48 protein-coding genes, 1 tRNA gene, 1 pseudogene and 2 riboswitches (2 of these 52 cut by a window edge) are annotated in these 56,943 nt (G+C 69.2%); of the genes and pseudogenes, 36 read left to right on the top strand and 14 right to left on the bottom strand.

What is annotated here, in order from left to right:
• Positions 1-71: the start of a DUF3618 domain-containing protein gene (locus tag ABFX55_RS27520; RefSeq protein WP_346125644.1), read on the bottom strand. The gene continues 259 nt to the left of window position 1, outside the view; the window shows 71 of its 330 coding nt (coding positions 1-71); the start codon lies at positions 69-71; its stop codon lies off the left edge, out of view.
• 91 nt (positions 72-162) lie between these two features.
• Here ABFX55_RS27520 and bcp point away from each other — a divergent pair, with 91 nt between their 5' ends.
• From bcp to ABFX55_RS27485, 7 genes are all read left to right on the top strand, one after another.
• A complete protein-coding gene (gene bcp / locus ABFX55_RS27515) occupies positions 163-636 on the top strand; it encodes a thioredoxin-dependent thiol peroxidase (protein ID WP_346125642.1) in 474 nt (157 codons plus the stop codon).
• Positions 637-727: 91 nt separating this feature from the next.
• Positions 728-811 (top strand) — tRNA-Leu (locus ABFX55_RS27510).
• A 49-nt stretch (positions 812-860) separates the two neighbouring features.
• Positions 861-958: riboswitch (glycine riboswitch) on the top strand.
• A riboswitch (glycine riboswitch) is annotated at positions 959-1,055 on the top strand.
• 33 nt (positions 1,056-1,088) lie between these two features.
• Entirely contained in the window at positions 1,089-2,174 is a 1,086-nt protein-coding gene (gcvT, locus tag ABFX55_RS27505) for a glycine cleavage system aminomethyltransferase GcvT (protein WP_346125640.1), read from the top strand.
• Positions 2,171-2,560, top strand: a complete 390-nt coding sequence (gene gcvH, locus ABFX55_RS27500) for a glycine cleavage system protein GcvH (protein WP_183648903.1) — start codon at positions 2,171-2,173, stop codon at positions 2,558-2,560. Before gcvT ends, gcvH begins: the two co-directional genes overlap by 4 nt.
• A 58-nt stretch (positions 2,561-2,618) precedes the next feature.
• Positions 2,619-3,995, top strand: a complete 1,377-nt coding sequence (locus ABFX55_RS27495; RefSeq protein WP_346125638.1) for an L-serine ammonia-lyase — start codon at positions 2,619-2,621, stop codon at positions 3,993-3,995.
• 141 nt (positions 3,996-4,136) lie between these two features.
• Positions 4,137-5,618, top strand: a complete 1,482-nt coding sequence (locus tag ABFX55_RS27490) for a class I adenylate-forming enzyme family protein (RefSeq protein ID WP_346125636.1) — start codon at positions 4,137-4,139, stop codon at positions 5,616-5,618.
• Positions 5,619-5,637: 19 nt separating this feature from the next.
• A complete protein-coding gene (locus ABFX55_RS27485; RefSeq protein ID WP_346125634.1) occupies positions 5,638-6,654 on the top strand; it encodes an FkbO/Hyg5 family chorismatase in 1,017 nt (338 codons plus the stop codon).
• Positions 6,655-6,682: 28 nt separating this feature from the next.
• Here ABFX55_RS27485 and ABFX55_RS27480 read toward each other — a convergent pair whose 3' ends face one another.
• Complete coding sequence (locus tag ABFX55_RS27480) at positions 6,683-7,546, bottom strand: DUF72 domain-containing protein (RefSeq protein WP_346125632.1); 864 nt, start codon at positions 7,544-7,546, stop codon at positions 6,683-6,685.
• Here ABFX55_RS27480 and ABFX55_RS27475 point away from each other — a divergent pair.
• Positions 7,545-9,053: a recombinase family protein gene (locus ABFX55_RS27475; protein ID WP_346125630.1), complete on the top strand. Its 1,509-nt coding sequence runs from the start codon at positions 7,545-7,547 to the stop codon at positions 9,051-9,053. The two genes, ABFX55_RS27480 and ABFX55_RS27475, sit on opposite strands and share 2 nt — an antisense overlap.
• An 863-nt stretch (positions 9,054-9,916) precedes the next feature.
• Positions 9,917-10,738: an alpha/beta hydrolase gene (locus ABFX55_RS27470; RefSeq protein WP_346125628.1), complete on the top strand. Its 822-nt coding sequence runs from the start codon at positions 9,917-9,919 to the stop codon at positions 10,736-10,738.
• Here ABFX55_RS27470 and ABFX55_RS27465 read toward each other — a convergent pair.
• From ABFX55_RS27465 to ABFX55_RS27455, 3 genes are all read right to left on the bottom strand, one after another.
• Complete coding sequence (locus ABFX55_RS27465; RefSeq protein ID WP_487047402.1) at positions 10,735-12,075, bottom strand: NsdA family TPR-like regulatory protein; 1,341 nt, start codon at positions 12,073-12,075, stop codon at positions 10,735-10,737. The two genes, ABFX55_RS27470 and ABFX55_RS27465, sit on opposite strands and share 4 nt — an antisense overlap.
• Before the next feature lie 1,052 nt (positions 12,076-13,127).
• The gene (locus tag ABFX55_RS27460; RefSeq protein WP_346125624.1) at positions 13,128-13,256 is read right to left on the bottom strand and encodes a hypothetical protein; all 129 of its coding nucleotides are present in this window, start codon (positions 13,254-13,256) and stop codon (positions 13,128-13,130) included.
• A gap of 30 nt (positions 13,257-13,286) precedes the next feature.
• Positions 13,287-13,979 carry a gamma-glutamyl-gamma-aminobutyrate hydrolase family protein gene (locus ABFX55_RS27455; RefSeq protein WP_346125622.1) on the bottom strand — a complete coding sequence of 231 codons (693 nt, stop codon included), beginning with the start codon at positions 13,977-13,979 and terminating at the stop codon, positions 13,287-13,289.
• A 107-nt stretch (positions 13,980-14,086) separates the two neighbouring features.
• Here ABFX55_RS27455 and ABFX55_RS27450 point away from each other — a divergent pair, with 107 nt between their 5' ends.
• A complete protein-coding gene (locus ABFX55_RS27450; protein ID WP_346125620.1) occupies positions 14,087-15,184 on the top strand; it encodes an RNA-guided endonuclease InsQ/TnpB family protein in 1,098 nt (365 codons plus the stop codon).
• Between the two features lie 40 nt (positions 15,185-15,224).
• On the opposite strand, the gene ABFX55_RS27445 is transcribed toward ABFX55_RS27450, so the two are convergent.
• From ABFX55_RS27445 to ABFX55_RS27435, 3 genes are read right to left on the bottom strand one after another with little or no spacing between them, the layout of a single operon-like run.
• Positions 15,225-15,989, bottom strand: coding sequence for a 3-oxoacyl-ACP reductase (locus ABFX55_RS27445; protein ID WP_346125618.1), 765 nt, complete (start codon positions 15,987-15,989; stop codon positions 15,225-15,227).
• A gap of 42 nt (positions 15,990-16,031) precedes the next feature.
• A complete protein-coding gene (locus tag ABFX55_RS27440; RefSeq protein WP_346125616.1) occupies positions 16,032-17,375 on the bottom strand; it encodes an aldehyde dehydrogenase family protein in 1,344 nt (447 codons plus the stop codon).
• Complete coding sequence (locus ABFX55_RS27435; protein ID WP_346125614.1) at positions 17,372-18,730, bottom strand: glutamine synthetase family protein; 1,359 nt, start codon at positions 18,728-18,730, stop codon at positions 17,372-17,374. The genes ABFX55_RS27440 and ABFX55_RS27435 overlap by 4 nt, the downstream gene beginning before the upstream one ends.
• 75 nt (positions 18,731-18,805) lie before the next feature.
• Here ABFX55_RS27435 and ABFX55_RS27430 point away from each other — a divergent pair, with 75 nt between their 5' ends.
• The 3 genes and pseudogenes from ABFX55_RS27430 (at position 18,806) to ABFX55_RS27425 (ending at position 20,602) form a co-directional block, all read left to right on the top strand.
• On the top strand, positions 18,806-19,510 hold the full coding sequence (locus ABFX55_RS27430; protein WP_221241898.1) for a FadR/GntR family transcriptional regulator: 705 nt from the start codon (positions 18,806-18,808) through the stop codon (positions 19,508-19,510).
• 9 nt (positions 19,511-19,519) lie between these two features.
• A pseudogene (locus ABFX55_RS49995) lies at positions 19,520-19,744 on the top strand (DUF6185 family protein); the annotation flags it as partial.
• A gap of 216 nt (positions 19,745-19,960) precedes the next feature.
• Positions 19,961-20,602, top strand: coding sequence for a DUF6185 family protein (locus ABFX55_RS27425; protein WP_346125612.1), 642 nt, complete (start codon positions 19,961-19,963; stop codon positions 20,600-20,602).
• Here the strand turns inward: ABFX55_RS27425 and ABFX55_RS27420 are convergent.
• Positions 20,599-22,317, bottom strand: coding sequence for a DUF2264 domain-containing protein (locus ABFX55_RS27420; protein WP_346125610.1), 1,719 nt, complete (start codon positions 22,315-22,317; stop codon positions 20,599-20,601). The two genes, ABFX55_RS27425 and ABFX55_RS27420, sit on opposite strands and share 4 nt — an antisense overlap.
• Positions 22,318-22,408: 91 nt before the next feature.
• On the opposite strand from ABFX55_RS27420, the gene ABFX55_RS27415 reads away from it, so the two are divergent.
• The 14 genes from ABFX55_RS27415 (at position 22,409) to ABFX55_RS27350 (ending at position 41,130) form a co-directional block, all read left to right on the top strand.
• Complete coding sequence (locus tag ABFX55_RS27415) at positions 22,409-23,455, top strand: substrate-binding domain-containing protein (protein ID WP_346125608.1); 1,047 nt, start codon at positions 22,409-22,411, stop codon at positions 23,453-23,455.
• 96 nt (positions 23,456-23,551) lie between these two features.
• Entirely contained in the window at positions 23,552-24,868 is a 1,317-nt protein-coding gene (locus ABFX55_RS27410) for an ABC transporter substrate-binding protein (protein ID WP_346125606.1), read from the top strand.
• Between the two features lie 345 nt (positions 24,869-25,213).
• A complete protein-coding gene (locus ABFX55_RS27405) occupies positions 25,214-26,110 on the top strand; it encodes a carbohydrate ABC transporter permease (protein WP_346125604.1) in 897 nt (298 codons plus the stop codon).
• Positions 26,107-26,940 carry a carbohydrate ABC transporter permease gene (locus ABFX55_RS27400; protein ID WP_346125602.1) on the top strand — a complete coding sequence of 278 codons (834 nt, stop codon included), beginning with the start codon at positions 26,107-26,109 and terminating at the stop codon, positions 26,938-26,940. Before ABFX55_RS27405 ends, ABFX55_RS27400 begins: the two co-directional genes overlap by 4 nt.
• Before the next feature lie 20 nt (positions 26,941-26,960).
• Positions 26,961-27,944 carry a hydroxyacid dehydrogenase gene (locus ABFX55_RS27395; protein WP_346125600.1) on the top strand — a complete coding sequence of 328 codons (984 nt, stop codon included), beginning with the start codon at positions 26,961-26,963 and terminating at the stop codon, positions 27,942-27,944.
• 36 nt (positions 27,945-27,980) lie between these two features.
• A complete protein-coding gene (locus ABFX55_RS27390) occupies positions 27,981-30,821 on the top strand; it encodes a polysaccharide lyase family 8 super-sandwich domain-containing protein (RefSeq protein WP_346125598.1) in 2,841 nt (946 codons plus the stop codon).
• Between the two features lie 21 nt (positions 30,822-30,842).
• Complete coding sequence (locus ABFX55_RS27385; protein ID WP_346125596.1) at positions 30,843-32,936, top strand: right-handed parallel beta-helix repeat-containing protein; 2,094 nt, start codon at positions 30,843-30,845, stop codon at positions 32,934-32,936.
• Between the two features lie 4 nt (positions 32,937-32,940).
• Complete coding sequence (locus ABFX55_RS27380) at positions 32,941-33,744, top strand: hypothetical protein (RefSeq protein ID WP_346125594.1); 804 nt, start codon at positions 32,941-32,943, stop codon at positions 33,742-33,744.
• On the top strand, positions 33,713-34,450 hold the full coding sequence (locus ABFX55_RS27375) for a hypothetical protein (RefSeq protein WP_346125592.1): 738 nt from the start codon (positions 33,713-33,715) through the stop codon (positions 34,448-34,450). Before ABFX55_RS27380 ends, ABFX55_RS27375 begins: the two co-directional genes overlap by 32 nt.
• Positions 34,451-34,454: 4 nt before the next feature.
• On the top strand, positions 34,455-35,138 hold the full coding sequence (locus ABFX55_RS27370) for a nucleotidyl transferase AbiEii/AbiGii toxin family protein (RefSeq protein WP_346125590.1): 684 nt from the start codon (positions 34,455-34,457) through the stop codon (positions 35,136-35,138).
• Positions 35,139-35,309: 171 nt separating this feature from the next.
• The gene (locus ABFX55_RS27365; protein WP_346125589.1) at positions 35,310-37,031 is read left to right on the top strand and encodes an ABC transporter ATP-binding protein; all 1,722 of its coding nucleotides are present in this window, start codon (positions 35,310-35,312) and stop codon (positions 37,029-37,031) included.
• Positions 37,032-37,501: 470 nt separating this feature from the next.
• Positions 37,502-38,497, top strand: a complete 996-nt coding sequence (locus ABFX55_RS27360; protein WP_346125587.1) for a winged helix-turn-helix domain-containing protein — start codon at positions 37,502-37,504, stop codon at positions 38,495-38,497.
• A gap of 95 nt (positions 38,498-38,592) precedes the next feature.
• On the top strand, positions 38,593-40,242 hold the full coding sequence (gene hutU, locus ABFX55_RS27355; protein ID WP_346125585.1) for a urocanate hydratase: 1,650 nt from the start codon (positions 38,593-38,595) through the stop codon (positions 40,240-40,242).
• A gap of 72 nt (positions 40,243-40,314) precedes the next feature.
• Complete coding sequence (locus ABFX55_RS27350) at positions 40,315-41,130, top strand: MurR/RpiR family transcriptional regulator (protein ID WP_183648846.1); 816 nt, start codon at positions 40,315-40,317, stop codon at positions 41,128-41,130.
• Here ABFX55_RS27350 and ABFX55_RS27345 read toward each other — a convergent pair.
• From ABFX55_RS27345 to ABFX55_RS27335, 3 genes are read right to left on the bottom strand one after another with little or no spacing between them, the layout of a single operon-like run.
• Positions 41,110-41,859, bottom strand: a complete 750-nt coding sequence (locus tag ABFX55_RS27345; RefSeq protein WP_346125583.1) for an ABC transporter permease — start codon at positions 41,857-41,859, stop codon at positions 41,110-41,112. The two genes, ABFX55_RS27350 and ABFX55_RS27345, sit on opposite strands and share 21 nt — an antisense overlap.
• Positions 41,856-42,809 (bottom strand): ATP-binding cassette domain-containing protein, encoded by a 954-nt coding sequence (locus ABFX55_RS27340; protein WP_346125581.1) that lies wholly within the window; start codon positions 42,807-42,809, stop codon positions 41,856-41,858. The genes ABFX55_RS27345 and ABFX55_RS27340 overlap by 4 nt, the downstream gene beginning before the upstream one ends.
• Complete coding sequence (locus ABFX55_RS27335) at positions 42,809-43,339, bottom strand: PadR family transcriptional regulator (protein ID WP_346125579.1); 531 nt, start codon at positions 43,337-43,339, stop codon at positions 42,809-42,811. Before ABFX55_RS27335 ends, ABFX55_RS27340 begins: the two co-directional genes overlap by 1 nt.
• Positions 43,340-43,393: 54 nt before the next feature.
• Between ABFX55_RS27335 and ABFX55_RS27330 the strand changes: the two genes are divergently transcribed.
• From ABFX55_RS27330 to ABFX55_RS27310, 5 genes are all read left to right on the top strand, one after another.
• Positions 43,394-44,071: an SDR family oxidoreductase gene (locus tag ABFX55_RS27330; RefSeq protein ID WP_346125577.1), complete on the top strand. Its 678-nt coding sequence runs from the start codon at positions 43,394-43,396 to the stop codon at positions 44,069-44,071.
• Positions 44,072-44,115: 44 nt separating this feature from the next.
• Positions 44,116-45,279 (top strand): allantoate amidohydrolase, encoded by a 1,164-nt coding sequence (locus tag ABFX55_RS27325; protein WP_346125575.1) that lies wholly within the window; start codon positions 44,116-44,118, stop codon positions 45,277-45,279.
• Positions 45,276-46,601 carry a formimidoylglutamate deiminase gene (locus ABFX55_RS27320; protein WP_346125573.1) on the top strand — a complete coding sequence of 442 codons (1,326 nt, stop codon included), beginning with the start codon at positions 45,276-45,278 and terminating at the stop codon, positions 46,599-46,601. The genes ABFX55_RS27325 and ABFX55_RS27320 overlap by 4 nt, the downstream gene beginning before the upstream one ends.
• A complete protein-coding gene (gene hutI, locus ABFX55_RS27315; RefSeq protein ID WP_379479227.1) occupies positions 46,598-47,770 on the top strand; it encodes an imidazolonepropionase in 1,173 nt (390 codons plus the stop codon). Before ABFX55_RS27320 ends, hutI begins: the two co-directional genes overlap by 4 nt.
• A 182-nt stretch (positions 47,771-47,952) precedes the next feature.
• Positions 47,953-48,888: a sigma-70 family RNA polymerase sigma factor gene (locus ABFX55_RS27310; protein WP_183648826.1), complete on the top strand. Its 936-nt coding sequence runs from the start codon at positions 47,953-47,955 to the stop codon at positions 48,886-48,888.
• A 7-nt stretch (positions 48,889-48,895) separates the two neighbouring features.
• On the opposite strand, the gene ABFX55_RS27305 is transcribed toward ABFX55_RS27310, so the two are convergent.
• Entirely contained in the window at positions 48,896-49,537 is a 642-nt protein-coding gene (locus ABFX55_RS27305; RefSeq protein WP_346125571.1) for a class I SAM-dependent methyltransferase, read from the bottom strand.
• A gap of 75 nt (positions 49,538-49,612) precedes the next feature.
• Positions 49,613-50,551 carry an ABC transporter substrate-binding protein gene (locus tag ABFX55_RS27300; RefSeq protein WP_346125569.1) on the bottom strand — a complete coding sequence of 313 codons (939 nt, stop codon included), beginning with the start codon at positions 50,549-50,551 and terminating at the stop codon, positions 49,613-49,615.
• Between the two features lie 241 nt (positions 50,552-50,792).
• Here ABFX55_RS27300 and ABFX55_RS27295 point away from each other — a divergent pair, with 241 nt between their 5' ends.
• From ABFX55_RS27295 to ABFX55_RS27280, 4 genes are all read left to right on the top strand, one after another.
• Positions 50,793-52,136 carry an ammonium transporter gene (locus ABFX55_RS27295; RefSeq protein ID WP_346125567.1) on the top strand — a complete coding sequence of 448 codons (1,344 nt, stop codon included), beginning with the start codon at positions 50,793-50,795 and terminating at the stop codon, positions 52,134-52,136.
• Positions 52,133-52,471, top strand: coding sequence for a P-II family nitrogen regulator (locus ABFX55_RS27290; RefSeq protein ID WP_183648817.1), 339 nt, complete (start codon positions 52,133-52,135; stop codon positions 52,469-52,471). The genes ABFX55_RS27295 and ABFX55_RS27290 overlap by 4 nt, the downstream gene beginning before the upstream one ends.
• 34 nt (positions 52,472-52,505) lie before the next feature.
• Complete coding sequence (locus tag ABFX55_RS27285) at positions 52,506-54,734, top strand: [protein-PII] uridylyltransferase (protein ID WP_346125565.1); 2,229 nt, start codon at positions 52,506-52,508, stop codon at positions 54,732-54,734.
• A gap of 238 nt (positions 54,735-54,972) precedes the next feature.
• Positions 54,973-56,943, top strand: partial view of a sensor histidine kinase gene (locus ABFX55_RS27280; RefSeq protein WP_346125563.1) — the 5' portion only. 1,062 nt of this gene lie beyond the right edge of the window; the window shows 1,971 of its 3,033 coding nt (coding positions 1-1,971); its start codon is at positions 54,973-54,975; the stop codon falls past the right edge of the window.

The raw sequence follows: 56,943 nt of genomic DNA, 5'->3' as shown, positions 1-56,943 counted from the left end.
ACGGTCTGGGCGAGCTCCGCGCGCGTCCGCGCGATCCGGCGCTCCAGCTCATCGGGGTCGGTGTCGGCCATGGCTCTCCTCTCTCAGGTGATCAGTCTGTCAGGTCGCGGTGCCGGACGGCACAGCGGGCGCGAGGTAGGTTGGGCCGTCTAAGGAGGACCCGTGACCGAAACCAAGCTCCAGCCCGGCGACGCCGCGCCGGACTTCTCGCTGCCCGCAGCCGACGGCGGCGCCGTCTCCCTCGACGCCTTCCGTGGCAAGCGCGTCATCCTGTACTTCTACCCCGCCGCGATGACGCCGGGGTGCACCAAGCAGGCGTGCGATTTCCGCGACAATCTAAGCCTGCTCGCCGACGAGGGTTTCGTGGTGCTCGGCGTGTCGAAGGACAAGGCCGACAAGCTGGTCAAGTTCGTCGAGCGCGACGCGCTGACCTTCCCTCTGCTGTCCGACCCCGGCCTCGAGGTGCACAAGGCGTACGGCGCGTACGGCGCCAAGAAGCTGTACGGCAAGGAGGTCGTCGGCGTGATCCGCTCGACCTTCGTGATCGACGCCGACGGGAAGATCGAGCAGGCGCTCTACAACGTGAAGGCCACGGGACACGTGGCGGCGCTGAAGAAGAAGCTCGGCCTCGTCTGAGGTCTCACGATCGGGCCCGCCGCACGGGCGGGCTTGATCGTGAACGAGTATCTCCGCCGCCGTCCTGGGCGCTATTCTGAGCGGGAGTCGCGCGGGCGTGGCGAAATAGGCATACGCGGCAGGTTTAGGTCCTGTTGGTGGAGACACTGTGGGGGTTCGAGTCCCCCCGCCCGCACCTTTCCCTTGGTGGTCGAATCCGTACTAGGCTTGCCCTCATACACCGATGAACCCACGCGGGAGAGCGTCCTGGCAGCCGGCCATGACCCCTGAAGGAGCAAGCCCTCCCCGCGAACCTCTCAAGGCAAAGGACCGCGCGGGCCAGGTGACCTCTGGAAAGCAGGCCTGTTGGGCCTCGCCGAAGGTGAAAGTCCGGGAAAATTCGGGCGAAGCTCTCAGGCACCGATGACAGAGGGGGAGGATCCTGGCATCCGACCCATTCTGAGGTGCGCACAATGTCCCGACCGACGCCGCTGCGAGACATCCACGAGAGTCTCGGCGCCACGCTGACCGACTTCGCCGGCTGGCTGATGCCGCTGCGCTACGGCAGCGAGTCCGCCGAGCACAACGCCGTCCGCGAGCGGGCCGGGCTGTTCGACCTGTCCCACATGGGTGAGATCTTCGTGACCGGGCCGCAGGCGGGTCAGGCGCTCGACCACGCGCTGGTCGGCCACCTCTCGGCGCTGGCCGTCGGCCGCGCCCGCTACACGATGATCGTGAACGAGCAGGGCGGCGTGCTCGACGACCTCATCGTCTACCGGCTCGGCGACGAGGAGTTCATGGTCGTCGCCAACGCCTCCAACTACCCGATGGTCGCCGCGCGGCTCACCGAGCGCGCCTCCGGCTTCGGCGCCTCCGTCGAGGACCGCTCCGACCAGTACGCGCTCATCGCAGTCCAGGGCCCGAAGGCCCAGGAGATCCTGGCCACGCTCACCGACGCCGACCTCGAGGGCCTGAAGTACTACGCGGGCCTGCCCGGCACCGTCGCGGGCGCCGAAGCGCTGATCGCGCGCACCGGATACACCGGCGAGGACGGCTTCGAGCTGTTCGTCGCCAACGCCGACGCCGCGCCGCTGTGGCACGCGCTGACGAAGGCGGGCGAGCCGTACGGCCTGCTGCCCGCGGGCCTGTCCAGCCGCGACACCCTGCGCCTCGAGGCGGGCATGCCTCTCTACGGCAACGAGCTCAACGTCTCGCTCACGCCGTTCGACGCCGGCCTCGGCCGCGTGGTGAAGTTCGACAAGCCGGGTGACTTCGTCGGCAGGGCCGCGCTGGAGCCCGTCAAGGATGTTCCGCCGCGCCGCCGACTCGTCGGCCTGGTCGCGACGGGCCGCCGGGTCCCGCGTCACGGGTTCCCGGTCACCAAGGACGGCGTCGTGGTGGGCGAGGTGACCAGCGGCGCCCCGTCGCAGACCCTCGGTAAGCCCATCGCGATGGCGTATGTGGACACTGGGATAGAAGAAGGTCTGGCCGTTGACATCCGGGGCAGCCAAGAGGCTGTGGACCTGGTGGAGCTGCCTTTCTACAGGAGGAACAAGTGAGCACCATCCCTGACGACCTGAGCTACACCAAGGAGCACGAGTGGGTCGCCGGACTCGACGACGGCCTGACCGTGACCGTGGGCATCACCGCCTACGCGGCCGAAGCGCTGGGTGACGTGGTCTTCGTGCAGCTTCCCGAGGTCGGCACCACCGTCGAGGCGGGCGACTCCATCGGCGAGGTCGAGTCGACCAAGTCGGTGAGCGAGATCTACGCCCCGGTCGGCGGCGAGGTCGTCGAGGTCAACCAGGCCGTCGTCGACAAGCCCGACCTGGTCAACAGTGAGCCGTACGGCGAGGGCTGGATGTTCCGCGTCCGCCTGGAAGGCGACCCCGAGGACCTGCTGAGCGCGGAGGAGTACACCGCGCTCACCTCTGGCGACAACTGACACACTCCGCCGGGGTCCAGCCAGGACCCCGGCATATCTTGAGAGTTGGGCTGTATCAATGGCGATCAGTGTCTTCGACCTCTTCAAGATCGGTATCGGCCCGTCGAGCTCCCACACCGGCGGCCCGATGGCCGCCGCGCACAAGTTCGCCCGCGGCCTGCAGGCCGACGGGCTGCTGGAGCCGACCGCTCGCGTCGAGGCCATCCTGTACGGCTCGCTCGGCCTGACCGGCAAGGGCCACGGCAGCGACAAGGCCGTGCTGCTCGGCCTGTCGGGCGAGAAGCCCGAACTCGTCGACGTCGACACCGTCGACGCCCGCCTGGCCCAGATGCGCGAGGCCGGACGCATCAAGCTGTTCGGCGAGCACGAGATCCCGTTCGTCGTCGGCGAGGACCTGATCTTCGAGCGGAAGATCTCGCTGCCCGAACACCCCAACGGCATGCGCTTCACCGCCTTCTCCGACTCCGGGCACAAGCTGCGCGAGAAGGTCTACTTCTCCGTCGGCGGCGGTTTCGTCGTCGACGAGAACGCCACAGGGGCCGACCGCATCAAGCCGGACGACACCGTGCTGCCGCACCCGTTCACCAGCGCCGAGGAGCTGCTCAAGCACTGCTCCAACACCGGCCTGTCGATCTCGGGGCTGATGCTGGAGAACGAGAAGGCCTTCGGCCGCACCGAGCAGGAGATCCGCGAGCAGATCCTGACCCTGTGGCGGGTGATGTCGGAGTGCGTGCGGCGCGGCATCGGCAAGGAGGGCGTGCTGCCCGGCGGGCTGCGCGTCAAGCGCCGCGCCCACCAGTTGCACCGCAAGCTGCAGGCCGAGTCGGCCGAGCGTGACCCGCTGCACGCGATGGACTGGGTCGGCCTGTACGCCCTGGCCGTCAACGAGGAGAACGCCGCGGGCGGCCGGATCGTCACCGCGCCCACCAACGGCGCGGCCGGCATCATCCCGGCCGTCATGACCTACTGCGCCAAGTTCGTGCCCGGCTTCGACGACGACGGCGTGGTGCGTTTCCTGCTCACCGCCGCGGCGATCGGCGTGCTGTTCAAGGAGAACGCCTCCATCTCCGGTGCCGAGGTCGGCTGTCAGGGCGAGGTCGGCTCGGCCTGCTCGATGGCCGCGGCCGGGCTGACGGAGGTGCTGGGCGGCACGCCCGCGCAGGTGGAGAACGCCGCGGAGATCGGCATCGAGCACAACCTCGGCCTGACCTGCGACCCGATCGGCGGGCTGGTGCAGATCCCGTGCATCGAGCGCAACGCGGTGGCCTCGATCAAGGCGATCGCGGCGGCCCGTATCGCGATGCGCGGCGACGGCCAGCATTTCGTGTCGCTGGACAAGGCCATCAAGACGATGCGCGACACCGGGCGCGACATGCTCGACAAGTACAAGGAGACCTCACGCGGCGGCCTGGCCGTCAACGTCATCGAATGCTGACAGCTTTTCAGGAAGCCCATCCGGACAGCGGGCGGTCAGGGAGCCAGTGGCCGCCTCCACCTTTTCACGGCTCTTGACGCCACTCCACCGGCCGCTGTAGAAAGCTCGCGACGATCATGACGGTCGGAGGAGAGCTGTTCCATGACGGGCACCGACAATCTCGCCGAACATCTTGCCAGGATCGCTCGTGAACAGGGGTGGCTCGAGCGCCACGCCTACCTCGCCGACGGCGCCGTCCACCGCTACGCCGACGTCTTCGAGGGCGCCGACCGGATGGCGGCCTACCTGTCGGCCTCAGGTGTACGCCGGGGCGAGCGGGTGCTGGCCTCCCTGCCCGACGGCATGGACCTGATCTGGACCATCCTCGGGACGCTCCGCCTCGGCGCGATCGTCGCCCTGGTGAACACCGACCTCCACCCCGACGAACTGCGGCAGACGGCCGAGCTCGCCGGAGCTAGGCTCATCGTCGCCGACCCCCGCGTCGCCGACGTCTTCGACGGCCCCACCGTCACACCCGCCCTCATCAGGGCCGAGCAGGACCAGACCGCCGTGCCGCCGGTGGCCGACTGCGCGCAGGACACGCCCGGCATCGCCCTGCTCACCTCGGGAACGACCACGGGCCGCCCCCGCCTCTGCTTCCACACGCACGGCGACCCTCACGTCTTCGACTCCGCGTTCGGCAGCGTCCTCGACCTGAGGCCCGGCGACGTGAGCCTCTCCGTGTCCCGCATGTACTTCTCCTACGGGCTCGGCAACACGCTCTTCTACCCGCTGCTCAGCGGGAGCGCGGCCGTCCTCACGACGCGACGCCCCACGCCCGCCGAGGCGCTCGCCGCGATCCGCGATCTCGGCGTCACCGTGTTCTACGCGCAGCCCAGCTTCTACGCGAGGCTGCTGGCCGAGCCCGACCTCTCGCCGCTCGCCGGTCTCCGGCTGGCGATCACGGCCGGAGAGGTGCTCGCCCCCGCCCTGGAGGGCGCCCTGCGCGAGGTGCTCGGGGGACGGCTGCTCAACGTTCTCGGCACCACGGAGGTGGGCCAGGTCTTCGCCGCGAGCCCGCCGTCCGAGACCAGGGAGGGCACCGTGGGCAGGGCGCTGCCACCCTTCCGTATACAGCTGGTCGACGACGAGGGCGAGCCCGTCCCCTCAGGCGCCGAGGGCAACCTGCAGGTCGCGGGGCCCACCATCGCGCCCGGCATCGGCTCCCCTGCGGAGAGCCCTCGCCACGGCGAGAGCAGCTGGTGGCCCACGGGCGACACCGCCACCATGGACGACGACGGCTACCTCCGGGTCCTCGGCAGAGCCGACGACATCGAGATCGTCGGTGGGCAGAACGTGCACCCCGCCGAGATCGAGGACGTGCTCGCGCGGCATCCGCTCGTGCTCGAAGCGGCGGTCTGCTCGACCCGGGCGCAGGACGGCACGTCGAAGCTGCTCGCCTACCTCATCGCCAAGGGCGACGAGTCGGACCACGCCACGATCCGCGGCGAGCTGACCGACGCGGCCAAGAAGCAGCTGACCTGGTACAAGGTGCCGTCGGAGATCGTCTTCGTCACCGAGCTCCCACGAACCTCGACGGGCAAACTCAGCAGGCGAGACTTACGGGCCAGGGCAGCGGGCTGACCGGCAGGAGGCGGCACCGATGGCGACATACCCGAACGGACTGCGTAGCCGACTGGTCCGGCCCCACGAGAAGCCGCCCTCAGGGCGACACCTCCTGGGCCGGGTCGCCTTCCTCGACCATCACCGCGCCCCGGCCGTCCGCGACGGCGTCGCCGACATGGGCGTGCATCTTGCCCGTGACGAGAGCGCCCTGGTCACCGAGGTGTGGGAGACGGACGCGCCCCCCACGCCGGGCATGTACCAGGATCTCGCCTACGCCCACGACGGCGAGTACCTCTTCTGCGCGGGCCAGATCCCGGAAGGCGGGTCCTACCGCGAGCCGGTGCGCGAGGACTACGGGGCGGCCTTCGACCTGATCGGCGAGCTCGGCTATCCGCACGTCATCCGGATCTGGCACTTCATCGACGACATCAATGGCGCCAACGCCGACGGCATGGAGATCTACAGGGACTTCTGCCTCGGCAGGGCGGAGGCGGTGGACCGCCGTCTCGGGCCGTCCGGCGACATGCCCGCCGCGACCGGGATCGGCTCTCTCGGCGGTGGCATCAGCTGGTACCTGCTGGCCTCCAGAAGCGGACGGGTTCGCCACCTGGAGAATCCGCTGCAGGTTCCCGCTCCCTCCTATCCCCACAGGTACGGCCCCCGCCCGCCGAAGTTCGCGCGCGCCACCTCCCTCTCGCCCCCGGGCCTCGACGGCGCCGGCGACATCTTCGTCGCCGGCACGGCCAGCATCCTCGGTCACGAGACGGTCCACGAGGGCGACGTCGCCAAGCAGTGCGACGTCACCCTCGCCAACATGGCGAAGGTCCTGAGCAGGGAGAACCTGCTGGCCCACGGGATCGACGACGGCCGGACCCTGAAGGACCTCCGCTACGTCAAGGTCTACGTCCGACGCGAGGAGGACCTCGAGGCCGTCCGCACCGCGTGCGCCGAAGCCTTCTCCGACACGGCCGAGATCGTCTACTTCACCGTGGACATCTGCCGCTCGGACCTGCTCGTGGAGATCGAAGGCATCGCCCCGCGGCCGCCGGCGTGAGCGGAGGAGGGCCTCGGCAAGGGCGGGCTCAGAAGAGGGTCAGGGGCTCGACGGGCAGGGGGTCGGGCAGGGGGTCGAGTTCGGGGAGCTCCGCGCGCACCTCGTCGTGGAAGCGGCGGGCGAGCGGAAGGGCGTCGGCGTTGTCAGGGGTGTGGATGAACACCGTCGGGGAGCGGCCCTCGCGCAGCCACTCGGTGACCGTGCCGACCCAGTGCCGCCACCCCTCGACCGTGCGCTCCGTGGAGTCCCTTCCGAGGTAGCGGACGATCGGGCGGTCGGTGAGAGCGCGCGACCTGCGCGGCACGCGGGGCTTCTTCGTCCAGGCGTCGCGTTCGGCGTCGCTGGTCGGAGGGCTCTGGAAGAGCGTGGTGGTGTCGAAGGGGATCCACTCGGCGCCGGCGTCGGCCAGAACCCGCTCGAGGAGCCGTTCGGAGCGCTCGTCGTCGAAGAAGGCGCGGTGGCGGACCTCCACGGCGTACCTGTGCGAGCGGGGAAGCCCCCGCAGGAAGCCGGCCAGTGCGCCGAGGTCGGTCGGAGCGAACGATCCGGGCAGCTGGATCCACAGGGCGTGGGCCCGGGGTCCGAGCGGCTCCATCGCCTCGAGGAACGCTCGGAGCTCCTCCTCGGCGCCGGTGAGGCGGCGCTCATGCGTGATCGGCTTGGGCAGCTTCACCACGAAGCGGAAGGTCGGGTCGGTCTGCCGCGCCCACGACTCCACCGAGCTGCGCGCCGGTGTCGCGTAGAACGTCGTGTTGCCCTCCACCGCGTCACACCAGGACGCGTAGGCCCGCAGGCGCTCGCCTTGAGGCAGCGGAGACGGCAGGAAACGCCCCTGCCATGGCGCGAGCGTCCACATCGCGCATCCCACATGCAGTTTGTAGCGTGGGTTCATGGGTTTAGAAGATCGAGAACAGTCACGAAGACACCGTAGCCTGGCCAGGCTCACCCATCCAGACGAAGACCGACGAAATCGCGATGCATGGCGCGGACAGGAAGCGGCGATTTACTGCCGCATTTCCCACGTACGCGATGAGGATCAAACAGGCGTGGACCGGCAGGAGCGGATTTGCCTCGCGACCGCTGAACGTCTCGGGCTCATAGTGAACCCCAAGAACATCTTCATCGACAATAATCGCTCCGCGTGGACGCGGGACAGGAAGCGCCCGGGATGGGATTCCCTCCTCGCTGCGATGCGCAAAGGGATCACACATGTGATCGCCTACCATCCCGACCGGCTCATGCGTCAACCACGGGACTTAGAAGAGCTGCTGACGATCTCCGACGAGCACGGGATCACGCTGCATGGGGAAGCCAATCGCCGCGACTTGTCCGACCCTGACGACAGGTTCTTTCTTCGTATCGAGGTGGCGCACGCCTGCCGATCCTCAGACGACACCTCACGCCGGGTAAAAGCCACGATGCTGGACAGAGCGAGGGACGGCAAGCCGAAAACCGGCGGCAGGCGGCGCTACGGATATGCGCCGAACGCAGTGGACGTCATCCCAGAAGAAGCCAAGGTAATCCGCTGGATATTCGAGAGCTTCCTCGATGGCATGACGCCGTTCCAGATGGTGGAAGACCTCAACCGGCGCGGCGTGAAAACTGCTCAAGGAAAGCTCTGGCGTCTCAATACCCTGCTCAACGTGATCGATTCCACTCACGTCGCCGCGATCATGGTGTTCAGAGGGAAGCAGATCGGCAAAGGGACATGGCCCGCGATCATCGATGAGGGTATGTGGCGCGAAGCGCAGGAACGACGCTCCTTCCGGTCCGCCGCTTTCAAAGAAACCCACACGCGGACCAGGTTCTACCTCCTCCGGGGAATCGTCTACTGCACTGCTTGCGGACGCCTCATGGTCGGGAGGCCCATGACTGAAAGCAGGCCCGTTTACCTGTGCGGCTCGCACAGGAACCCCGACAAGTCCACTCGCTGTTTCCGCAGCATAGGTGCGGTCACTCTCGAATCATTCGTCAAGGACGCAGCTATTGATCTTCTGGAACGTCTTGACATCACCGGACGAGAGAGGGCCGCTATTCTCTCGGAAGAGGACGAAGCAGCGATAGAAGCCGAACGAACAGAACTCTCAGAACTCAAAGACATGTGGGACAGTCGGGAGATCGACACTGCCGAATATCGTGAGATGCGAAGGGCGGTAGAGAAGCGCATCAAGAAGATCCAGGACAAGACCATAGTGCGGCCTGCCGTCGAAGTGCTCGCAGGAATGGTCGGCCCGGATGCCCGCGCCACCTGGGAAGCACTCGAACAAGCGGGAAAACACGAAAGGCTCAATGCCGTGCTGCGCTTTCTGTTCGCGGCGATAAGAATCAAAGCGGCCGAGTCTCCCGCGACCGGTGTATTCGATTACGGTCGCATCGACATCGATCAGAACACCCTCTAGCCCGTCTGCCCCGAGACCCCGCTTTGGACGGCACCCCTTCCGCTGATCTCCGCCGTTCTCCGCTTACCTCCTCTAGCCAGACCGATCACGCGGCAGTTTGATTAATGCGTGCCAGTCAATTCAGACGCAGTAGTCGATTCATGCGAATCGCTCCGTGACGAGCTGCGCTCGCTGAACATCGCGGCAGATCTTCATGCCGGAGATGGCGTGGCGGCCCTGAGTGTGTGGGTTGATCTGCTCGTGTGGTGCGGAGTGATCAACGGGCAACTGTGCTTCTGGTGGCGAACGGGCCGTTCCAATGAGAACACCGGAAGGCCTGTATACGCATTCCATCCGGCTTTGGACCCATGGACGACCGCACGCCGCGTATCCCGCCGATACCTCGAAGTCAGAGCCAGCGGCCATGGTTCGGCCGATATAGTGCCGCAGTAGGCGGTCGGCGATGCCTGCCCAGAAGAGCCTTATTGACAGAGTGGGGCGTTTGGCTGAATACCATGCCACGCTGTCGCCGCCGCTCTCCAAGGTCCAATTCCTGGATCACTTCGAGCTGGACACGCGGAAAAATGCAGACGGATACACGGCGACGGAGCTATATCACATCTATCTGGCCGCGCGAATTTATGAGCGCAGATATCGATGTGCCGACTCGCTTTGAATGGCGACCCCGCGATGGCCACCCCGGCTGGCTTCTGTCGCTGTGCGTGATCGTCTCACCGTCTCACACCTCGCGCGCGTCTGCGCGCGTAGGCAGCGAATGCGCGCTGAGACGAGACAATGAGACGATGACACGTCGTCACCACGCTTGAGCCCAAGCGGCTCGTCGTTGATGATGAGGTGAACGCCATCCAGCGAAAGGCGACAACATGATCAGCGCTCGCACCACTAGGTTCCGGAGTCTCGATGGATTGGATTTGATCGGGACACTTACTGTTCCCGAACATGCAGCAACCAGTCCAACTGTTCTTGTGCACGGTGGTGGCGTGAATCGTGATGAGGGTGGTTTCTTCACACGCCTTGCTGAAGGGCTGGCTCGTGCTGGCTCCCCATCTCTTCGTTTCGACTTTCGGGGACATGGCGAGAGTTCGGGAACTCAGGAAGAGTTGACCATCTCTGGCGTCGCGAACGACATTCATGCGGCTGTCACGCACGTGCGCGACGCGACAGGAAGCGCCAAGGCCAATATCATTGGCGCAAGCTTCGGAGGCGGCATCGCGGCCTATTACACGTCGCGCAATCCTGCCCTGGTGCGCCGGTTGACACTCATCAATCCTCTCCTCGACTACAAAAGGCGTTTCGTCGACGACAAGCCGTACTGGAATGATGACCGCATTGACATGGAAGCCGGAAACCTGCTTGAGGAAAAGGGTTCGATAGAACATTCCCCAACCTTCAAGCTTGGACGGGCGCTACTCAACGAGGTTTTCCATGTCGAACCACACAAAGCTCTCAGGCATATCTCGGTGCCTACTCTGATCATTCACGGAACGCAGGACACGTTTATACCCATCGAATCCTCCCGGAGCGCGGTCAGCCTCATGGCTGGCAACGCGACATTGCTGGAAATCGATGGGGCACAGCACGGGATCGCGATCCACGATGATCCTCGGTACAGCGATCCGCAAACACAAGCATGGCAGAGTTTCGTCATCGACGAGATCGCAAAATGGCTGACGGAAGCCGACTAGCTTCCAGCTATCGAGCGTAGCTCTTGGACGGATTCCCTTGTCCGCCATCTGTCGAGCATTCCGACAAGACGGGAGACTTCCCGCGCTGTGCGGACAGAGCCCGTTTCGCGCGCCAGAGCCAGAGCCTTGATGCCTAGACCGGATGCCTCGTCAGGCTCGTGTAGAGCAGCGCATGTACCGGCCTTGAGCGACAGGAAGTATCCGTAATCCCGCCGCGAGAACATGTCCTCAGAGAGCCATTCATCGTACAGGCTCCTCGCGTGCTGGTATCTTCCTGCCTCTGTGTAACAGATCGCCACTTGTGCAGCGAAGAGAGCATCGTCGTAGTGCGGCGAAATCTTTTCTGTTGAGCGTTGGCTATCGTGCTTGGCGTTCTCCAGCATTTCGCGAGCCAAGTCGATCTTTCGGTCAATGAGATCGGCTTTTCCAGACAGCATCGCTTGTGCCCTTGCTTCTTGCTGGATGGCCTCCGCACGCACACGGACAGGTATACGCCATGGCCCGTCCTGAACGGCTTCGGCGAGGGTAATCATCCGAACGGCGTTCCGATCGTCCCAGGCGACCTGGCTCTTCTTCAGCAACACGTAGCCCTGCATGGCCAGGTTTCCGGATACTTGCGCCCACTCGATTGCTCGGTCGTGCCAGTAGCTAGCCTGCTCCAGCATCGCCATGTCTCGATAGAGCCACCCAGCGAATTCCGCGACCTGTGCTCCTATGCCGAAGACCTCTCTGCGGATATTCGACTTGGCTTCAGTGCCGGATCTCTCTACCGCAGCGAGCAGCCCGAGAACTATGGGGAGGGTTTGTCGTGGCCCGAACCGCCCATCGCGGTCGGCGCAGAAATCGAGTTGCCTGTCGAAGTAGTGCACAATCTCGCGGTCGGTGTAGCGATGCGCATCCAGAAGCATGGCCGATATGTGTCTGAGCTCATCCAGACCCAGGGCGGGGAACGCCAGGGAGGCCAAACCTCCCATCAGGAGACTGCGTCGTGTCGAGTCCATTCCTTCACGATCATTCTCGCATGATGCGCTGTTTGTGATCTCGGTGGCTTGAATGTCATCGGCGAAGAGTTCGTCTCGATCCATCTGGAATGCGCGTGCGTAAAGCATGCTGTAGAGCGCGCCGGGCATGGCCGATCCCGATTCCCAGGCCCTGATGTTGCGGCAAAGGCTTTCTCGTTTGGGTAGTTGAGTTCGGGTTCTTTCGTCGGCTGCTTCCGCGAGTGCGACAGCCATATCCGTCTGTGACCAGAGGTTTGATTCTCGTTTGGTCCGTAGCCGAATGGCCCATGGCGGAATGGGGGCGGGCGACCCGTGATCATCCTGGTTCTCTGCCATGTGAGTACCCGAGACGCGAGAGGGAAATCGTTGATCCCTACCGTACGCCAGTCCCGCCGGGATGTGCAGGTGATCCTGAGGCTCCAGGAGTCGCTCAGGGTCGTGGCGAGGACCAATGCAGGCACCAATGCCCCGATGGCACGTTTGGGCCCTCCGCGCGCGTTCAGAGGGCCTGCGGGACGGGAACAGTCGCGAGTGCGGCGTATCCGGATATATCGATGGGCGACCTGAAGGGAGAGACACGCCGCGCATGGCCGATCATCACGGACGGTGATCGTCTACGTCCACCAGCCTCGCGCGCGCCTGCACGCGTAGGGGCCGTATTCGTCCGTAGACGAAGACGAAGACAAGCACGCAGCGTAGCTGAAAGGTCCCTGCGACAAACGGAAGGAGGAATGCCCAACAACCCTCTCACCTGGGAGGGAGGTGATATCTGACGACTTCCGCAAACGACAATGGATCAATCGAGGAGGCGACCGCCTGTCGGCGGACTGAACGAAGAAACGAAGCGCAGCGCGCGTTCCATTTGAGACGAGTGACCAGCACATTCAGAACGTCCATAAGCCAGGAAGGAGCACGTCGTCTGGCGCGACTGTTGACCATTGAAGAAACGAACGAACGATGAAACGAAACGGGATCCTGTGAACGACGGCAGGATCCCGTTCTCGTTGACAAGGGGAGCGATGGCTCGAATGTCACCTTCCGTGACTCATTCGGGCCTCGTGCATGTGCACGTGCACGCCCTGAACGTGGCCCTTACGTGCAGACGCGCGCGGCGCGTGCACATGCACAACTCGGGATGACGGTCACTCTTCGTGAGATTCGGCTGAGAGGGTTGATGATCTTCCGCTCTCCCGTAGATGGGACCCTCAACCGACTGTTCACGACAACCTTGCAGGTCAGAACCCATGCTATGAGCAGCGTTTGACCCATCCCACATGAAGCCGCATGGATGCGACGTTATCGAACTCACCAGGCGAGGAAGCCCCTGACCGCCGTCAGCCAGGCTTCCGGCTGGTCGACATGGGCCATGTGGCCCGCCTCCTCCAGGATCACCGCTTTGGGGTACGGCCGACCAGGGAGACATCGGCGCCCTCCAGCGGCGAGGTGTCCCACACCGAAGGATGGGCCTTCCGCCTGCGGGTGTACTCGTCCCATCCGTCGAACGCCCCGTGCGGCACGGGCAGGACGTGCAGGCGCGTCAGGAGAGGCTAACCGGCGGCCCCGACAAGGGCGCGGAACAGGGCGCCGTCCTCCGCCGCCTCGGGGTGCCACTGCGTGGCCAGGGCGAAGCGGTGCCCGGGCAGCTCGACCGCCTCGATGGTGCCGTCGGCGGCGTGCGCGGTGGCCAGCAGCCCGTCGCCGAGGCGGCGGATCGCCTGGTGGTGGTAGTGCGGGACGGTCAGCGGGTCGCCGCCCACGATCTCCGCCATGCGGCTGCCGGGCGTGACACCGACCGGCATGTGCCCGAACTCGCCCGGCGCGGGCGCGTGCCCCGAATGCCCCACCACGTCGGGCAGGTGCTGGTGCAGACTGCCGCCGAGCGTCACGTTCAGGACCTGCAGCCCCCTGCAGATGCCCAGGAAGGGCAGCCCCGCCTTGAGCGCGGCGTCGGCCAGCGCGAACTCCGCCGAGTCGCGGAAAGGCCGGACGAAGCCGGTGCGCTCGTGCGGCGTCTCCGCGTAGAGCGAGGGGTCGATGTCACCCCCGCCCGCCAGGATCACCCCGTCGAGCCTGCCCACGACCGAGGCGAGGTCCCCGGCGGGCGGCAGGATCACCGGCTGCCCGCCCGCGCGCGCCACCTGTTCCACGTACATGTACGGCAGCAGCGCCGTCGTCATGTCCCACACGGTGAACCGCGCGGGCTCGACGTAACAGGTGATGCCGATCAAGGGTCTGTTCATCACGACTTTCATCCAACCGAAGTGCTCGTCACTAGGATGCTGGGGTAGCACGGATCGTCGAACGGGCCTACAAGTACCGCTTCTATCCCACGCCCGCGCAGGCCGACATGCTGTCGCGGACGTTCGGATGCGTGCGCTTGGTCTACAACAAGGCGCTTGAGCTCCGCAGCCGCTCCTATGTCCTGGACGGCAGAGGTGTCTCCTACGGGGAGTCCTCCGCGGCGCTGACCGCGTGGAAGCAGACCGAGGAACTCGCTTTTCTCAACGAGGTGTCGAGCGTTCCTCTGCAGCAGGCCCTGCGTCATCTGCAGCATGCGTTCAGCAACTTCTTCGCGAGAAGAGCCGGGTATCCGGCGTTCAAGTCTCTCAAGAAGTCGAGAGCCGGCGCCGAGTTCACGCGGTCGGCCTTCACCTATGCCTCTGGGGTGCTGAAGCTCGCCAAGATGGACGCACCGCTCGACGTCCGCTGGTCGCGGCCGCTGCCGGAGAACGCTCGGCCGTCCACCGTCACGGTCTCGCGTGACAGTGCCGGTCGCTGGTTCGTGTCCCCGCTGATCGAGGAGGTGGTCATAGCGCTGGCGTCGGTGACGGCTTCGGTGGGCGTGGACGTGGGCCTGTCGGCGCTCTCCACGGGAGAGAAGATCGTCAACCCCAGGACCGAGCGGCTCGATCGGAGGCGACTGGCCAGGGCGCAACGAGACCTGGCCCGGAAGGTGAGGGGCTCGGCCAATCGCGCCAAGGCACAACGCAGAGTGGCCCGCCTGTACGCCCGGATGGCCGATCGGCGGCATGATCACCTGCACAAGATCACGACACGGCTTGTTCGCGAGAACCAAGTGATGGCCGTGGAAGATCTCTCCGTCCGCAACCTCGTCAAGAGAAGATCGCTGGCCCGTGCCGTCTCCGATGCCGCCTGGCGCGGCCTTCGCAGCATGCTGGAGTACAAGGCGGCCTGGTACGGACGAGAGCTCGTGGTGATCGACCGCTGGTTCCCCTCTTCCAAGCTCTGTTCGGCCTGCGGGCTCGTGCGGGGGGACCTGTCTCTCGGCGTCCGGTCGTGGACGTGCGCCTGTGGCGCGGTGCACGACCGGGACGTCAACGCTGCGAAGAACATCCTGGCCGCCGGGCTGGCGGACAGGCAAAACGCCTGTGGAGCTGATGGAAGACCTCAAGGAGAGTTCTCTCCGGCGGGCGGTCGGCGGTGAAGCAGGAACCCGTGAAGGATCTCGCCTTCGGACGGGACGGTCAAAGCGGAGTAACGTACGCCCCCGAGATGCCGCCGTCGACCAGGAACTCGGCGCCGGTGATGAACGAGGCGTCGTCGGAGGCAAGGAAGGCGACCGCGGCCGCGATCTCCGTGGCCTCGGCGAAGCGGCCGACAGGGATGTGCACGAGGCGGCGCTGGGCGCGCTCGGGGTCCTTGGCGAACAGCTCCTGCAGCAGCGGCGTGTTCACCGGGCCGGGGCACAGGGCGTTGACCCTGATGCCCTCGCGGGCGAACTGCACGCCCAGCTCCCTCGACATCGCCAGCACGCCGCCCTTGGAGGCGGTGTAGGAGATCTGGGAGGTCGCCGAGCCCATCACCGCGACGAACGAGGCGGTGTTGATGATGGAGCCCTTGCCCTGGTGCCGCATGTACGGGATGACGTGCTTGCAGCACAGGTACACGGAGGTCAGGTTGACCTCCTGCACCCGGCGCCAGGCGTCGAGGCCGGTCTCCAGGATGGAGTCGTCGTCGGGAGGGGAGATGCCTGCGTTGTTGAAGGCGATGTCGACGCTGCCGTAGGCGTCGAACGCGGTCTGGTACATCCTGACCACGTCGTCCTCGCTGGTGACGTCCGCCTTGACGAACAGGCCGCCGACCTCGTCGGCGGCCTTGGCGCCGCTGGGCTCGTCGAGATCGACGCAGACCACCTTCGCGCCCTCCTCGGCGAACCTGCGCGCGGTGGCCAGGCCGATGCCGCTGCCCGCGCCGGTGATCACGGCGACGCGGTCCTGCAAACGCTGCATGTGTCCTTCTCTCGGTTGCTCTGCCCTGCGCGGGGGCGGTGGTCAGTTGGTGGCGATGAAGACGTTCTTGGTCTCGGTGAAGGAGGCCAGCGCGTCGGGTCCGAGCTCCCTGCCGAGCCCCGACTGCTTGAAGCCGCCGAACGGTGTCCAGTAACGCACGCTGGAGTGGGAGTTCACGCTCAGGTTGCCCGCCTCGACCGCCCTGGCGACGCGCAGGGCCCGCCCGACGTCGCGCGTCCAGATGGAGCCGCTCAGGCCGTACGGCGTGTCGTTGGCGATGCGCACCGCGTCGGCCTCGTCGGTGAACGGGACGACGGACACCACGGGACCGAAGATCTCCTCGGTGAAGGCGCGGTCGGTGACGGAGGAGGTGAGGACGGTGGGAGGGAACCAGAAGCCGGGCCCCGAGGGGCACGAGCCCTGCAGGTAGGGGGTGCCTTCGACGAAGCCGCGCACCCTGTCGAGGTGCTCGGCGCTGATCAGCGGCCCCATCTCGGTGCTCTCGTCGAGTGGGTCGCCGACCTTGACGTTGTGGACGGCCTGCGAGAGCAGGGCGAGGAAGTCGTCGTGGACGGAGGCCTCGACGAGGATCCTGGACCTGGCGCAGCAGTCCTGGCCCGAGTTGTCGAAGACCGCGTAGGGGGCGGTGGCGGCGGCCTTGTCCAGGTCGGAGTCGGCGAAGACGATGTTGGCCGACTTGCCGCCCAGTTCGAGGGTGAGGCGCTTGACCTGCGAGGCGCAGGTGGCGGCGATCTGCTTGCCGACCTCGGTGGAGCCGGTGAACACGATCTTGGCGACGTGCGGATGCTCGACGAGGCGGGCGCCCGCGACCTCCCCCGCTCCTGGCAGCACCTGGAGCACGCCTTCGGGCAGGCCCGCCTCGAGGGCCAGCTCGGCGAGCCTGAGCGCGGTCAGCGGTGTCCATTCGGCGGGCTTGACGATCACCGCGTTGCCCGCCGCGAGCGCGGGGGCGACACCCCAGGTCATGACGACCATCGGGAAGTTCCACGGCACGATCACGCCGACCACGCCCAGGGGCTCGAGGAAGGTGACGTCGATGCCGCCGGCGACGGGGATCTGCAGGCCGTGGTGGCGCTCGGGCGCTCCCGCGTAGAAGTGCAGGACGTCGCGGACGTTGCCCGCCTCCCAGCGGGCGTTGCCGATCGTGTGGCCCGCGTTGGCGATCTCCAGCTGGGCCAGTTCCTCGGCGTGCGCGTCGACCTGCTCGGCGAAGCGCCTCAGCAGGCGGGCGCGGTCGCCCGGCGAGACCTGGCGCCAGGTGTGGAAGGCGGCCCTGGCACGCTCCACCGCCCTGTCGATCTCCGCCGCGTCGGCGAACTCGACGTCGGCGACGACGGTCTCGGTCGCCGGATTGATGATCTTCAAAGTCTCTCGAATCCCCTGAACAGTTCCCAGTCCGTCACGGCCGCCTCGAAGGCGGCCAACTCGACGCGGGCGTTGTTGGCGTAGTGCGCCACGACGTCCTCGCCGAAACTCTCGCGGGCCAGCTTCGACCCTTCCCACAGCGCCAGCGCGTCACGCAGCGTGTGCGGCACGGTCTCGGCACCGCTGGCATAGGCGTTGCCGGTGAACGGCTCCTCCAGCGTCAGCTCGTTGTCGATGCCGTGCAGTCCCGCCGCGATGAGCGCGGCCACCGCGAGGTAGGGGTTCACGTCGCCGCCCGGCACGCGGTTCTCCACGCGCAGCGAGGGCCCGTGCCCCACGAGACGGAGCGAACACGTGCGGTTATCCACACCCCACTTGACCGCGGTCGGGGCGAAACTGCCCGGCACGTACCGCTTGTAGGAGTTGATGTTCGGAGCGTAAAAGAGGGTGAGTTCTCGCAGGCAGGCCAGCTGCCCTGCGATGAACCGCGCTCCTGTCTCCGACAGTCCGTACGGCTGGCTCCCCGCCATGATGGGCGAGTTGTCCACAGACCTCAGCGATATGTGGATATGACAGGAATTGCCCTCGCGCTGGTTCGGCTTGGCCATGAAGGTGATCGACTTGCCCTCCTGGGCGGCGATCTCCTTGGCGCCGTTCTTGTAGACCGAGTGGTTGTCGCACGTGCGCAGCGCCTCGTCGTAACGGAAGGCGATCTCGTGCTGGCCGAGGTTGCACTCGCCCTTGGCCGACTCGACGTACAGGCCCGCGCCCTCCATCTCGAGCCTGATGCGGCGCAGGAGCGGCTCGATGCGGGCCGTGCCGAGCAGTGAGTAGTCGACGTTGTAGAGGTTGGCGGGCGACAGGTCGCGATAGCCGCGCCGCCAGGCCTCCTCGTAGCTGTCGTCGTAGACCACGAACTCCAGCTCGGTGCCGACGTAGGCGGAAAGGCCCCGCTCTTCGAGCCTGGCCAGCTGCCTGCGCAGGATCTGGCGGGGCGAGGCGGTCACGTCGGAGCCGTCCTCCCAGGTGAGGTCGGCCATGAGCAGGGCCGTCCCCTCCTGCCAGGGGATACGCCGAAGCGTGGATATATCGGGCTTCATCACGAAGTCGCCGTAACCGCGCTCCCATGACGACATCTCGTAGCCGTTGACAGTGTTCATGTCGACATCGACGGCCAGGAGGTAGTTGCATCCCTCTGACCCGTGGTGTAGCACCTCGTCAAGGAAGAATCTCGCGGAGAGTCGCTTTCCCTGCATCCTGCCCTGCATGTCGACCAGAGCCAGCAGGACGGTGTCGATCCGCCCCGCTGCCACCTCGTCGCGCAACTCGTCGATGGAAAGGAAGCCAGCCGTCACAGTCACCCTCCCGCGTTATTGGGCTAGTGTTAGACCATTGGCAAGTCAGAGTCAAGAGGGGTGGACTTGAACCCGCTGACGGTGTTGCGCCCGGTGAGGGCCGGCAACGCCTTCGAGGAGACCGTGGAACGGCTGCTCCAGGCGATCAAGCTCGGCATGGTGGCGCAGGGCGAGAAGCTTCCTCCCGAGCGGGAGCTCGCCGTCCAGCTGGGGATCAGCAGGGTCACTCTCCGTGAGGCCATCCGCGCGCTGCAGGAGGCCGGCTACCTGGACGTACGCCGGGGGCGCTACGGCGGCGCCTTCGTCACCTACGCGCCGCCGCCTCCCGGCACGGGAGACCTGCGTCAGGCGGTCGCCGAGATGGGCACCGACTCGCTCGCCGACGCGCTCACCTTCAGAATGGCGGTGGAGTGCGGGGCGGCCCAGGTGCTGGCCTCCACCCCGCTCGACGAGACGCAGCGCGCCCTTCTCCTCGGACGGCTGGCCGAGCTGAACACCGCGCGCCCCGACGAGTACCGGCGCCTCGACACGGCCTTCCACCTGTCGATCGCCGAACTCACCGGCTCCTCGCTGCTCGCCGCCACCTGCGCGGACGCCCGCCTCCGTGTCACCGACCTGCTCAACGCCATCCCGATGCTGCAGGTCAACATCGAACACGCGGCCATCCAGCACGAGGCCATCGTGGCGGCGATCCTCGCGGGAGATCCCGACGGCGCGCGCAGAGCGGTCGCCGAGCACCTGGAGGGCACCGCCGCCCTCCTGCGCGCCTTCCTCGCCTGAACCGTCACGATCCACAACACCAACGTGGACACGCCGACGCTGACCGCCGTCACCGTCGTCACGGTTGCGCGCGCCCATCCCGTGGTGGCCGACCTTCTGGCCGAGCCGGAGGACGGCGTCTACCAGGCCGCTATGAATTGCCTGCTCAACGGCGGTGATCCTCAGGTGCGGTGGAAGGAGAAGCGGGAAAGTCCGCCCCGGATCACGATCGGCGAAGAGACCGTCACCGTCACCGACACGGTCAGGGTGGGAATCGAACTGCTCGGTGACGGTCAAGGTCACGGCGAGCAGGGATCTGTGCGAGGCCGCCGGCTACGGCCGGGTGTGGCATGTGGCCAGGGGCGAGGACGCGGAGGGACGGTGCGTGCCCGACGCGGTGTTCGGACCGTGGGAGTTCTACCAGGTGGACGATCGTCACTGGCACTTCGTCCTGCGGACGGAGCCGGACCTGTGGCGCGTGCCGTGGCGCGAGATCGTGGTGGAGCCTGGCGTGCCACCCGCCACGCCGACCTGGCCTGGCGGGCGGGGCGGTTCGCGCTCACCCTCGGACTGGCGCCTGCCGCGTACCTCCTCTGGCACGACATCGTGCTGACGGGCGGGCTGGGAGGGCAGGACTGGTTCGCAGGACTCTGGCGGCCGGTCGTCGCGTTCGCCGAGCTGAGTGTCTGGTTCGTGCCCGGATACCTGCTGGGGTTGTTCTGGGGTCAGTTACCGGGACGGCGCGGGCCGATCAAGGCGCTGCCCTTCATCGTGACGGACGTGGTGTACACGCTGGTCAGGCTGGGACTGGACCGGGTCTTCGATCTCGGCGACCTGAACGATCTCGTGGTGGGCACGGTTCTTCTGTCCGCCGTGCTGACCGCGACGGGGCTCTACGTGGACGCCTGCACGATGCGGCACGTGCTGCCGCCCTGGAGCAGGGTCGGCAGGTACGTGATGGACATCTACCGGCTTGAGACGATCCCTTCTCAGCTCACGTTCCTGCTCGCGCAGATCGCCGCCGTTCTCGCGATCATCCAGTTCGTGAGCGGGGGAGGGGGAGAGCCTCCGGCGCCGGGGGTGGATCCGTTCCAGGTGCCGCGGCCCAACTAGAGCGGCAGTTCCTGGACGGTGCCGTCGTGCCAGGTGACGGTCGCCCCCACGGGGTCGTAGACGGGCGGAGGGGGTGCGGGGGCGGCCGAGAGGGTCGCCACGCAGACGAAGACGGATTCGGGCCCCGCGCACTCGCCCTCCAGGCACGGCACCAGCGCGTCGGGGCCGAAGACCGTGCCCTCGGATGACTCCATGACCGACGAGCGGGTGAAGCCGTGGAGAGGGAGGAGGGCGCCGGTCAGCTCCTCTCCCGCCGCCTCCGGAAGGGCCCAGCCGGTCTGGCGGACCACCGTGCCGGAGGGGGCGGTGACCCGGTGGAGCCTCACCTCGTGCGGACCGCGCACCATGCTGACGCTCTCGATCAGCGTCGAGGGCGTGGGGCGGCAGGAGGAGGCGGCCCAGCCGGGGCCCGCGCCGAGCGGCGTGATGGGCCCTCGCGGGGTCACCTCGCCGTCGATCACCAGCCCGAGGTGGTTGTCGGCGAGGGTGGCAGGGCCCGTCCTGGAGGAGTAGGCCAGGCGCTGGTAGAGGGGGTCGTCGGGGCCGCCGCCCGGCGGCTGGTGGTCGCTGCCGTGGTTGACCAGCCGGACCAGGCCGTCGGCGGCGGTCGAGTGGACGAGCAGCCCGGGGCCTGGCAGGCCGATGGCCTGGTCGGCGCGTTCGACGGGGCCAGGCTCCTCGACGGAGGTCCAGGCGGGGTGGTCGGCGGGCAGGAGCAGGCCGAGGAAGCCCTTCGAGGCCCAGTACGGCGAGGCAGCCCCCGAGTACGGCTGCAGCGAGGGCTCGTGCGGGCCGTACCAGCCGAGCGTGAGCAGGCCCTGAGGGGAGAGCGCCCTGCCGTCGGCCAGGAAGTGCCTGAGAGCGCCGCTGGCCAGACGGCGGGCCGTACCGGGGGAGTAGGGGGAGACGCCGAGCAGCTCGCCGGCCCACACAGGTGCGGCGGCGGCGAAGCGGTAGATGAGCGACCTGCCCTGGTAGACGGGCGAGCCGTTGGCGTCGAAGGCGGAGCCGTAGTTGCCGAGGAAGGCGCGCAGGCGCGTGGCGTACGGCTCGGAGGGCCCGCCGAGGTGGGCGTGCAGAGCCGGGTAGAGGTGCATGGCCCAGCCGTTGTAGTGGTCGAAGTTGCGCCCTTCGCCGTCCCGGTACCAGCCGTCGCCCTCGTACCAGCGCTCGATCCTGTCCAGGCCTCTGTCGATGACCGCCTGGGTGTCGTGGCCGAGTTCCTGGAGGAACCCGGCCACGGTCACGGGGAACAGGTGCCAGTTGTTGTCGACGTGCTCGCGGCGCAGCGCCTCCTCCAGCCATCCTACGACCCGGTCCTGGACGCTGGGGTCGAGCCGGTCCCAGAGCCACGGGCGGGTCAGCCGCAGGCCGAGTGCGATGGAGGCGGCCTCCACCATGGGCTGGAAGTGGTCCTTGATCTCCGGCCAGGTGCCGAGGGGGCCGGTCGCCAGCCCCTCGGCGTACGGCTGGAGCGCCGCGGGATCGCCGCCGCCCGCCACCCTGAAGGACGCCAGCAGGAAGGTGCGGGCATAGCCCTCGAGCCCGTCGCAGCCGGACCAGCTGGCCCTTCCCGGCAAAGTGATCAACGAGTGATCGGGTGAGCGATACGGTTCGACCGCGGACAGCAGGGCGTCGGCAGCGGCCTCCCAGTGCGCGCGTGTCCACCCGGTGTACGGGCTGAGTGATCGGTCCTCAGGCGGAAGGGCGAGCATGCGAACTCCGGGGGATGATCGAACGAAACAATACGTTCACAGACGAAACCTACAGCGCTAGGATCGCATCGTCGAGTGTTAGGAGTCTCCCTTGTTCGTCGAGCAACGCCATGAGCTCATCCTCCGCGAGGTGCGCGAGCGCGGATCCGTGCGGCTGGCCGACCTGGTCGAGCGGCTCGGCGTCTCGATGGTCACCCTGCGCAGGGATGTCGAGCACCTGGCCGGCCAGGGGCTGGTCAACAGGGTCCACGGCGGTGTCACGCTGCCTCCGGAGACCGCCCAGGAGAGCCGCCCCGTGATCGAGCGTTCGCTCACGATCGGGATGCTGGTGCCCTCGGCCACCTACTACTACGGCACGGTCATCAAGGCCGCCCGCGACCAGGCGCAACGCCTCGGCGCGCGGCTGGTGCTCGGGGTCTCCCGTTACGACGACGACGAGGATCGCAAGCAGGTGGGACAGCTGATCGCCGGAGGGGCCGAGGGCCTGCTGCTCACGACGAGCAGGCAGCCCGACGAGTCGCACGTGGCGTGGCTGGCGGGGCTGGGGGTGCCCGCCGTCCTGGTGGAGAGGATCGCCGAGCTGGGCGGACCCGCCTCCTTCATGGACGCGGCCGCCTCCCACCACGCCCACGGCGCCTTCCTCGGCACCAGGCACCTGGCGGAGCTGGGCCATCGCAGGGTGGCGATGGTGACCCGCAGGAGCCCCACCGCGCCGCGCGTGCGCCACGGCTTCCTCTCCGCCGTGCGCGACCTGGGGCTCGAGACGCCGGGGGAGTTCGGCGTGGAGCAGGACGGGCCGTCGGACGAGCAGGTCGCGCAGGTGGTCAGGGCCATCGGCGACGGCTCGGTGACCGGGCTGCTCGTGCACAACGACGAGGACGCGCTCCTGCTGGTGCAGCACCTGCGCCTGGCGGGCGTGCGGATCCCCGCCGACGTCTCGATCGTGGCCTACGACGACGAGGTCGCCGCGCTCAGCGACCCGCCGCTCACCGCGGTCGCGCCGCCCAAGGCGGCGGTCGGCCGCAGCGCCGTCGACCTGCTCGTCCGCCGGATCGAGCAGGGTCCGGCGCTGGCCGCCCAGCACGTGGCGCTGCTGCCGGAACTCAGGGTGCGGGAGTCCACCGCCGCACGCGGCTGATTGTTTTGCGTTCATTTCGTTACTGATCGAAACCTAGACAAGCCTTCGCTTTTGAGCGAATGATGCACTAGCGATCGGAAGCGATGAGGAGCAATCATGGAACGCAAGCGCGCCGCCGCCGGCCTCTCCGGGATGCTGGCCGGCATCACCCTGCTGGCGGCCTGTGGGGGCGGCGGCAGCGAACCGACCGCCCCCGCGGCCGAGGGCGGCAAGCCCGCGGAGGTCACCTTCTGGGGCTGGGCCAAGGGCACCCAGGAGGTCGTCGACGCCTTCAACAAGTCGCACAAGGACATCCAGATCAAGTTCGAGGAGATCCCCTCGGGCAACGCGGGCGGCTACGCGAAGTTCTCCAACGCCGTGAAGGCGGGCAACGCCCCCGACGTGATGTCCATCGAGTACCCGCAGCTTCCCGACTTCGTCAACCAGGGCGCGCTGCAGGACATCACCGCCGACGTCGCCGACGTCAAGGGCAAGTACCCCGCCAGCGTCTTCAGCCTCGTCGAGCTCGGCGGCAAGACCTGGTCGGTGCCCATGGACGCGGCGCCGCAGGTCTTCTTCTACCGCAAGGACCTGTTCGAGAAGAACAAGATCGAGGTCCCGAAGACCTGGGACGACTTCAAGGCCGCCGCCGAGAAGGTCAAGAAGGCCTCCGACAAGGCGCGCATCGCCACCTTCTTCCCCGACGACCCGAGCGTCATCGCCGCCCTCGCCTGGCAGGCGGGCGGCAAGTGGTTCGGCACCGAGGGCGACGCGTGGAAGGTCGCCATCAACGACGAGGCCACCAGGAAGGTCGCCGACTACTGGCAGGGCCTGGTCAAGGACGACCTCGTCAAGGTGCAGCCCTCCTTCAGCCAGGAGTGGAACGCCGCCTTCGAGGACGACACCCTCTGGGGTTACGTCGGCGCCAACTGGGGCGCGGGCGTCATGAAGGGCAACCACGCGGGCCAGAGCGGCAAGTGGGCCATCGCGCCGATCCCGAACTGGGGCACCCCCGCCAGCGGCATGCTCGGCGGCACCACGTTCGGCGTCGCCAAGAACAGCAAGAACCCCAAGGCCGCGGTCGAGGTCATCAAGTGGCTGACCGGCTCGCCCGAGGCGTGGACGGCCAGGCTGTCGTCCGGCACCTCCAGCGGCTTCCCCGCGATCGCGGACCTGGTGCCGGTGGCGGCCAAGAGCTTCGACGCCTCCTTCTACGGCGGGCAGGACATCTACGCGCTGTTCACCGAGTCGTACGGGACCATCCAGCCGGGCTGGACGTGGGGACCGAGCATGGTGCAGACGCTCACCGCCTTCAAGGACGCCCTCGGCAAGGTGAGCACCGGCGGCACCACGCTGCCCGAGGTGCTGGAGACGGTGCAGACGGCGACGGTGGACGAGATCAAGGGGCGCGGGCTGAACGTGGCCCAGCCGTAGCCCCGACCCAGGCCCGCCCCTTTCCTCGAGTCGCGGGTCGAAATCCTCCGGGTGAAGGACGATCGGCGCCCGTGGGATGCGGGCCGGGGTCCTTCGGGTGAAGGACGGTCTCCCCTCCACGGGATGCGGGCCGGGGCTCTTCGGGTGAAGGGCGGCCTGGGATGCGGGCACTTCGGGTGAAGCGGCCTCCCCGTCGGGTCGGGTCGGGGTTCTTTCGAGGAGCGAGCGGGCGGCCCTCCCCTTCCAGGGGGCGGGCCGGGTTAGGCGGCCGGCTTCCTGCGGGGAGCGGGGCCTGAGGTGACGGCGGTGCGGTACGGCGGGCCGTACCAGATCGGAGAGATGGAGATGACAGCAGACACACAGGCGCGAGCCCCAGGGGACGCCTGGCGCAGGCGGGGAGCGATCACGCTCTTCGTCGGCCCGTTCTTCGCCCTGTTCGCCGCGGTCATCGTGGCCCCCCTGGCCTACGCCGTCTACCTGAGCCTGTTCAGCGAGAAGTCGTCGGGACTCGGGTTCGGCGGCGCCGAGACGGTCTTCGTCGGCCTCGGCAACTACCTCGACACGCTCGCGGACCGGGCCTTCACCGACGGCTTCCTGATCATCCTCGGGTACTGCTTGTTCTACATCCCGCTCATGATCGGCGGGGCGCTCGGCCTGGCCCTGCTGCTGGACTCCGGCCTGGCAAGGGCGAAGAAGTTCTTCCAGCTGGCGCTGTTCATGCCGCACATCGTGCCGGGCGTGATCGCGGGGCTGATCTGGCTCTACCTCTACCTGCCCGGCATCAGCCCCATCGTGGACCTGCTCGGCGGCGTCAACTTCCTCGGCGGCGACCAGGTGCTCGGCTCGGTGGTCAACATCGCGCTGTGGGAGTGGGTCGGCTACAACATAATCATCTACTTCGCCGCCCTGCAGGCCATCCCCGCCGAGGTGCTGGAGGCGGCGCGGATGGACGGCGCCGGTGCGATCAGGACCGCGCTGTCGGTGAAGGTGCCGCTGATCCGCGGCGCGGTGATCACCACGGTGCTGTTCACGATCATCGGCTCGCTGCAGCTGTTCACCGAGCCCATGGTGCTCGACAACGTCAGCGACGGCATCGTCAGCACCTGGACGCCGAACATGTACGCCTACAACGAGGCCTTCGGAAACAACGACTACGGCCAGGCGGGCGCCGCCTCGATCATCCTCGCGCTGCTGGCCGCCGTGCTCTCCTACGTCGTCACCAGGTGGGGTAACCGTCGATGAAGTGGATGTCCCGCGCGACGGTCAACGTCCTGCTGACCGTCGCCACCCTCTACACGCTGCTGCCGCTGACGTGGCTGCTGTTCGCCTCGACCAAGTCGCTGTCGGACCTCTACTCCACGCCAGGCTTCGCCTTCGCCGACTTCAACCTGATCGCCAACATCCGGGCGGTCAGCGCGGAGAACGGCGGGATCTTCTTCCGCTGGTATCTCAACAGCGTCCTGTACGCCGGCGTGGGCGCGGCGGTGAGCTCCTTCATCACCATCATGTGCGGCTACGCCTTCGACAAGTACCAGTGGCTCGGGAAGGAGAAGATGTTCGGCCTGGTGCTGCTCGGCGTGCTGGTGCCGACCACCGCCACGGCGCTGCCGCTGTACCTGCTGGCCTCGAAGGTGGGCGTGGTCAACACCTTCTGGGCGGTCTTCATCCCCGTGCTGGTCCACCCCTTCGGCGTCTACCTGGCGCGCGTCCTGTCGTCGGGCTACGTGCCTGGCGAGGTGCTGGAGGCGGCCAGGTCGGACGGCGCGGGCGAGATCCGCACCTTCACGAGGGTCGCGCTGCCGATGCTGATGCCGGCCTTCGTGACGATCTTCCTGTTCCAGTTCACCGCGATCTGGAACAACTTCTTCCTGCCCCTGGTGATGCTCAACGACCAGAAGCTGTACCCGCTCAGCCTCGGCCTGTTCACCTGGGAGAAGCAGGGCAACGCCTTCCCCGAGTTCCACAGCCTGGTGATCACAGGGTCGCTGCTGTCGGTGGTGCCGCTGCTGGTGGTCTTCATGTCGCTGCAGCGCTTCTGGAAGGCCGGGATGACGGCGGGCAGCGTCAAGTGAACGAGTTTTCGGGGGAGAACGTGAGAAGGCCCAAGACCCTGGTCGCCATGGGCAGGCCCGTGGCCACCAGACTGCTGAACGCCCAGGCGAGAAGCCGCCTGGCGATGATCGCCGACGTCGATCCCCACCTGGTGGTGGACGACTTCACCGGGGTGGACCTGTCGGCGGTGGAGGTGCTCTACACCTCGTGGGGCTGCCCGCCGGTGACCGCTGAGGTGCTGGCCTCGGCTCCGCGACTGCGGGCGATCGTGCACGCGGCGGGGTCGGTGAAGCACCACGTGACCGACGCGGTGTGGCAGCGCGGCATCGCGGTCTCCACGGCCGCCGACGCCAACGCCGAGCCGGTCGCGGAGTTCACGCTCGCCTCGATCCTCTACGCCAACAAGCGGGTGATCGACATCGCCCGCGCCTACAGGTCGGAACGGGAGAACCAGAACTGGGACGCCCGGTTCCCCGGCTTCGGCAACTACCGCCGCACGGTCGGGATCGTCGGAGCCTCCAGGATCGGCCGCAGGGTGATCGAGCTGCTGCGCCCCTTCGACCTGGAGGTGCTGGTCAGCGACCCCTACCTGCGCGAGGACCTCGGCGTGACCAGGGTGGACCTGGACGAGCTGGTCACCCGCTGCGACGTGGTCAGCCTGCACGCGCCCGACCTGCCCGAGACCCACCACCTCATGGACGCCGCCCGCCTGGCGGGGATGCGCGACGGCGCCACCCTGATCAACACCGCCCGCGCCGCGCTGGTCGACCAGGACGCGCTGACCGCCGAGCTGGCCGCAGGGCGGCTCTACGCGATCCTCGACCACACCGAGCCGGAGATCCTGTCGGCCGGCTCACCCCTGTACGACCTGCCGAACGTCCTGGTCACCCCGCACATCGCCGGATCGCTCGGCGGTGAGCTGGCCAGGATGGCCGATCTCGCCCTCGACGAGCTGGCCCGTTACGCGCGCGGCCTGCCGTTCGAGCACGGCGTGGAACCCACGAGCCTGTCCCGCTCCGCCTGACACCCGCCCGTTCCGCCGAACACGGAGGCACCCCCCATGCTCCGACGTGCCCTGCTGTTAACGGTCGCCGCGGCGGCCGCCCTCTCGACGGCGGCCGTGCCCGCCGTCGCCGATCCGGACGCGGCGCCCATCCCCTCCGCCTCCCTGACGGCTCCCCAGGCCCAGGCCGCCCCCGGCTTCGCCGCGCCGGTGCTGCGCTACCGCGACCTGCTGACCGGAGGCGCGGACGTGGATCCCGCCGACCCCGCGTACGCCGCCGCGCTTGCCCGCCTCGACGCCGACGCCGACGCCGACCTCGCCACCCTCACCCCGACCGGCTGGGCCGACCTGCAGGGCGCCGACGGCAACACCGTGCACGCCGTCGCGCTGCGCCTGCAGTCCATCTCGCTGGCCTACGCCACCGTCGGCTCCAGGAGGTACGGCGACGCGGCGACCGCCGCCTCGGTGGTGCGCGCGCTGACCTGGATGCACGCCGAGCGCTACCGCCCCGGCAAGCCCGAGACGGGCAACTGGTACGGCTGGGAGATCGGCGCGCCGAACTACCTGCTGCACAACCTGGTGCTGCTCGGCGAGGCCGTGCCCGCCGAACTGCGCGCGGGCCTGCTGGACGCGATCGGCCACTTCGTCCCCGATCCCGCCAGGCGCAAGGTCTCGGGCGTGCCCGAGGTCGGCGGCAACCTCGCCGACAAGGTCTCCATCACCGTACGGCGCGGCCTGCTGTCGGGCGACCCCGCGGTGACGACGATGGGCCGCGACAAGCTCAGCCCCGTCTTCGACCACACCTCCAGCGGCGACGGCTGGTATCCCGACGGCTCGCTCGTCCAGCACTTCTACTTCGCCTACACCGGCGGGTACGGCAACGCGCTGCTCGGCAGCACTGCCACCGTGTTCGCCCTGCTCGGCGGCACGCCGTGGGACCTGACCGATCCCGACAGGGGCAACGTCACGCGCTGGATCTTCGACGGCTTCGAGCCGGTGATGTTCCGCGGGCAGATGTTCGCCAACGTACGGGGCAGGGCCATCTCCAGGCCGCACGACAACGACTACTCGGTGACGCGCTCGGCCCTGGCCGCCATGACCGTGCTGGCCGAGGCCGCCTCGCCCGACGACAGGCGGCGCATCGCCGCCCTGGTGGCCGAGCACGCGGCCACCGGCGGCTTCTACGACACCGCCACCGTCGGGCAGATCGCCCTGGCCAGACGTCTGACCGGCGGCGTGCCCCCGCGCGGCGACCTGACGCTCACCAAGGTCTACGCGGGCATGGACCGCTTCGTCCACCACGGCCCCGGCTACGCGTTCACAGTGGCGGGCCGCAGCAGCCGCGTCGGAGCCTACGAGGCGGGCAACAACGAGAACCTCAGGGGCTGGTACACCGGCGACGGCATGACCATGCTCTACAACGCCGACAGGACGCAGTACACCGACGGCTTCTGGCCCACCGTCGACTCCTACCGCCTGCCCGGCGTCACCAACGCCACCCAGGAGAGCTACCCGCGCACGGCGAAGGACACCGCCTGGTACGGCTTCCGCCAGAGCGACCCCCACACCGGCGGCGTCGCGCTCGGCGACCTGTCGGCCTTCGGGATGCGGACCCAGGCGGAGCGCGACTACCACAGCAGGCAGCCCATCGACCTGACCGCCCGCAAGTCGTGGTTCACCTTCGGCGACACGGTCGTGGCGCTCGGCGCCGACATCAGCGCCTCCGACGTCGCCGCCCAGACGACCGTGGAGAACCGGATGAACCCCGGCGAGGTGCGGACCGGCGAGGGCTGGATGCACATCGAGGGCACGGGGGGCTACCTCTTCCCCGAGGGGATGCCGCAGTCCAGGCGCGAGAGCCGTACCGGCAGGTGGTCGGAGATCGGGGTCCACGCCTCGGACGAGATCACCCGCGACTACGAGACGGTCTGGTTCGACCACGGCGCCGCGCCGAAGCAGGCCTCCTACGCCTACTACGTGCTGCCGGGAAGGAGCGCGGAGGAGACGGCGGAGCTGGCCGCCAGGCCGAAGGTGCGCATCGCCGACAACAGCGCGCAGGTGCAGTCGGCGATCGAGGAGCGCGGCGCGAACTCCAGGCTCGCCGCCACCTTCTGGAGCTGCGCCACCGCCGCCTCCACAGTCAGGGCCTACGGCCCGGCCGAGGTCGCGATGCGGCAGGAGGGCTCGACGCTGGAGGTGGCCGTCTCCGACCCCACCTGGCGCCAGAGCCAGACGCTCGTGGAGATCGCCCGCACCGGCAGGGAGGTGATCAGCGCCGACCCCAGGGTCACGGTGCTGTCCACCTCGCCCACCATCAGGCTGGCCGTCGACACCGCGGGGGCGCTCGGCGCGGCGGTGACCGTCCAGGTCAAGGTGCGGCCGACCGCGCGGCCCCCGCTGGCGGGGGCCGGCTGCGAGGGCAGCAGGGTGCGGCCCGACGCCGACGCCTACGCGCGCGGCGGCGCCTACGCGGGCAGGAACTTCAACGGTCAGGGCCTGGTCGCCAAGACGGTCGCCGACCAGAGCTACGCCAGGCAGTCCTTCCTGCGTTTCGCCAGGCCGGGGGGAGAGATCAGCCTCGCCAGGCTGTGGCTGCGCGGCTCGATCGCCGACGCCGGAGGCACCAGCACCACGCTCACCCTCTACGAGGCGCCCGCCGGGTGGGAGGAGTCGACGCTCACCTGGGCCACCAGGCCCGCGCTCGGCAGGGCGATCGGCGACGTGACCATCACGGGCTCCACCCCCGCCTGGTACTCCATCGACCTCACCGCACACCTGCGCGCAGGCGGCTCGACCAGCTTCGCGCTCGCGGGCCCTCCAGGCGTGGCCACCACCCTCGCCGCCCAGTTCGCCGACAGGGAGACCCCCGACGGCGCGCCCTATCTGCAGGTGTTCTGACCCCCCTCCGAGAGAGAGAACATGCGCATCAGACAACGACTGGCTCTGGTCGGGGCGCTCGTCGCCCTGAGCGGTGGACTGGCGGCCCCCGCCTACGCCGCCCCCGCCCGCACCTTCTTCGTCGACTGCCAGGCACAGGACGGCGGTTCGGGGCGCAGCGCCTCCGCTCCGCTCAACAGCCTCGCCGCGGTCAACGCGATCGAGCTGAGGGCCAAGGACAAGGTCAGGTTCAGGGCGGGCACGGTCTGCGCCGGCAGGCTGGAGCCGATCGGCTCGGGCAGCGCCGGGCACCCGATCACCTTCACCTCCTACGGCGAGGGCCCCAAGCCGATCATCCAGGGCGACGGCGGCGAGTGGGCCGTCCACCTGGTCGACAACAGCCACCTCACCATCGAGAAGCTGCACATCACCAACCCCGCGCCGGCGACCGCCAAGCGGACCGGCATCCAGTACAACTCGACCACGCCCGAGCCCAAGGCCGGGCTCGTCCTGCGCGACCTGGAGATCTCCGACGTCGCGGGCTGGGGCAACAAGACCGGCGCCAACTCCGCGTGGTTCGCCTACTCCGCGGGCATCAGCATCCAGGCGCTGCCCGAGGGCAAGGTCGGCTACCTCGACGGCATCACCGTCACGGGCAACTACATCCACGACACGGGCGGCGGCGGCATCAAGATCAGCCGCAAGGGAACCGACTACCACAAGAACGTCTACATCGCCCGCAACACCATCCGCGAGGTCGGCGGCGACGGCATCGTCGTCCATGCCTCGGACAAGCCGCTGATCGAGCACAACCTGTTCGACGAGGGCGGCGCGGGCAAGTACCCCTACGTCGACGGCAACTTCGCCGGCATGTGGCCGATCAACTCGGTCGACCCCGTCTTCCAGTACAACGAGGTCACCAGGCAGCGGCCGACGATCTACGACTCCACCGCGTGGGACTGCGACGGCGGCATCAAGGGCTCCTGCGTCTACCAGTACAACTACTCCCACGACAACGCGGGCGGCTTCTACCTGGGCTGCCAGAGCTGCACCGAGTTCCCGAACCACAAGGCGACCGCCATCCTGCGCTTCAACATCGCCCAGGACGACTGTCGTATCGCGGGCAACGCCGCGGGCGACAACACCAGCCCGCTGTGGATCCACAACAACACCTTCTTCTGCTCCTCGCAGAAGGTGGACTGGGCGGTGCCGACCGGCAGGTCCACGATCGCCAACAACATCATCTACGCGCCCTCGGGCACCCTGCCGCAGGCCGCGGGCATCACCTACGACTCCAACCTCTACTACGGCGGCGTGAGCGCGCCCGCCTCCGACGCCAAGGCGATCACGGCCGACCCGGGGCTGTCCGCTCCCGGCACCGCCACCGGCTACGGCGACGTCGAGGGCTACAAGCTGCTGGCGGGCTCGCCCGCCCTCGGCTCAGGCTCCCTGGTGGAGGGCGTGGGCGAGCGCGACTACTTCGGCAACCCGGTCTCGGGCTCCGTCTCGCGCGGCGCCTACAACGGGCCCGCCGTGCCGCCGGTCGTCCACGACTCGATCGAGAAGGCCTACAACAACGTCGGCGTCAGCTCCGACCTCAACCCCAACACCGGCGGCTTCTCGACCTCGGGACGCAGCTACTCCGGCCAGGGGCTGGAGAAGGCCGGCCTGGTGCCAGGCAGGACGGTGAACGTGCTCGGCGCCGACTTCGTGTGGCACCCCCGCGCGTACGGCTGGACCGACAACGTCAAGGCCGCGGGACAGACGATCAGGCTGGAGGGCCAGGGCGCCAAGCTGGTGTTCCTGGGCGCGGGCGGCTTCAAGGTCAGGTCGGGCGACTTCACCGTCACCTACACCGACGGCACGAAGCAGACCAGCACCGTCCTGTTCGGCGACCAGTGGGACGCGACCGCGCCCGCGGGCGGCGTCGTGGTGGCGCGCGCGACCTACCACAACCGCACCCAGACCACCTACAGGAACCCGGCCACCGGGCAGACGACGGAGTCCGGCGTGTCGGTGTTCGGCTACGCGGTGCCGCTCGACCCCGCCAAGACCGTCGCCACGGTGACCTTCCCGCAGGGCAGCCCGCTGGCCGACGCCGGTTTCCACGTCTTCGACATGAAGATCGCGAGCTGATCCGATGAAGAGCGCCCCGCCCAGGACGTCCAGGACCGCTGCCCGCAGGAGCGGGCTCGTGTGGATCGGCGCGGCGGTCGTGACCGCCGCTGTGGTCCTGGGCGTGGCGCTGTTCCACGGCGGTCCTTCCGCCGAGGAACCGAAGGGCCTGGCGGCCTCGGCCCCCGTCGCGGAGGTCCTGGCCGTCGGGCCCGGCGACACCGTCACCACGCTCGAAGGCGAGCCGGTGACGGGAGCCGAGGTGCTGCGCGCGGCCGAAAGCGTCCGCGCCGAGGTCATCTCCACCTTCACCCGGTACGGCACGCCGCTCGGCCCCGGTTTCTGGGACCGCCCCCACGACGGCGTCACCCCTCGCCGACAGCTGAGGGAGCGGGCCGTCGGCGCCGCCGCGCTCGACAAGGCCAGAAGGGTGTGGGCGCGGGAGGCGGGCCTGCTGGCCGACGTCAGCGAGCAGGGCTTCCAGCGCGAGCTCGCCGAGGAGAACGGCAAGCGGGCCGCCGCGGCGGCAGGGGGCAGGCCGCTGCCCGGCGTGCCCTCCTACGACGAGCACACCTACGCGCGGGTGCGGGCGGCCGAACTCGACTCCGCGCTCAGCAAGATCTACGCCGGCGGGCTAGATCTCTCGGAGGCGCGGCTGCGCGAGCAGTACAGGATCATGGCAGGTCAGGGCGCGCCGCCGTTCGAGAAGGCCCGCGACAACGTGCGACAGGCGCTCGTCCTGCGGGAGTACCGCACGGCGCTCGGGACCCGTGCTGGGTACTCTGGCATACACGTACATGGGGGACTGGATACAGACACGCATCGTTGAATCGGGACGGCTGCCGCTGTTCTGCTTCTTCGTCGCGCTCATCGTCGCCTTCGTCGCCACCCGCATCAACGTCAGGCTCATCCGCGCCAAGATCGGCTGGTTCCGCAACATCAGCGTCGGCGAGATGCACATCCACCACGTGGTCTTCGGTGTGGTGCTCATGCTGGTCGGCGGGGTCAGCGGCCTGGTCGCCTCGGGCTCGGCGGTGGCGGCCGCCGTCTTCGGCATCGGCGCGGCCCTCGTGCTCGACGAGTTCGCGCTCATCCTCCACCTGCACGACGTGTACTGGGAGGAGGAGGGGCGCACCTCCGTCGACGCCGTCTTCGTGGCCATCGCCGTCACCGGGCTGCTGTTGACCGGTCTGCGCCCCCTGACCTGGGAGTTCGGCGGATTCGCGCCGTGGTGGCTGCTGCTCGGCAACCTGATGCTCGCGGTGGTCACACTGCTCAAGGGCAAGATCTGGACGGGTCTGGCGGGTCTGTTCCTGCCGCCGCTGCTGATCGTCGGCGCGATACGGCTGGCCAGGCCGGGCTCGCCGTGGGCGCACTGGTTCTTCGCCACCAGGTCCCCGCGCAAGATGGCCACCGCGCTGCGCCGCGAGGAGCGCTGGAGACGGCCGGTGATCAGGGTGAAGATCGCGGTCCAGGAGTTCGTGTCGGGGCGGCACGACCTGCCCTCGACGAGGAAGCGGCATGGCCATAATTGAGGGCATGAGCCTGTTTCCGCCGTTCCACGCACGGCTCGTCGAGGCGACAGAGGGCGTGCGGGAGCGTCACGGCCTGCTGCTGGCGGGCGGATACGCGCTGCGCGCCCACGGGCTCACCGCGAGGCCGAGCCGTGATCTCGTCTTCGCGACGGCGGTCCAGACCCCGATGCCCGAGATCGCCGCGGACGTCGCCGCCGCGCTGCACGACGCCTTCGCCGTGAGCGTGCGCGAGGTGGGCGAGCGCATGGCACGCCTGGTCGTCAGGGACGAGGCGGGCGACTTCACGAGCGGGTTCGAGCTGCTCAGAGAGGCGCTCAGGAACCGTCCCGAGCGGCTGGAGGGCTGCCAGGTCGTCGGGCAGGACGACGCGGTCGGGCTCAAGGTGCGCGCCCTGCACGGACGCGGCCTGCCCAAGGACTTCGTCGACGTCGCCGCGGCGGCGGATCTCTACTCCTTCCGCGAGCTGGAGCGGCTGGGGGCCGCCCACGAGGAGCAGTGGCGGCTCGAGGAGCTCGTCCACCGGCTCGAGAGCGTGGACCTGCTGGCCGACGAGGCCTTCGAGGTCGAGGAGGACCATCTCCACGACATCAGGCGCTTCGCCTACGCGTGGGTGGAGGAGATCAAGCTGCGCCGCGCCGACGACGGCGACACCGAGCGCGACGACCCGGACGTCCCCGTCGTCGACTGAACCGCCCCATCGTCAACTCTAGTTGACATACTTTGGTCGTCAATTTAGGTTGACGGGTGCGGATTTCGCTCGCTCGCACGTTGCAGAGATCAGGGGAATGTGGGTGATCTCCCCGAGTGTGGGCGGCCGAGCCGTCACACACGACGTCAAGGTGATGCGGACGGAGACACAGTGAGCGGCGAGTCATCCCTCAAGGTCCTTGCGGCCTATGTCAGGCCTCACAGAGGCATCCTGGTCGCGGGTGGTCTGCTCGGGCTGGTCGGCTCGGCCGCGGGCCTGGCGATGCCGCTGCTGGCCAAGTACGTGGTGGACGCCTTCGGCGAGAACAGCTCCATGGCGGGGCCGTTAATCGGGCTGACGATCGCCGTGCTGGTCGGCGCGGTCGTCTCGGCGGGCGGCACGTACCTGATGGAGCGCACGGGCGAGGGCATCGTGCTCGGCGCCAGGCGCAGGCTCGTCGACAGGATGCTCAGGCTGAAGGTCGCCGACGTCGACCGGCTGAAGCCGGGCGATCTGCTGTCCAGGGTCACAGGCGACACGACGCTGCTGCGGTCGGTGCTGACCAACGGCATCGTCGACTCGATCGGCGCGGTGTTCATGCTCGTCGGCGCGATCGTGATGATGGCGCTGATGGACGGCGTGCTGCTGCTGGTCACCCTGCTGGTCGTGGTCGTGATCGGCGGCATGACCGCGCTGGTCATGCCGCGCATCCAGAAGGCCCAGCACCAGGCGCAGGAGGCCGTCGGCGAGATGGGCGCGGTGCTCGACAGGGCGCTGCAGGCCTTCCGCACGGTCAAGGCGAGCGGCGCGGAGGAGCGCGAGGTCGAGGTCGTCGGGGCGGCGGCCGAACAGGCTCGCGACAGGGGGCTGCAGGTGGCGGGGTGGACCTCGCTGGCAGGGGTCTCGACCTGGATGGCGGTGCAGATCGCCTTCCTGTGCGTGCTGGCCGTCGGCGGCGCCAGGGTCGCCTCCGGGGCGCTGGAGGTCTCAGGCCTGATCGCCTTCCTGCTGTACCTGTTCTACCTGGTCGCCCCCATCGGGCAGCTGGTCGAGGGCGCGGTGCAGCTGCAGAACGGCCTGGCCGCGCTCAAGCGCATCCGTGAGATCGAGGACCTTCCTGGCGAGCCAGTCAGCCTCGCCGCGCCGGTCGGCAGCGACCCCGTGGGCGTGCGCTTCGAGGACGTGGTGTTCAGGTACGGCGAGGACCGTGCCCCCGTCCACGACGGGGTGAGCTTCGAGGTGCCGCCGGGCGGGCTGACCGCGCTGGTGGGGCCGTCGGGAGCGGGCAAGTCCACGGTGTTCGCGCTGATCGAGCGCTTCTACGAGCACCAGGAGGGGCTGATCACGGTCGGCGGCAGGGACATCCGCGACTGGCCGCTCGGCGAGCTGCGCGCCATGCTCGGCTACGTCGAGCAGGACGCGCCCGTGCTGGCGGGGACGCTGCGCGAGAACCTGCTGTTCGCCGCGCCCGAGGCCACCGAGGAGGACCTGCGAAGGGCGCTGACCCGCACCCGTCTCGACGACCTGGTCTCCAGGCTCCCCGAGGGGCTGGAGACGGCGGTCGGCCACAGGGGCGTGCTGCTGTCGGGCGGCGAAAGGCAGCGCGTGGCGATCGCCAGGGCGCTGCTGCGCAGGCCGAGGCTGCTGCTGCTCGACGAGGCCACCTCGCAACTGGACGCGGTCAACGAGCTGCGGCTGCGCGAGGTCATCGCCGAGGTGGCGGCGGAGACGACCGTGCTCGTGATCGCGCACCGCCTGTCGACGGTCACCAACGCCGACAGGATCGTGGTCATGGAGTCGGGCGGCGTGCGCGCCGTGGGAACGCACGACGAGCTGGTGGGCGGGGACGACCTCTACCGCGAGCTGGCCGCCACGCAGTTCCTGGTCTCCTGACAACCTCTGTCAGACACTTTGCTACGTTTGTCCCCCATGCGAGTCAAACGAGTGGCAAATGCGCCCGGCTCGACTCCGCGGGCTCCTACTGGGGCAAGCCCAAGACCATGGCGGTCACGCTGCATCTCCGCCTCGGCCGTCATCGAGCCGGGCAACAACGAGGCGGTCCGCGTGACGCCCAGCTTCCACTGCTGATCGGCCACCGGCGGGCCGGCGATCGGCGTCGTACGGCTTGCGCGACCCCGCGCGGGCCGTACGGCCGCTGGAGACTCCCCTGTCAATGCCTCCAGTTGCCGTTGTCCTTGACCGTACGAACGCCCCCTCAGGCGAGATCAAGTCCAGCACTTCGCCGGGCGAAGTGTCATGCACTTTCAGCCTCACCCGAATAACGCAGCTATAGCGGCACATGTCGGACCGATATCAATGGCCCGTTCAGGCTTTTGCAAGCGCGCGCCGTAAGACTGCGCGACATGGCGGGCGGCATACTGCGCATCATTTTCACCAGTGACGATCTCGCGCGCGTGCGCGTGGCCTCCAGAGCGGACCCGATGTGGGAGATGGTGGCCAGCCTGCACAGGTTCCAGGCCGGCGACGGAGGCGCGGTGATCGCGGGATGGCGGCGCAGGGCGCGCGCCAAGCTGGCCGAGGCGGGTCTCCTGCGTGACGTGCGCAGGCTGCTGGTGCCGCTGGCGCCGCGCGCGGCCTACTTCCCCGACTTCCTCACCCCGATCGAGGCCCAGCAGGGCACCGACGACGGCATCCAGGCCATCCTCGACACGCCGCGCACCAGGGTGCAGCGCGAGCTGGACCGGCTGCGCGCGGGGCACGGCCTGCCCGCGCACCTGGAGGGCCTGGCCCGTGACACGAGGGCCATGCGCCAGGTGGCGAACGCCGCCGCCGGCTACGTCCAGGTCGCGCTGGGCGAGCACTGGCCCGCAGTGGAGCGGACGGTCAGCCAGGACAGGGGCACCAGGGTCCGCCACCTGGCCGAGGGCGGCGTCGAGACCATGCTGACCCGGCTGGCGCCGGTGATGCGCTGGCGGGCCCCGGTGCTGGAGGTCGACTACCCGGCGGGCGACAGGGAGCTGCGGCTGCGCGGGCGCGGGCTGACGCTCATCCCCTCCTACTTCTGCAGGACCGCCCCCGTCACGCTCGCCGACCAGAGCCTGCCACCCGTGCTGGTCTATCCGGTGCCGCGCAAGGACGTTCCCGAACGGGTGAACGAGGGTGACGCGCTGGCCGAGCTGCTGGGCAGGACCAGGGCCGAGGTGCTGCGGTGCGTGGCGCTGGCGCCCGGATGCAGCACCACGGAGCTGGCCAGGCGGGCGGGCGTGCCCGCCTCGAGCGCCAGCGAGCACGCGCGGGTGCTGCGGCAGGCGGGCCTCATCGCCAGCATCCGCCACGCCAATCTGATGCTCCACCAGGTGACCGAATCGGGCGACGGCCTCCTGCGCGGCTCCGGCTGACGGCCTCCGGTAGGGGAGGCGCCTTGGGGTGAGTGGCGGGTCGATGTACTCTTCGGGTGACATAGATGAATATGTTCATTCAGGAGGGATCAGGCATGAGCCGCACCGTGCGCTCGCCGCGAGGCACCACGCTCACCGCCAAGGGCTGGCCGCAGGAGGCCGCGCTCCGGATGCTCCAGAACAACCTGGACCCGGAAGTCGCCGAGCACCCCGAGCAGCTGGTCGTCTACGGCGGTTCCGGCAAGGCCGCGCGTGACTGGCCCTCGTTCGACGCGCTCGTCCGCACGCTCACCACGCTGGAGGGCGACGAGACTCTGCTCGTGCAGTCCGGCCGTCCTGTGGGCGTGTTCCGCACGCACGAGTGGGCCCCGCGCGTCCTCATCGCCAACTCCAACCTCGTCCCCGACTGGGCGAACTGGGAGGAGTTCCGCAGGCTGGAGGCGGCGGGCCTGACGATGTACGGCCAGATGACGGCCGGCTCCTGGATCTACATCGGCACGCAGGGCATCCTGCAGGGCACCTACGAGACCTTCGCCGCCGTCGCGGAGAAGAGGTTCGGCGGCTCCCTCGCGGGCACCATCACGCTGACCGCGGGGCTCGGCGGCATGGGCGGCGCCCAGCCGCTGGCCGTCACCATGAACGGCGGCGTCGCGATCTGCGTCGACTGCGACCCGCGCAGCGTCAAGCGCCGCATCGAGCACAGGTACCTCGACGTCGAGGCCAAGGACCTGGACGAGGCGCTCCGCCTGGCCTACGAGGCGCGCGACCAGCGCAGGCCGCTGTCGATCGGCGTGGTGGCCAACGCGGCGGAGGCGGTGCCCGACCTGCTGGCGCGCGGCGCGGAGATCGACATCGTGACCGACCAGACGTCGGCGCACGACCCGCTGATGTACCTGCCGATCGGCGTGGCCTTCGAGGACATGGCCACCGAGCGCGACAAGGACCCCGCCGCCTTCACGACCAGGGCGCGCGAGGCGATGGCCAAGCACGTCGAGGCCATGGTCGGGTTCAAGGACGCGGGGGCCGAGGTCTTCGACTACGGCAACTCCATCCGCGGCGAGGCGCAGCTGGCCGGCTACACCAGGGCCTTCGACTTCCCCGGCTTCGTGCCCGCCTACATCAGGCCGCTGTTCTGCGAGGGCAAGGGCCCGTTCCGCTGGGCCGCCCTCTCCGGCGACGCCGCCGACATCGCGGCCACCGACAGGGCCATCCTCGAGCTGTTCCCCGACAACGAGCCGCTGGCCAGGTGGATCCGCATGGCGGGGGAGAGGGTGCACTTCCAGGGGCTGCCCGCGCGCATCTGCTGGCTCGGCTACGGCGAGCGGCACCTGGCGGGCGAGCGCTTCAACGACATGGTGGCCTCGGGCGAGCTCAAGGCGCCCGTCGTGATCGGGCGCGACCACCTCGACTGCGGCTCGGTGGCCTCGCCGTACAGGGAGACCGAGGCGATGGCCGACGGGTCGGACGCCATCGCGGACTGGCCCCTGCTCAACGCGATGCTGAACACCGCGTCGGGCGCGGCGTGGGTCTCCATCCACCACGGCGGCGGCGTTGGCATCGGCCGTTCGATCCACTCGGGGCAGGTGACCGTCGCCGACGGCACCGCGCTGGCGGGCGAGAAGCTCAACAGGGTGCTCACCAACGATCCGGGCACCGGCGTCATGCGGCACGTCGACGCCGGCTACGACGAGGCGGCCGCGGTGGCCGACTCCCGTGGCGTCCGGATCCCGATGCGCGAGTCCTGAGCGCTGGTCTCGCCAGGCGAGACGTTCGCCGGGTGAGGGAAGGGGCGCCGGTGCCCAGGTGTTGGAGGTGACGTGAGGGACGGAATCGAAGGTTTGCTCGACGGCAGAAGATTGTCGCCCGTGCAGCGCCGCATCGCGCATTACCTGACCGATCACCTGGACGAGGCGATCTTCCTGTCCAGCGTCGAGCTGGCCGAGAGGGCCGGCGTGAGCCAGCCCTCGGTGACCAGGTTCGCCATGGTGCTCGGCTTCGCCGGCTATCCCGAGCTCAGGCAGGCGCTCCGCCCTCTCGTGCTGGGTGGCAGAGGAGAGGGCGGCAACCTGCTCAAGGGCGCCATCGACGACGAGATCCGCAACCTGACGCTGATCCGCGACCGTCTGGCCGGGCTGCCGCTCAAGGAGCTCGGCGAGTCGCTCGCGGCCACCGAGCCGCTCCCCGTGCTGGGGCTGCGGGTCTCGTCGGGGCTGGCCACCACGTTCGCCTACTTCGCCAGGCGCATCCATCCCGACGTCCGCCTCCTCGTGCACGGCGGCTCCGAGCTGATCGACGGGCTGCACGCGGCGAGGAGGGCGGGCGCCGAGTGGGTGGTGGCGGTGGTCCTGCCGCGGTATCCGGCCGAGGTCGTACAGGCCCTCGACTACGCCGGAGAACTCGGCCTCAGAACGGCCGTGATCACCGACAGGCCGGGCTTCCCCGCCGACGTCGTGCTCGACGCGCCGGTCGGGGAGCGGCTGGTGTTCGACTCGCACGCCGCGCCCCTGGCACTGGCCATGGCGCTGGTGGAGGCGATGGCCGACGCCGCGCCGCTGCGGACGCAGGCCAGGCTCGAGGAGTACGAGCGGATGACGGAGGAGACGAGGACGTTCCTAGCCGGCGAGCCTGCGTAGGGAGCGGACCGACCACGTCACGGTGAGCGCGGCCAGGGCGAGCATGACGCCGAAGGCCAGCGGGATGGACAGGGCGGTCAGCTCGCCGGCGAACAGCGCCCTGCCAGCCTCGACGGGATGGTAGAAGGGCGTGAACCAGGAGATCCGCTCCAGCCAGTCGGGGCCGAGCGCCATGGGCAGCAGCGCGCCCGACAGCAGCATCAGGGGAAGGGCGAAGAACTGCATGATCTGCCCCATCGCGTTCTCGTCGCGCAGGCTGAGCGCCATGCCGTAGGCCACGCCGGAGGAGAACAGGCCGGTCACGCCCAGCAGGAGCAGCATGAGCACCAGCGCGAGCGGGCTGACGCGCAGCCCCATGGCGATGGCGATGAGGATGAACGCCAGCGACTGGATCATCAGGGAGACCACGTCGCGCAGCATCCTGCCGAGCACGATCGCCGGGCGCCAGGCGGGGCTGACCGCGATCCGCTCGAGCACGCCGCTGCGGATCTCGTAGATCGTGCCGTAGGCGACGCCCATCGAGCCGAACAGCGCGGTGATCACCAGCATGCCGGGCGCGAAGGAGACCAGCGCCTGGCCGAAGTCGCCGCCGAAGGCCATGCCCGCGTAGAGCGGGGCGAACAGCAGCAGGTACATCACCGGCTGCATGATGCCGAACAGCGGCCAGACGGGGTTGCGCAGGGTGTTCCTGACCTCGTGGCCGAAGAACAGCGAGGTGTCGCGGATCATGCGGCGGCTCCGGTGTCGCGCAGGGACCTGCCGGTCTTGGCCAGGAAGACGTCGTCGAGCGTGGCCCGCTCCATGGTGATCGAGCGCAGCGAGAGCCCGTCGGCCTCGAGCGTGCGCAGCAGCGACGGCAGCGCGTGCTCGCCGTCGTCGACGTAGACCCGCAGCACGTCCTCGTCGACGCGGGTCTGCGCCACGAGGGGGGTGAGCACTTCGGCGGCGCGCTCGAGCCCGTCGAGCCTGAGGGTGACCACGTCACCCGAGACCGAGCGCTTGAGCTCGGCGGGGGTGCCCTCGGCGACGACCACGCCGTGGTCGACGATCGCCAGGCGGTCGCAGAGCGCGTCGGCCTCCTCCAGGTAGTGGGTGCTGAGCAGGACGCTGGTGCCCTGCTCGCGCAGCTCCTTGATGCGGTCCCAGAGGTTGGCGCGGTTCTGGGGGTCGAGACCCGTGGTCGGCTCGTCGAGGAAGAGCAGCGGGGGCGTGTGGACCAGGCCGAGGGCGATGGCGACGCGGCGCTTCTGCCCGCCCGACAGCGTGCGGCCAGGCCGGTCGGCGATGTCCGACAGATCGAACTTCCTGAGGATCTCCTCGGCCGCCTTCGCGGGGTCGGGCACGTTGTAGATCCTGGCGGCGAAGACGATCTGGGCGCGAGCGGTGTTCTGCTCCTCCACCCCGCCGGCCTGGCTCACGTAGCCGAGCTTGCGGCGGATCTGGGCCGGCTCCTTGACCAGGTCGTGGCCGGCGATCACGGCCGTGCCCGCGTCGGGCGTGATGAGGGTGGCCAGCATGCGGATCGTGGTGGTCTTGCCCGCCCCGTTGGGGCCGAGCACGCCGTAGATCTCGCCGCTCTTCACCTCCAGGTCGACACCCTTGACCGCCTCGACGGTCTGCGAGCCCTTTCTGCTCTTGGTGGTGAAGCTCTTCTTTAATCCTTGCGCACTGATGATCATCAGGGGAGGTCTCCTTCTTCGACCTTCTTGACGGCCTCCTCCACCCAGGCGAGCTGGGCGGCGAGCATGCCGCTGCTGAGACGTAGGTTCTCGTCGACGTGGCGGGGCGCGCCGAACGCCTGCTTGGAGCCGAGCGCCCTGTCGAGCATCGCGATCGACCTCTTGAGCTCGTCGGTCCTGAAGCGGAGGGCGCCGAGCAGATGCGCGCGATCCATCCTGTCCATGAAGGTCATGGCGACCTGGAAGGGATCGACGATCGGCCCGATCTCGTACCACAGCGACATGAGCAGGCGATGGAACTCGAAGCGCCCCGTGTCGTTGATGGCGTAGACGGTCTTGCCGCCCTTGCCGCTCTCGACCACGTCGAGCAGCCCTTCGTCGGCCATCTTGCCGAGGCCGTGGTAGATCGAGCCGAAGGCGACGTTGGCCCAGTTGTCCGCGCCCATGGTTTCGAGGCGCCGCCGTACCTGGTAGCCGTTGAGCGGCTCGTCGAGCAGCGTGCCGAGAATCAGAACCCGCGTAGTTGACACTCTTCAAGTTTGTATTCAAATTTGAGTGTCTGTCAATCGTCCTAGGCTGATCGCATGAAGACCGCACTGATCACAGGGGCGTCCAGGGGCGTCGGAGAGGCGATCGCGAGGGCGCTGGCGCCCACCCACCGCCTGATCCTCGGCGGGCGCGACAGGGCCGCGCTCGACAGGCTCGCCGCCGGCCTGCCCGACGCCACGGCCTGGCCCGTCGAGCTGACGGAGGTCACGGCCGCCGACGTCGCGGCGATCGACCGGCTCGACGTGCTCGTGCACAGCGCGGGAGTGGTCACGCTCGGCAGCATCGCCGACACGCCCGCCGAGGTGTGGCGGCGGACCATGGAGATCAACCTGGTCGCGGTGGCCGAGCTGACCCGCCTGCTGCTTCCCGCCCTGCGCGCGGCGGGCGGCCACGTGCTGCTCATCAACTCCGGGGCGGGACTGCGCGCCAACCCCGCCTGGGTGTCCTACGCCGCCAGCAAGTTCGCCCTGCGCGCCTTCGCCGACGGCCTGCGCCTTGAGGAGCCCTCGCTCAGGGTGACCAGCGTCTATCCGGGGCGGATCGCCACCGACATGCAGCGTGGCGTCAGGGAGCAGGAGGGCGGGGAGTTCGAGCCGTCGAAGTACCTGGAGCCCGAGACCGTGGCACGGGCCGTGCTGGCGGCCGTGCTGGCAGGCCCCGACGCCCACCTGACCGAGCTCACCCTCCGCCCGAGCGAAGGACCGGTCTCGTAGAGTCGGCATGCTGGTGAATGGATTTATTCACTAGAGTGAGGGGCATGCTGGACGAACTCGCGCACATCGGACGAGACCCCGCCACCCATGGCTACGTGAGAGACGCGTGGTCGCCCGCCGACCTGGAGCTGCGCGAGTGGTTCGGGCAGGAGGCCGCTCGGCGCGGCCTCGACCTGCACGACGACCGCAACGGCAACCTGTGGGCCTGGTGGGGCGATCCCGACCGCGAGCCGGGCGTGGTGACCGGCAGCCACCTCGACTCCGTACGGCAGGGCGGCGCGTTCGACGGCCCCCTCGGGGTCGTGTCCGCCTTCGCCGCGCTCGACCGGCTCAGGGAGCGCGGCTTCGCCCCCGCCAGGCCGATCGGCATCGCCTGCTTCACCGACGAGGAGGGCGCCAGGTTCGGCGTGCCCTGCATGGGCTCGCGGCTGCTGACCGGCGTGCTCGATCCGGACAGGGCGATCGGACTCAGGGACGACGCGGGCGACACGCTGGCCGACGTGCTGCGCAGGGCAGGAAGGAAGCCCTCGGCGCTCGGGAGGGACGACGAGACCCTCTCGCGGGTGGGCGTCTTCGTCGAACTGCACGTCGAGCAGGGCAGGGGCCTGGTCGAGACGGGCGCGCCCGTCGGCGTGGCCAGCGCGATCTGGCCGCACGGCAGGTGGCGCTTCGACTTCCACGGCGAGGCCAACCACGCCGGCACCACGCGCCTGGAGGACAGGGACGACCCGATGCTCGCCTACGCCCGCGCGGTGCTGGAGGCGCGTGAGGCGGCCGGCAGGCACGGGATCGTGGCGACGTTCGGCAAGGTGAGGGTGTCGCCCAACAACGCCAACGCCGTCCCGGGGCTCGTCTCGGCCTGGCTCGACGCCAGGGGGGCCGCGGAGAAGGACGTGCGGGCGCTGGTGGAGGAGCTGTCGCGGGGGCAGAGGGTGAGCGAGGAGTCGTGGACCCCCGTCGTCGACTTCGACGTGCCCCTGCGCGACAGGCTGGCCGGCGTCGTCGGCGAGGAGGGGCCGGCCCCCGTGCTGCCGACCGGCGCGGGACACGACGCGGGCATCCTCGCCTCCGCCGGCGTCGCCGCGGCGATGCTGTTCGTCCGCAACCCGACAGGCGTCTCGCACTCGCCCAGCGAGCACGCCGAACCCGACGACTGCGCCAAGGGCGTCGAGGCCCTGGCGGACGCACTGGAGGAGCTGGCCCGATGACCGTCTACTGGTGCGAGCGCGCCCTGCTTCCCGACGGCGTCGCCGACGGCGTCGTGGTCCACGTGGAGGGACGGCGGATCGCCGCCGTCGAACGGGGAGAGCGGCAGGGCGTCGTCCTGGAGGGGCTGACCGTCCCCGGGCTCGCCAACGCCCACTCCCACGCCTTCCACCGGGCCCTGCGCGGCGCGACCCAGGCAGGCAAGGGCGACTTCTGGACCTGGCGCGACCAGATGTACGAGGTGGCGGGCGTGCTCGACCCCGACACCTACCTCGACCTGGCCAGGGCGGTATACGCCGAGATGGCGATGGCGGGCGTCACCTGCGTGGGCGAGTTCCACTACCTGCACCACGGGCCTGGCGGCGTGCCGTACGACGATCCCAACCAGATGGGGCACGCGCTGATCCAGGCGGCGCGCGAGGCGGGCCTGCGCATCGCGCTGCTCGACACCTGCTACCTGACCGGCGGCGTCGGCACCGCGCTGACGGGGGCGCAGGTGCGCTTCGGCGACGGCAGCGCCGTGGGGTGGGCGGCGAGGGCGGAGGAGCTGGCCGCCGCCTACGACGGCCACGAGGACGTGGAGATCGGCGCGGCCATCCACTCCGTGCGCGCGGTGCCGCCCGAGCAGATGGGCGTGGTGGCCGAGTTCTCCCACCGCCACGCGGCGCCGCTGCACGCCCACGTCTCCGAGCAGCGCGCGGAGAACGCCGCCTGCGTGGAGCGCTACGCCGCCACCCCCGTCCAGCTGCTGCACGAGCACGGCGCCCTCGGCCCCCGCTCGACCGCCGTGCACGCCACCCACCTCACGGACGTGGACATCGAGCTGCTCGGCCAGTCGCGCACGCACGTGTGCATGTGTCCCACGACCGAGCGGGACCTGGCCGACGGCATCGGCCCCGCCCGCCCGCTGTTCGAGCGGGGCTCGCCGATCACGCTCGGCTCCGACAGTCACGCGGTGATCGACCTGTTCGAGGAGGCCCGCGCGGTCGAGCTGAACGAGCGCCTGGCCAGCCAGAAGCGCGGTCACTGGGGCGCCCACGAGCTGCTGAACGCCGCGACCGGCGCGGGCCACGCCTCGCTGGGCTTTCCCGACGCGGGGATGCTGGTCCCCGGCGCGTGGGCCGACCTGGTCTCGGTCCGCCTCGACTCGGTCCGTACGGCAGGCGCGACACGCGAGACGGCCGTGGAGTCCGTCGTGTTCGCCGCGACGGCCGCCGACGTGCACAGTGTGATCTCGGGGGGCCGCAGGATCGTCGAGAGCGGCCGCCACGAGCTGGGAGAGGCCGGGCAGATGCTGAACGAGGCGATGGGAGCCATCAGGTGAGCGAGCGAAGCATCCTGATCGACGGGATCGGGTCGCTGTTCGACGGGGACACCGAGCACCATGACGCCGCGCTCGTCATGCAGGGCGAGACGATCGCCTGGACGGGGCCCTCCAGCCAGGCGCCCGACGCCGACGAGCGGGTGGACGCCGGCGGGCGCTGCGCCATCCCCGGCTTCGTCGACAGCCACGCCCACCTGGTCTTCGCCGGTGACCGTACCTCCGAGTTCAACGCGCGGATGTCGGGACAGAGCTACACCGCGGGCGGCATCCGCACCACGGTCGCCGCCACCAGGGCGGCGGGAGACGCCGAGCTGGCCACCAGGGCCGCCGCGCTGGTCGCCGAGATGGCGGCGCAGGGCACCACGACCGTCGAGATCAAGAGCGGCTACGGGCTGACGGTCGAGGACGAGCGGCGCTCGCTGGAGATCGCCACCTCGCTGACCGACGAGACCACCTTCCTGGGCGCGCACGTGGTGCCCGCGGACACCGACCCCGACACCTACGTCAGGACCGTGACGGGGGAGATGCTGCGGGCCTGCGCGCCGTACGCGAAGTGGGTGGACGTCTTCTGCGAGCGCGGGGCCTTCGACGAGGACCAGACGCGCGAGATCCTCCAGGCGGGCATCAAGGCGGGGCTGCTGCCCCGGGTGCACGCCAACCAGCTCACCGAGGGTCCCGGCGTGCGCATCGCGGTCGAGCTCGACGCGGCCTCCGCCGACCACTGCACGCACCTGTCCGACGCGGACGTGGACGCGCTGGCCTCCTCGGGCACGGTCGCCACGCTGCTGCCAGGCGCGGAGTTCTCCACCCGCTCGCCCTATCCCGACGCGCGCAGGCTGATCGACGCGGGCGTCACCGTGGCGATCGCCACCGACTGCAACCCCGGCTCCTCGTTCACCTCGTCGATGCCGTTCTGCGTCGCGCTGGCCGTGAGGGAGATGGGGATGACGCCCCTGGAGGCGGTCAGGGCCGCCACCCGCGGCGGGGCGAGGGCGCTGCGCCGCGACGACGTCGGCAGGCTGGCTCCCGGCGCGCGGGCCGACGTGGTGCTCCTCGACGCGCCCTCCTACGTCCACCTGGCCTATCGTCCCGGCGTCCCCCTCGTTCACGGAGTGTGGCGCGGAGGCGAGCGGACGGTCGCGCCTCATCCCTTGGTCGTAGGCGCGTAAACCCTCTCCCGATGGGCAGGATGGGCGATCACGCCGGTCCGACGAGCGCGGGACGGGATGCCTCTCCTCCCTGAGGAGGAGGCGCAGAACCGTCCTGTGGTCGTAGTTCTTTTGGGAATCTTTGCTTCGGACCGGACGTTGGCGGGGTATAGAACGCAGCTGCGGGAACGAGGTGCCTGGGGATGGCAAGGCCGACGGGGAATCGCACGGCGGAGGTCACTGATCGTGACCTGCTCGGGACCTATCTGGCGGAGATAGGCAGGGTCCCGCTGCTCACTGCGGAAGAGGAAGTGGAGCTCGCCAAGCGGATCGAGGCGGGCCTGTTCGCCGAGCAACTGCTCGACAGAGGTGGTTCCGAGCCGCGCATCGGGGACGCGGCCGACGAGGAGCTCGAGCGCCTGGCGATCTCGGGGCAGCGGGCCAAGGACGAGTTCATCCAGGCCAACCTGCGCCTGGTCGTCGCCGTGGCCAGGAAGTACTCCGGCAGGGGAATGCCGCTGATCGACCTGGTCCAGGAGGGGAACCTGGGCCTGGTGCGCGCGGTGGAGAAGTTCGACTACCAGCGGGGCTACAAGTTCTCGACCTACGCCACCTGGTGGATCAGGCAGTCGGTCGGGCGCGCCATCCACGAGCAGGCCAGGCCGGTGCGGCTGCCCACCCACGCGGGTGAGCAGATGACCAGGCTGATGCGGGTGAGGCGCGACATGCTCGCCGAGTTCGACGCCGAGCCCACCGACGACGACCTCGCCAAGGTGCTCGACCTGCCGATCGAGCGGGTGCGCGAGCTGCGCCGCTGGGCCGCCGACCCCGTGTCGCTGCAGCTCGGCGTCGGGGACGAGGACGAGACCGAGCTGGGCGACATGATCGCCGACGACACCTGGGCCGACCCCGAGCAGCAGGCGATCGACATCCTCGAGCGCGAGCGCCTCGACGACTGGCTGACCGGCCTCGAAGGGGTCACGAGCGAGATGCTCCGCTGGCGCTACGGGCTGATCGACGGGCGTGAGCACACGCTCACCGAGGTGGGCGAGCGCTACGGCATCGGCCGCGACCGCGCCCGCCGCATCGAGCGCGACGCCCTGGCCCGCCTGAGGAAGATGGCGACCGCCGCGGCCTGACCAGGTCTCAGCGGCGAAGAGGGCGGCCCGCGTAACGGATGCCGGTCGCCCTGATCAGCCCCGCGTCGATCGCGGCCCGCTCGGCCGCGCCGCCGTCCTGCTCGGTGAAGAAGTAGGGGCCGCGCTCGATGGCCACCGGCTCGAACCAGCGGCCCAGCGCCGCCTCCAGCTCCGCCCCCGAGTGCAGGCCCTCCTCGGCGGCCCAGCCGCCGACGTAGGCCTCCCACGGCTGTCCGGAGGCCGCCCAGCCGTCCCTGTGCCCGTGCAGCCAGCTGTCGTCCTCGTCGGACAGGCGCGAGAAGCACCAGCGGGCGGTGTCCTCGTCGAACAGCTCCCTGGCCCACTCCACGACCACGAAGACGCCGTCTCGCGCCAGCGCGCCCGCCACCTTGCCGAAGACCTCGTCCAGGTCGTGCACGTGGTGCAGTGACGTGCAGGCCACGAGCGCGTCCACGGGCCCGTCCAGCTCGTACTCCTCGAACTCCATCCGGTGGTACGGCGGGCCCTCGGGCGCGACGGGGTCGACGCCCGTCGCGCCGTAGCCGCAGGCGAGCAGGTCGGGCACGAACCCGCCGAGCGGGCCGCAGCCGATCTCGACCACCCGTGCGGGAGCGGGCGGCAGGTGGTCACGTACGAAGTCCCAGTTCATGGGCCTCAGCATCGTGCGGCTCCCGGCGTGCGCACAACTGCGGACACAACAGCTCTGCCATGCGGGCGGGGTATGTCAGGCCAGGGGAGTGAGGTACTTCTCCAGGTCGTCGAGGATCTTCCCTGCGGCCGTGACGCCGATGCCGAGCATCCACACCTCGTCGTCCACGCCGTGCGCGGTGCCCTTCTTGACCGCGCCCAGGTTCTTCCACAGCGGCCCGCCCGTCACCTCGGCCTGGCTCTGCGCGGCGGCGTCGCCGTACGCGCTGTAGAACAGGGCGTCGCCGTCGGCCTGCGCGATGTTCTCCTGGCTGAGCTTGCCGAACCGCTTGTCCTCCTGAGCGGCCAGCCGCTGGACCTCGGGCCTGGCGATGCCGGCGTCGCCGAGCACGATGCCGCTGAAGGACTCGGGGCCGTACATCCTGATCTCGGTGGGCATGAACCGGACGATGCTCACCTCGAGCTTGGAGAACTTCTCGCCCACCTGCTCGGCGCGGCTCTCGTAGGCGGTCATCAGCTGCTGGGCCTCGGCCTTCTTGCCGAGGGCCTCGGCGTCGAGGAGGAAGTTCTCCTTCCAGGTGACGCCCACCTTCTCGGTGAACACCGTAGGCGCGATCTTGCTGAGCTTGTCGTAGAAGGGCGCCTGGCGGAACTTGGTGCCGAGAATGAGGTCGGGCTTCAGCGCCGAGATGGCCTCGAGGTTCGGCTGCTGGAGGGTGCCGACCGACTTCGTGGCCGACAGCGAGGAGCCGAGGTAGGCCGGCCACTTCTGGCTCTCCGACGCCTGGGCGGCGCCGATGGGGGCGAGGCCGAGCGAGACCATCGTGTCCAGCTTGTCGGTGTCGAGCACGACGACCCTCTTGGGGGTGTCAGGCACCTTTGTCTCGCCCATCGCGTGCTTGACCGACCGCGTCGGGCCCGTCGCGCTCCCTTCCTGGGCTGAGGCGCCGCAGGCGGCGAGTGCGAGGGCGGACAGCAGGGCGGCGGCCGTGACTCTGGCCAGGCGGAAGGTCATCTGAATTCCTTGATCACTAAGGTTAGGCAACCCTAAGTGTAGTACCGGAGTGTCCGAAACAACCGCGAAACACCCCGCCCGCGAGTTTCACGAACGTGAAACATACGCGGTCAAACCACGAAACGGCGGAAGACCACGCTGTGGCAACACGTCAGTGCGCAGCCCGGTCGACGGTGCCCTGGAGGCGTCCACTGCGACTCGGAATACGGGCCACACGCCAATCTGAAGGAGGGTCGCGTCGATGATCGATAGCGGCACTACCGCCTGGATGCTGGTATGCACCGCCCTGGTGCTGCTGATGACTCCGGGCCTTGCGTTCTTCTACGGGGGCATGACGAGGGCCAAGAGCGTCCTGAACATGATGATGATGTCGTTCGTCAGCATCATCGTCGTGACGGTCGCATGGGTCCTCTACGGATACTCGCTGGCCTTCGACCCGGCGGGTAACGGCACCCTCAACTTCCTCGTCGGTGGACTGGACAACCTCGGCCTCAGCGGCGTGTTCAACGCCGTCTACGAGGGCCTGATCAACCAAGGTGGCCAGGTCACCGCCGAGGCCGCCGCGGCCGACAACTTCCCGATGATGGTCTTCTCCGCCTTCCAGCTGACCTTCGCGATCATCACGGTCGCGCTGATCAGCGGCGCGATCGCCGACCGCGCCAAGTTCGGCGCGTGGGTGCTGTTCTCGCTGGTGTGGGCGACCGTCGTGTACTTCCCCGTGGCGCACTGGGTCTGGGGTGGCGGCTGGCTCGGCCAGCTCGGCATCGAGGACTTCGCCGGCGGCACCGTGGTCCACATCAACGCGGGAGCAGCGGCCCTGGCCCTGGCCCTCGTGCTCGGCAAGCGCCAGGGCTGGCGCAAGGAGCCGATGCGCCCCCACAACCTGACGCTGGTCCTGCTCGGCACCGGCCTGCTGTGGTTCGGCTGGTTCGGCTTCAACGCGGGCTCCGAGCTCGCCCCCGACCAGACCGCGGGTCTGGCCTTCATGAACACCCAGATCGCCGCCGCCGTCGCGGCCGGCGCCTGGATGGTGGTGGAGAAGCTACGCGACGGCCACGCCACCACCCTGGGCGTCGCCTCTGGTGCGGTCGCCGGTCTGGTCGCCATCACCCCCGCGTGCGGCTTCGTCGACCCCTGGGCCGCCGTCGTCATCGGCCTGCTGGCCGGTGTGGCCTGCGCCTACGCGGTGGGCCTGAAGTACCGCCTCGGCTTCGACGACTCGCTCGACGTGGTCGGCGTGCACCTGGTCGGCGGTGTCATCGGCGCCGTCTCGCTGGGCTTCTTCGCCGCCTACCCCTTCCTCGAGCAGCAGAACGAGGGCCTGTTCTACGGCGGCCCGATCAGCCAGCTGGGCCTGCAGGTGCTCGGCCCCGTCGCGGTCGGCGGCTACTCGTTCGTGATCTCGTGGATCATCGCCAAGGTGATCGACAAGACTGTGGGCTTCAGGCTCGACGCCGACAGGGAGGTCGCCGGCATCGACATCACCACCCACGCCGAGACCGGCTACGACCTGGGCAGCGTGCACGCCTCCGGCGTGACCGCGTCGTCGCCGCTCGCCACATCCCCGAAGAAGGTGGACGCATGAGGCTCATCACCGCGGTCATCAAGCCCTTCAAGCTCGATGACGTGAAGGCCGCGCTGGAGCAGTTCGGCATCAAGGGCATGACGGTCAGCGAGGCCAGCGGCTACGGCCGCCAGCGCGGGCACACCGAGGTGTACCGCGGCGCCGAGTACCAGGTCGACCTGGTGCCCAAGGTGCGCCTGGAGGTCCTGGCCGAGGAGGACGACGCCGAGGAGGTCATCGACGTGATCGTCAAGGCCGCCCAGACCGGCAAGATCGGTGACGGCAAGGTGTGGTCCGTCCCCGTGGACACCGTGATCCGGGTACGCACCGGAGAGCGCGGTCCCGAGGCCCTGTGATGCAGCGCGGTGAGGGGTTCAGCCGGGGGGCGGGGTGAGAGCGGACGCTCGTTCGTTCGCCGCGGCCCGCAAGGAGCGGGTCGCGGACACCGACCGATGGCTGAAGGACCTTCTTCGCACGGCGAGTCCGGGCGGCGAGGGCGTGGCCCTCGTCGCCGTCGGCTCCCTCGGCAGGGGCGAGCTGGCCCCCGGCAGCGACCTCGACCTGGTGCTGCTGCACGACGGCGGGGAGGACATCGCCAGGATCGCCGACCGGATCTGGTATCCGATCTGGGACTCCGGCGTCGGCCTCGACCACTCGGTCCGCACGGTGGACGAGGCCGTGAAGGTCGCGCGCGAGGACCTCAAGGCGGTGCTCAGCCTCATCCAGGCCAGGCACGTCGCGGGGGATCCCGAGCTGACCAGGAGGGCCCGCGAGGCGGTGCTGGCCGAATGGCGCGCCGACTCCCGCCGCAGGCTGGCCGAGCTGCGCGAGGCGGCCGACAAACGGGCGGAGAGCACCGGCGAGCTGGCCTTCCTGCTCGAACCCGATCTCAAGGACGGCCGCGGAGGGCTGCGCGACGTCCAGGCCATGCAGGCGGTGGCCGCCGCGTGGGTGGCCTCCGCCCCGGGGCCGCGCGTCCGCGAGGCCTACGAACTCATCCTCGACGTGCGCCACGCGCTGCACGTCGTCACCGCCCGCGGGGCGGACCGCCTGGTCCTGCAGGAGCAGGACGCGGTGGCGGGCACCCTCGGCCTGCTGGACGCCGAGGCCCTCATGCGCAGGCTCGCCGAGGCGGGCAGGACGATCTCCCACGCCTTCGACGCCACCTGGCGCACCGTTGACAGACTGCTGTCAGGACCCGTGCCGCGCGGCCGCCGTCCGCTGGCCGACGGCGTGGTCGAGCACGCGGGCGAGGTGGTCCTGGCTCGCGGCGTCAACCCCCGCACCGATCCCGTGCTCGTGCTGCGTGCCGCGGCCGCCGCCGCCGAGTCCGGGCTGCCGCTGGCCCCCGCCACCGTGTCGATGCTGGCCAGTCAGTCGCCGCCGATGCCGGTCCCGTGGCCTGACGAGGCCCGTGACGCGCTGGTGGCGCTGCTGGGCGCGGGGCGCGCCGCCGTACCCGTGTGGGAGGAGCTGGACCAGGCGGGCATCCTCGTCCGGTTGCTGCCCGACTGGGAGCGCGTACGGCACCGCCCCCAGCGCAACCCGATCCACCGCTTCACCGTCGACAGGCACCTCATCGAGGCCGCCGCCAACGCCGCCTCCTACACCCGCGAGGTCTCCCGCCCCGACCTGCTGCTGATCGGCGCGCTGCTGCACGACATCGGCAAGGGCTGGCCCGGCGACCACTCGGCGACGGGCGAGGTCGTCGTGCGCGACATCGGCCTCCGCCTGGGTCTGTCGTCGCAGGACGTCGAGGTGCTGGCCACGGTGGTCCGTCACCATCTGCTGCTGCCCGAGACCGCGACCAGGCGCGACCTGGACGACCCCGTGACGATCGAGAAGGTCGCGGGCGCCGTCGGCTCGCGCGAGGTGCTCGAGCTGCTCGCCGCGCTCGCCGTCGCCGACGGCCACGCGACGGGACCGGCCGCGTGGAACTCGTGGAAGGCCTCGCTCGTCGCCGATCTCGTGCGCAGGGTGCGCAGGGCGCTGTCGGGCTCGCCGCTGCCCCCGCCCCCGGGCCTCTCGCCCGCCCAGGCCGTCCTCGCCAGGCACGGGGGAGGGGCAATCCGGGTGAATGGGACCAACGTCACAGTCGTCGCTCCGGATCGCCCAGGCCTGCTGTGGCGCGCGGCCGGTGTGCTGGCCGCGCACCGCATGGTCGTCAGGTCGGCCTCGGCCGCCTCGGCGAGCTCCACCGCCGTGATCGAGTTCTCCGTCGTCCCCGAGTACGGCACGCCGCCCGACCCCGCCACTCTCGAGGCTGACCTGCGGCTCGTTCTGGCCGGACGGCTCGACATCGAGCAGCGCCTGGCCCGCCGTACCCGATCTGTGCGACCGGCGCGGGTGCCCGTCGCCCCGCCCAGGGTGACCCTCCTGGAGGAGGAGTCCGCGACGGCCACCGTTGTGGAGGTCCGAGCCCACGACCGACCGGGCCTTTTGTGGCGGATCGGCAGATCATTTGGTGAATGTGGGCTTGACGTGAAAGCCGCTCGCGTAGAGACTCTCGGCGCGGAGGCGGTTGACGTCTTCTACGTGGTGGACCGCGCCGGACGCCCCCTCAGCGACGACGCGCAGCGGACTCAAGTCCGTGATCACGTGCTCGCCGCGCTGCGATAACCAACGGCACACAGTCTGCGGTCACATTTGTAACGATTGTGTCCGTTTTGCCTGGTACGAGAGTTGCGGCGGATACGTTGTGGGTCGAAATTATGGGTCTTTTCTGATTCCTGTTGCCAAACAGGATGCTTGAGGGGTAACGACGGCTGTGACGACGGGGAATACCGAAGGCGGACGTGCCGCCAGGCGGGACCGCGGAAAGCGGTCGCTGCCACGAATGGGGCTGCGTAACTGGCGCGTGAGATCCCGTCTCACCGCGCTGATCCTGGTGCCCACGATCGCCGGCGTCGTTCTCGGCGGTGCCCGCGTGGTGGCCTCGGTCGACAGCATCGGCGAGTACGAGCGCACGGTGGTCGTGGCCGAGCAGGCCACCCATCTACGCGATCTCATCCAGTCACTCGGTATGGAGCGTGACACCGGCGGCTGGTTCTACGCCACGAAGCAGCGCAGGCAACTCAAGAAGCCTTACGAGGACAGCAAGGACGTCGTCGACAAGCAGGTCAAGGTCGTCACGGCCGACCTCGCCGCGATGGACGCCAGCTACGGCCCCCGCGTCGAGCAGGCGGCCAAGCTGGCCGCCGCGCAGCTCAAGTCGCTGTCGGGCATCAGGGCGCAGCAGCGCGCCAGGCCCGACTCGGCCGCCTACCGCTACCTGGTCGAGCAGCTCGTCCGCGTGCACGAGGAGCTGAGCCTCCTCAACAACGACCCGCAGATCCTCGGTGACTTCCGCGCCCTGACGGTGCTGGTGAAGGCCAAGGAGGAGATCTCCAGGCAGCGGATCATGCTGCTGGAGTCGTACTACGGCTCCTCCAAGGTGGACGCCCAGCGGGTCACCGACTTCATCGCCGCGGGCGCCCAGCAGTGGCAGCTGCTCAACAGCTTCACCGCGGACGCGGGCGTCACCAGGAGCACCAAGCTCATGGCGGGCATGAAGAACGACAGCGACGTGGTCAGGGCCGAGCTGTCCAAGGCCCGCGCCATCCGCCTGACCAACGACGGACCCGCCTTCCAGGCCAGGAACCTGCTGGCCGACCCCAACGAGTGGTTCGAGGACAACGCCAAGGCCATCGCGGTCCTGGAGAAGGCCGAGTCGAACACCGATCCCAAGAGCCCAGGCCTGGCCCAGGCCGTGACCACGCGGGCGCAGGAGCTGCAGAGCGCCGAACTGCGCACCGCGCTGCTCGTCGGCGCCGCCATCGTCGGCCTGCTCCTGCTGGTGCTGGTCTTCACCGTGCTCATCGCCCGCTCGATGGTCACCCCGCTGCGCCGGCTGCGCAGCGAGGCGCTGGAGATCGCCGGATTCAGGCTGCCCGACGTGGTGCGCAACCTGCGCGTCTCGGGCAACGCCACGGCGCCGGAGATCGAGCCCATCGACGTCGACGGCAAGGACGAGATCGGTGAGGTGGCGCAGGCCTTCGACGAGGTCCACCGCCAGGCCGTACGGCTCGCCGCGGAGGAGTCGGAGCTGCGCAGCAACATCAGCGCGATGTTCGTCAACCTCTCCCGCCGCACGCAGACGCTGGTCGAGCGGCAGATCTCGCTGATCGACGGCCTGGAGAAGGGCGAGCAGGACGGCAGCCGCCTGGCCGACCTGTTCAGCCTCGACCACCTGGCCACCCGCATGCGCCGCAACTCCGAGAACCTCCTGGTCCTCGCGGGCCACGAGCCCGCGCGCAGGCGCAGCCAGCCGGCCAAGCTCGTCGACGTCGTGCGCGCCGCCCTGTCGGAGGTCGAGGACTACGAGCGGGTGCAGGTCAAGGTGCACCGCGCCACCTCGGTGATCGGCAGCGCCGCCAACGACCTGGTCCACCTGGTCGCCGAGCTGGTCGAGAACGCCATCCAGTTCTCGCCCAAGAACAGCCAGGTCGTCGTCTCCAGCAGCATCATCGAGGGCGGCGGAGCGCTGCTGTCGGTGAGCGACCAGGGCATCAGCATGACCGACGACGAGCTCGCCGAGGCCAACAGGCGTCTGGCCGAGCCGCCGGTCGTGGACGTGTCGGTGTCGCGCCGCATGGGCCTGTTCGTGGTCGGCCGCCTGGCCCTGCGCCACGGCATCCGGGTGCAGCTGCGCAAGGGTGAGGGCAGCGGCCTCATCGCCATGGTGCTCCTGCCGCCGCCGCTCCTGCCCGACGCCAGCCAGCCGCCGCCTCCTCAGCGGCCCGCCTTCGGCGGCTCCAGCCCAGCTCCCGCCTTCGGGGCGCCCGCGCAG

This window comes from Nonomuraea roseola (assembly GCF_039535395.1).
In the GTDB taxonomy this organism is placed as follows: domain Bacteria; phylum Actinomycetota; class Actinomycetes; order Streptosporangiales; family Streptosporangiaceae; genus Nonomuraea; species Nonomuraea roseola.
This window is presented reverse-complemented; position numbering and strand designations above follow the sequence as displayed.

Coding starts and splice junctions, on each gene's coding strand:
- gcvT (WP_346125640.1), top strand. CDS start 1,089: ATGTCCCGACCGACGCCGCTGCGAGACATCCACGAGAGTCTCGGCGCC.
- ABFX55_RS27495 (WP_346125638.1), top strand. CDS start 2,619: ATGGCGATCAGTGTCTTCGACCTCTTCAAGATCGGTATCGGCCCGTCG.
- ABFX55_RS27490 (WP_346125636.1), top strand. CDS start 4,137: ATGACGGGCACCGACAATCTCGCCGAACATCTTGCCAGGATCGCTCGT.
- ABFX55_RS27485 (WP_346125634.1), top strand. CDS start 5,638: ATGGCGACATACCCGAACGGACTGCGTAGCCGACTGGTCCGGCCCCAC.
- ABFX55_RS27475 (WP_346125630.1), top strand. CDS start 7,545: ATGGGTTTAGAAGATCGAGAACAGTCACGAAGACACCGTAGCCTGGCC.
- ABFX55_RS27480 (WP_346125632.1), bottom strand. CDS start 7,546: ATGAACCCACGCTACAAACTGCATGTGGGATGCGCGATGTGGACGCTC.
- ABFX55_RS27470 (WP_346125628.1), top strand. CDS start 9,917: ATGATCAGCGCTCGCACCACTAGGTTCCGGAGTCTCGATGGATTGGAT.
- ABFX55_RS27465 (WP_487047402.1), bottom strand. CDS start 12,075: ATGGCAGAGAACCAGGATGATCACGGGTCGCCCGCCCCCATTCCGCCA.
- ABFX55_RS27455 (WP_346125622.1), bottom strand. CDS start 13,979: ATGAACAGACCCTTGATCGGCATCACCTGTTACGTCGAGCCCGCGCGG.
- ABFX55_RS27450 (WP_346125620.1), top strand. CDS start 14,087: ATGCTGTCGCGGACGTTCGGATGCGTGCGCTTGGTCTACAACAAGGCG.
- ABFX55_RS27445 (WP_346125618.1), bottom strand. CDS start 15,989: ATGCAGCGTTTGCAGGACCGCGTCGCCGTGATCACCGGCGCGGGCAGC.
- ABFX55_RS27420 (WP_346125610.1), bottom strand. CDS start 22,317: ATGCTCGCCCTTCCGCCTGAGGACCGATCACTCAGCCCGTACACCGGG.
- ABFX55_RS27410 (WP_346125606.1), top strand. CDS start 23,552: ATGGAACGCAAGCGCGCCGCCGCCGGCCTCTCCGGGATGCTGGCCGGC.
- ABFX55_RS27405 (WP_346125604.1), top strand. CDS start 25,214: ATGACAGCAGACACACAGGCGCGAGCCCCAGGGGACGCCTGGCGCAGG.
- ABFX55_RS27400 (WP_346125602.1), top strand. CDS start 26,107: ATGAAGTGGATGTCCCGCGCGACGGTCAACGTCCTGCTGACCGTCGCC.
- ABFX55_RS27390 (WP_346125598.1), top strand. CDS start 27,981: ATGCTCCGACGTGCCCTGCTGTTAACGGTCGCCGCGGCGGCCGCCCTC.
- ABFX55_RS27385 (WP_346125596.1), top strand. CDS start 30,843: ATGCGCATCAGACAACGACTGGCTCTGGTCGGGGCGCTCGTCGCCCTG.
- ABFX55_RS27380 (WP_346125594.1), top strand. CDS start 32,941: ATGAAGAGCGCCCCGCCCAGGACGTCCAGGACCGCTGCCCGCAGGAGC.
- ABFX55_RS27375 (WP_346125592.1), top strand. CDS start 33,713: ATGGGGGACTGGATACAGACACGCATCGTTGAATCGGGACGGCTGCCG.
- ABFX55_RS27370 (WP_346125590.1), top strand. CDS start 34,455: ATGAGCCTGTTTCCGCCGTTCCACGCACGGCTCGTCGAGGCGACAGAG.
- ABFX55_RS27360 (WP_346125587.1), top strand. CDS start 37,502: ATGGCGGGCGGCATACTGCGCATCATTTTCACCAGTGACGATCTCGCG.
- hutU (WP_346125585.1), top strand. CDS start 38,593: ATGAGCCGCACCGTGCGCTCGCCGCGAGGCACCACGCTCACCGCCAAG.
- ABFX55_RS27345 (WP_346125583.1), bottom strand. CDS start 41,859: ATGATCCGCGACACCTCGCTGTTCTTCGGCCACGAGGTCAGGAACACC.
- ABFX55_RS27340 (WP_346125581.1), bottom strand. CDS start 42,809: ATGATCATCAGTGCGCAAGGATTAAAGAAGAGCTTCACCACCAAGAGC.
- ABFX55_RS27330 (WP_346125577.1), top strand. CDS start 43,394: ATGAAGACCGCACTGATCACAGGGGCGTCCAGGGGCGTCGGAGAGGCG.
- ABFX55_RS27325 (WP_346125575.1), top strand. CDS start 44,116: ATGCTGGACGAACTCGCGCACATCGGACGAGACCCCGCCACCCATGGC.
- ABFX55_RS27320 (WP_346125573.1), top strand. CDS start 45,276: ATGACCGTCTACTGGTGCGAGCGCGCCCTGCTTCCCGACGGCGTCGCC.
- ABFX55_RS27310 (WP_183648826.1), top strand. CDS start 47,953: ATGGCAAGGCCGACGGGGAATCGCACGGCGGAGGTCACTGATCGTGAC.
- ABFX55_RS27305 (WP_346125571.1), bottom strand. CDS start 49,537: ATGAACTGGGACTTCGTACGTGACCACCTGCCGCCCGCTCCCGCACGG.
- ABFX55_RS27300 (WP_346125569.1), bottom strand. CDS start 50,551: ATGACCTTCCGCCTGGCCAGAGTCACGGCCGCCGCCCTGCTGTCCGCC.
- ABFX55_RS27295 (WP_346125567.1), top strand. CDS start 50,793: ATGATCGATAGCGGCACTACCGCCTGGATGCTGGTATGCACCGCCCTG.
- ABFX55_RS27290 (WP_183648817.1), top strand. CDS start 52,133: ATGAGGCTCATCACCGCGGTCATCAAGCCCTTCAAGCTCGATGACGTG.